General features: G+C 57.0%; 51 protein-coding genes, 1 other RNA gene, 7 pseudogenes and 1 other annotated feature (2 of these 60 running past the window's edge). Of the genes and pseudogenes, 22 read left to right on the top strand and 37 right to left on the bottom strand.

Going from position 1 to position 56,840, the window contains the following annotated elements; genetic code table 11:
• The 6 genes from sufD to AAHB66_RS09630 form a co-directional block, all read right to left on the bottom strand.
• On the bottom strand, window positions 1–598 hold the start of the coding sequence (gene sufD, locus AAHB66_RS09655) for a Fe-S cluster assembly protein SufD (protein ID WP_347116027.1). Its footprint begins 674 nt before the window's first position; only the first 598 of its 1,272 coding nucleotides appear in the window; it begins with the start codon at window positions 596–598; its stop codon lies off the left edge, out of view.
• Complete coding sequence (gene sufC / locus AAHB66_RS09650; protein ID WP_347116026.1) at window positions 573–1,319, bottom strand: Fe-S cluster assembly ATPase SufC; 747 nt, start codon at window positions 1,317–1,319, stop codon at window positions 573–575. Before sufC ends, sufD begins: the two co-directional genes overlap by 26 nt.
• A 16-nt stretch (window positions 1,320–1,335) precedes the next feature.
• A complete protein-coding gene (gene sufB, locus AAHB66_RS09645; RefSeq protein ID WP_347116025.1) occupies window positions 1,336–2,823 on the bottom strand; it encodes a Fe-S cluster assembly protein SufB in 1,488 nt (495 codons plus the stop codon).
• 8 nt (window positions 2,824–2,831) lie between these two features.
• Window positions 2,832–3,200, bottom strand: coding sequence for a Fe-S cluster assembly scaffold SufA (gene sufA / locus AAHB66_RS09640; RefSeq protein ID WP_106993654.1), 369 nt, complete (start codon window positions 3,198–3,200; stop codon window positions 2,832–2,834).
• Window positions 3,201–3,947: 747 nt separating this feature from the next.
• Window positions 3,948–4,358: a 1,4-dihydroxy-2-naphthoyl-CoA hydrolase gene (menI, locus tag AAHB66_RS09635; protein WP_106993653.1), complete on the bottom strand. Its 411-nt coding sequence runs from the start codon at window positions 4,356–4,358 to the stop codon at window positions 3,948–3,950.
• Window positions 4,355–7,411: an FAD-binding and (Fe-S)-binding domain-containing protein gene (locus AAHB66_RS09630; protein ID WP_347116024.1), complete on the bottom strand. Its 3,057-nt coding sequence runs from the start codon at window positions 7,409–7,411 to the stop codon at window positions 4,355–4,357. The genes menI and AAHB66_RS09630 overlap by 4 nt, the downstream gene beginning before the upstream one ends.
• 207 nt (window positions 7,412–7,618) lie before the next feature.
• Between AAHB66_RS09630 and ydiK the strand changes: the two genes are divergently transcribed.
• Both ydiK and rprA read left to right on the top strand, forming a co-directional pair.
• Window positions 7,619–8,731 (top strand): AI-2E family transporter YdiK, encoded by a 1,113-nt coding sequence (gene ydiK / locus AAHB66_RS09625; RefSeq protein ID WP_347116023.1) that lies wholly within the window; start codon window positions 7,619–7,621, stop codon window positions 8,729–8,731.
• A gap of 187 nt (window positions 8,732–8,918) precedes the next feature.
• Window positions 8,919–9,029, top strand: an RNA gene (rprA, locus tag AAHB66_RS09620) — antisense sRNA RprA.
• Window positions 9,030–9,142: 113 nt separating this feature from the next.
• Here the strand turns inward: rprA and ppsA are convergent.
• Entirely contained in the window at window positions 9,143–11,521 is a 2,379-nt protein-coding gene (gene ppsA / locus AAHB66_RS09615) for a phosphoenolpyruvate synthase (protein ID WP_347116022.1), read from the bottom strand.
• A 338-nt stretch (window positions 11,522–11,859) separates the two neighbouring features.
• Between ppsA and AAHB66_RS09610 the strand changes: the two genes are divergently transcribed.
• The 8 genes and pseudogenes from AAHB66_RS09610 (at window position 11,860) to AAHB66_RS09575 (ending at window position 20,005) form a co-directional block, all read left to right on the top strand.
• Entirely contained in the window at window positions 11,860–12,693 is an 834-nt protein-coding gene (locus tag AAHB66_RS09610) for a pyruvate, water dikinase regulatory protein (protein WP_142489193.1), read from the top strand.
• A gap of 154 nt (window positions 12,694–12,847) precedes the next feature.
• The gene (gene aroH, locus AAHB66_RS09605; RefSeq protein ID WP_347116021.1) at window positions 12,848–13,894 is read left to right on the top strand and encodes a 3-deoxy-7-phosphoheptulonate synthase AroH; all 1,047 of its coding nucleotides are present in this window, start codon (window positions 12,848–12,850) and stop codon (window positions 13,892–13,894) included.
• Between the two features lie 156 nt (window positions 13,895–14,050).
• Window positions 14,051–14,287: a hemin uptake protein HemP gene (gene hemP, locus AAHB66_RS09600; protein ID WP_181247255.1), complete on the top strand. Its 237-nt coding sequence runs from the start codon at window positions 14,051–14,053 to the stop codon at window positions 14,285–14,287.
• A gap of 71 nt (window positions 14,288–14,358) precedes the next feature.
• A complete protein-coding gene (locus tag AAHB66_RS09595; protein ID WP_347116020.1) occupies window positions 14,359–16,344 on the top strand; it encodes a TonB-dependent hemoglobin/transferrin/lactoferrin family receptor in 1,986 nt (661 codons plus the stop codon).
• 48 nt (window positions 16,345–16,392) lie between these two features.
• Window positions 16,393–17,421 (top strand): ChuX/HutX family heme-like substrate-binding protein, encoded by a 1,029-nt coding sequence (locus AAHB66_RS09590; protein WP_347116019.1) that lies wholly within the window; start codon window positions 16,393–16,395, stop codon window positions 17,419–17,421.
• Window positions 17,418–18,239, top strand: a complete 822-nt coding sequence (locus tag AAHB66_RS09585) for a hemin ABC transporter substrate-binding protein (protein ID WP_347116018.1) — start codon at window positions 17,418–17,420, stop codon at window positions 18,237–18,239. Before AAHB66_RS09590 ends, AAHB66_RS09585 begins: the two co-directional genes overlap by 4 nt.
• Window positions 18,239–19,231, top strand: a complete 993-nt coding sequence (locus AAHB66_RS09580) for an iron ABC transporter permease (RefSeq protein WP_347116017.1) — start codon at window positions 18,239–18,241, stop codon at window positions 19,229–19,231. Before AAHB66_RS09585 ends, AAHB66_RS09580 begins: the two co-directional genes overlap by 1 nt.
• Window positions 19,224–20,005 (top strand): annotated as a pseudogene (locus AAHB66_RS09575) (heme ABC transporter ATP-binding protein). Before AAHB66_RS09580 ends, AAHB66_RS09575 begins: the two are co-directional and overlap by 8 nt.
• On the opposite strand, the gene selO reads toward AAHB66_RS09575, so the two are convergent.
• From selO to thrS, 14 genes and pseudogenes are all read right to left on the bottom strand, one after another.
• Window positions 20,002–21,444: a protein adenylyltransferase SelO gene (gene selO / locus AAHB66_RS09570; RefSeq protein ID WP_347116016.1), complete on the bottom strand. Its 1,443-nt coding sequence runs from the start codon at window positions 21,442–21,444 to the stop codon at window positions 20,002–20,004. The pseudogene AAHB66_RS09575 and the gene selO sit on opposite strands and share 4 nt — an antisense overlap.
• Window positions 21,445–21,505: 61 nt before the next feature.
• A pseudogene (locus AAHB66_RS09565) lies at window positions 21,506–22,220 on the bottom strand (EAL domain-containing protein).
• A gap of 288 nt (window positions 22,221–22,508) precedes the next feature.
• Window positions 22,509–22,973 carry an NlpC/P60 family protein gene (locus AAHB66_RS09560; RefSeq protein ID WP_347116015.1) on the bottom strand — a complete coding sequence of 155 codons (465 nt, stop codon included), beginning with the start codon at window positions 22,971–22,973 and terminating at the stop codon, window positions 22,509–22,511.
• A 72-nt stretch (window positions 22,974–23,045) separates the two neighbouring features.
• Entirely contained in the window at window positions 23,046–23,801 is a 756-nt protein-coding gene (gene btuD / locus AAHB66_RS09555) for a vitamin B12 ABC transporter ATP-binding protein BtuD (RefSeq protein ID WP_347116014.1), read from the bottom strand.
• Entirely contained in the window at window positions 23,801–24,352 is a 552-nt protein-coding gene (locus AAHB66_RS09550) for a glutathione peroxidase (protein ID WP_333849978.1), read from the bottom strand. Before AAHB66_RS09550 ends, btuD begins: the two co-directional genes overlap by 1 nt.
• 36 nt (window positions 24,353–24,388) lie before the next feature.
• A pseudogene (gene btuC, locus AAHB66_RS09545) lies at window positions 24,389–25,370 on the bottom strand (vitamin B12 ABC transporter permease BtuC).
• A 101-nt stretch (window positions 25,371–25,471) separates the two neighbouring features.
• Entirely contained in the window at window positions 25,472–25,771 is a 300-nt protein-coding gene (gene ihfA / locus AAHB66_RS09540) for an integration host factor subunit alpha (protein ID WP_006820203.1), read from the bottom strand.
• A 4-nt stretch (window positions 25,772–25,775) separates the two neighbouring features.
• Window positions 25,776–28,163, bottom strand: a complete 2,388-nt coding sequence (gene pheT, locus AAHB66_RS09535) for a phenylalanine--tRNA ligase subunit beta (RefSeq protein ID WP_347116013.1) — start codon at window positions 28,161–28,163, stop codon at window positions 25,776–25,778.
• Between the two features lie 15 nt (window positions 28,164–28,178).
• On the bottom strand, window positions 28,179–29,162 hold the full coding sequence (pheS, locus tag AAHB66_RS09530; protein WP_347116012.1) for a phenylalanine--tRNA ligase subunit alpha: 984 nt from the start codon (window positions 29,160–29,162) through the stop codon (window positions 28,179–28,181).
• A 41-nt stretch (window positions 29,163–29,203) separates the two neighbouring features.
• Window positions 29,204–29,327: a sequence feature (Phe leader region), on the bottom strand.
• The gene (pheM, locus tag AAHB66_RS09525; protein WP_001386830.1) at window positions 29,278–29,322 is read right to left on the bottom strand and encodes a pheST operon leader peptide PheM; all 45 of its coding nucleotides are present in this window, start codon (window positions 29,320–29,322) and stop codon (window positions 29,278–29,280) included. Its footprint overlaps the feature before it by 45 nt.
• A 117-nt stretch (window positions 29,328–29,444) precedes the next feature.
• Window positions 29,445–29,801, bottom strand: a complete 357-nt coding sequence (rplT, locus tag AAHB66_RS09520; protein ID WP_032617738.1) for a 50S ribosomal protein L20 — start codon at window positions 29,799–29,801, stop codon at window positions 29,445–29,447.
• 51 nt (window positions 29,802–29,852) lie between these two features.
• Entirely contained in the window at window positions 29,853–30,050 is a 198-nt protein-coding gene (gene rpmI, locus AAHB66_RS09515; RefSeq protein WP_003030583.1) for a 50S ribosomal protein L35, read from the bottom strand.
• A gap of 96 nt (window positions 30,051–30,146) precedes the next feature.
• Window positions 30,147–30,689 (bottom strand): translation initiation factor IF-3, encoded by a 543-nt coding sequence (gene infC / locus AAHB66_RS09510; protein ID WP_059287945.1) that lies wholly within the window; start codon window positions 30,687–30,689, stop codon window positions 30,147–30,149.
• A 3-nt stretch (window positions 30,690–30,692) separates the two neighbouring features.
• Window positions 30,693–32,621: a threonine--tRNA ligase gene (thrS, locus tag AAHB66_RS09505; RefSeq protein WP_347116011.1), complete on the bottom strand. Its 1,929-nt coding sequence runs from the start codon at window positions 32,619–32,621 to the stop codon at window positions 30,693–30,695.
• A 314-nt stretch (window positions 32,622–32,935) separates the two neighbouring features.
• Here thrS and yncL point away from each other — a divergent pair, with 314 nt between their 5' ends.
• Together yncL and yniD are read left to right on the top strand one after the other, a co-directional pair.
• A complete protein-coding gene (yncL, locus tag AAHB66_RS09500) occupies window positions 32,936–33,040 on the top strand; it encodes a stress response membrane protein YncL (RefSeq protein ID WP_071886456.1) in 105 nt (34 codons plus the stop codon).
• A 108-nt stretch (window positions 33,041–33,148) separates the two neighbouring features.
• A complete protein-coding gene (gene yniD, locus AAHB66_RS09495) occupies window positions 33,149–33,256 on the top strand; it encodes a small membrane protein YniD (protein ID WP_347116010.1) in 108 nt (35 codons plus the stop codon).
• 177 nt (window positions 33,257–33,433) lie between these two features.
• On the opposite strand, the gene AAHB66_RS09490 is transcribed toward yniD, so the two are convergent.
• Both AAHB66_RS09490 and AAHB66_RS09485 read right to left on the bottom strand, forming a co-directional pair.
• Entirely contained in the window at window positions 33,434–33,667 is a 234-nt protein-coding gene (locus AAHB66_RS09490) for a hypothetical protein (RefSeq protein WP_347116009.1), read from the bottom strand.
• A gap of 255 nt (window positions 33,668–33,922) precedes the next feature.
• Window positions 33,923–34,681 (bottom strand): YdiY family protein, encoded by a 759-nt coding sequence (locus tag AAHB66_RS09485; RefSeq protein ID WP_347116008.1) that lies wholly within the window; start codon window positions 34,679–34,681, stop codon window positions 33,923–33,925.
• Between the two features lie 293 nt (window positions 34,682–34,974).
• On the opposite strand from AAHB66_RS09485, the pseudogene pfkB reads away from it, so the two are divergent.
• The 3 genes and pseudogenes from pfkB (at window position 34,975) to AAHB66_RS09470 (ending at window position 37,254) form a co-directional block, all read left to right on the top strand.
• Window positions 34,975–35,908, top strand: a pseudogene (gene pfkB / locus AAHB66_RS09480) (6-phosphofructokinase II).
• A gap of 88 nt (window positions 35,909–35,996) precedes the next feature.
• Window positions 35,997–36,287 (top strand): type V toxin-antitoxin system endoribonuclease antitoxin GhoS, encoded by a 291-nt coding sequence (gene ghoS, locus AAHB66_RS09475; protein ID WP_347116007.1) that lies wholly within the window; start codon window positions 35,997–35,999, stop codon window positions 36,285–36,287.
• Window positions 36,288–36,392: 105 nt separating this feature from the next.
• Window positions 36,393–37,254, top strand: a pseudogene (locus tag AAHB66_RS09470) (fructosamine kinase family protein).
• A gap of 37 nt (window positions 37,255–37,291) precedes the next feature.
• On the opposite strand, the gene AAHB66_RS09465 reads toward AAHB66_RS09470, so the two are convergent.
• Window positions 37,292–37,828 (bottom strand): YniB family protein, encoded by a 537-nt coding sequence (locus AAHB66_RS09465; protein WP_347116006.1) that lies wholly within the window; start codon window positions 37,826–37,828, stop codon window positions 37,292–37,294.
• Window positions 37,829–37,973: 145 nt separating this feature from the next.
• Between AAHB66_RS09465 and hxpB the strand changes: the two genes are divergently transcribed.
• The 4 genes and pseudogenes from hxpB (at window position 37,974) to AAHB66_RS09445 (ending at window position 41,757) form a co-directional block, all read left to right on the top strand.
• Window positions 37,974–38,642 carry a hexitol phosphatase HxpB gene (hxpB, locus tag AAHB66_RS09460; RefSeq protein WP_347116005.1) on the top strand — a complete coding sequence of 223 codons (669 nt, stop codon included), beginning with the start codon at window positions 37,974–37,976 and terminating at the stop codon, window positions 38,640–38,642.
• 147 nt (window positions 38,643–38,789) lie between these two features.
• A pseudogene (kduD, locus tag AAHB66_RS09455) lies at window positions 38,790–39,552 on the top strand (2-dehydro-3-deoxy-D-gluconate 5-dehydrogenase KduD).
• Between the two features lie 92 nt (window positions 39,553–39,644).
• On the top strand, window positions 39,645–40,235 hold the full coding sequence (locus AAHB66_RS09450) for a metal-dependent hydrolase (protein WP_347116004.1): 591 nt from the start codon (window positions 39,645–39,647) through the stop codon (window positions 40,233–40,235).
• Between the two features lie 130 nt (window positions 40,236–40,365).
• The gene (locus AAHB66_RS09445; protein ID WP_347116003.1) at window positions 40,366–41,757 is read left to right on the top strand and encodes an L-cystine transporter; all 1,392 of its coding nucleotides are present in this window, start codon (window positions 40,366–40,368) and stop codon (window positions 41,755–41,757) included.
• A 57-nt stretch (window positions 41,758–41,814) separates the two neighbouring features.
• Here AAHB66_RS09445 and cedA read toward each other — a convergent pair whose 3' ends face one another.
• Window positions 41,815–42,069, bottom strand: a complete 255-nt coding sequence (cedA, locus tag AAHB66_RS09440; RefSeq protein WP_347116448.1) for a cell division activator CedA — start codon at window positions 42,067–42,069, stop codon at window positions 41,815–41,817.
• A 198-nt stretch (window positions 42,070–42,267) separates the two neighbouring features.
• On the opposite strand from cedA, the gene katE reads away from it, so the two are divergent.
• Complete coding sequence (katE, locus tag AAHB66_RS09435; protein WP_347116002.1) at window positions 42,268–44,526, top strand: catalase HPII; 2,259 nt, start codon at window positions 42,268–42,270, stop codon at window positions 44,524–44,526.
• 130 nt (window positions 44,527–44,656) lie between these two features.
• Here katE and chbG read toward each other — a convergent pair whose 3' ends face one another.
• From chbG to osmE, 7 genes are all read right to left on the bottom strand, one after another.
• Window positions 44,657–45,415 carry a chitin disaccharide deacetylase gene (chbG, locus tag AAHB66_RS09430; RefSeq protein WP_347116001.1) on the bottom strand — a complete coding sequence of 253 codons (759 nt, stop codon included), beginning with the start codon at window positions 45,413–45,415 and terminating at the stop codon, window positions 44,657–44,659.
• Window positions 45,416–45,426: 11 nt separating this feature from the next.
• Window positions 45,427–46,782: a 6-phospho-beta-glucosidase gene (locus tag AAHB66_RS09425; protein ID WP_347116000.1), complete on the bottom strand. Its 1,356-nt coding sequence runs from the start codon at window positions 46,780–46,782 to the stop codon at window positions 45,427–45,429.
• A gap of 102 nt (window positions 46,783–46,884) precedes the next feature.
• Window positions 46,885–47,703: a transcriptional regulator ChbR gene (gene chbR, locus AAHB66_RS09420; protein WP_333850000.1), complete on the bottom strand. Its 819-nt coding sequence runs from the start codon at window positions 47,701–47,703 to the stop codon at window positions 46,885–46,887.
• Between the two features lie 28 nt (window positions 47,704–47,731).
• The gene (gene chbA / locus AAHB66_RS09415) at window positions 47,732–48,085 is read right to left on the bottom strand and encodes a PTS N,N'-diacetylchitobiose transporter subunit IIA (protein WP_337015457.1); all 354 of its coding nucleotides are present in this window, start codon (window positions 48,083–48,085) and stop codon (window positions 47,732–47,734) included.
• 46 nt (window positions 48,086–48,131) lie between these two features.
• Window positions 48,132–49,490: a PTS N,N'-diacetylchitobiose transporter subunit IIC gene (chbC, locus tag AAHB66_RS09410; RefSeq protein ID WP_347115999.1), complete on the bottom strand. Its 1,359-nt coding sequence runs from the start codon at window positions 49,488–49,490 to the stop codon at window positions 48,132–48,134.
• A gap of 84 nt (window positions 49,491–49,574) precedes the next feature.
• Window positions 49,575–49,892, bottom strand: a complete 318-nt coding sequence (chbB, locus tag AAHB66_RS09405) for a PTS N,N'-diacetylchitobiose transporter subunit IIB (RefSeq protein WP_347115998.1) — start codon at window positions 49,890–49,892, stop codon at window positions 49,575–49,577.
• Between the two features lie 273 nt (window positions 49,893–50,165).
• A complete protein-coding gene (osmE, locus tag AAHB66_RS09400; RefSeq protein WP_106993615.1) occupies window positions 50,166–50,507 on the bottom strand; it encodes an osmotically-inducible lipoprotein OsmE in 342 nt (113 codons plus the stop codon).
• A gap of 231 nt (window positions 50,508–50,738) precedes the next feature.
• Between osmE and nadE the strand changes: the two genes are divergently transcribed.
• A complete protein-coding gene (nadE, locus tag AAHB66_RS09395; RefSeq protein WP_032617717.1) occupies window positions 50,739–51,566 on the top strand; it encodes an ammonia-dependent NAD(+) synthetase in 828 nt (275 codons plus the stop codon).
• 85 nt (window positions 51,567–51,651) lie between these two features.
• Window positions 51,652–52,539, top strand: coding sequence for an excinuclease Cho (gene cho, locus AAHB66_RS09390; RefSeq protein WP_166182222.1), 888 nt, complete (start codon window positions 51,652–51,654; stop codon window positions 52,537–52,539).
• Here cho and ves read toward each other — a convergent pair.
• From ves to astD, 5 genes and pseudogenes are all read right to left on the bottom strand, one after another.
• On the bottom strand, window positions 52,508–53,065 hold the full coding sequence (gene ves, locus AAHB66_RS09385; RefSeq protein ID WP_347115997.1) for an environmental stress-induced protein Ves: 558 nt from the start codon (window positions 53,063–53,065) through the stop codon (window positions 52,508–52,510). The two genes, cho and ves, sit on opposite strands and share 32 nt — an antisense overlap.
• A 296-nt stretch (window positions 53,066–53,361) precedes the next feature.
• Complete coding sequence (gene spy / locus AAHB66_RS09380) at window positions 53,362–53,850, bottom strand: ATP-independent periplasmic protein-refolding chaperone Spy (protein ID WP_347115996.1); 489 nt, start codon at window positions 53,848–53,850, stop codon at window positions 53,362–53,364.
• Between the two features lie 338 nt (window positions 53,851–54,188).
• Window positions 54,189–55,154: a succinylglutamate desuccinylase gene (astE, locus tag AAHB66_RS09375; RefSeq protein ID WP_347115995.1), complete on the bottom strand. Its 966-nt coding sequence runs from the start codon at window positions 55,152–55,154 to the stop codon at window positions 54,189–54,191.
• A 10-nt stretch (window positions 55,155–55,164) separates the two neighbouring features.
• Complete coding sequence (gene astB / locus AAHB66_RS09370) at window positions 55,165–56,490, bottom strand: N-succinylarginine dihydrolase (protein WP_347115994.1); 1,326 nt, start codon at window positions 56,488–56,490, stop codon at window positions 55,165–55,167.
• Window positions 56,477–56,840 (bottom strand): annotated as a pseudogene (astD, locus tag AAHB66_RS09365) (succinylglutamate-semialdehyde dehydrogenase); it runs 1,125 nt beyond the window's last position. The gene astB and the pseudogene astD overlap by 14 nt, the downstream one beginning before the upstream one ends.

The raw sequence follows: 56,840 nt of genomic DNA, 5'->3' as shown, positions 1-56,840 counted from the left end.
CGGTGAAATGCCGCATCTCATTGAGACTCACGTAATGCTCAACGATCGTTGCTTCTGCACCCTGCGCCAGCTCCAGATGGTGACGATAATGGGCGGTATTGATCTCTTCACCCGCCAGACCCTGGGTAACGTGCAGCAAGAGCAACGGCTTAGCAGGCCGTTGGTCGCGCTTAACGTGAATATGGGTCACGCTCTGGGCCAGGCTCTCGGTGAGATGCAGGAACAGCTCCGGCTGCACCGGTGCCGACAGGCCTTGACGCTCGTCGTTGATCGCCACCTCAAACCCGCTGCCGTCGGTGCTGTCGCTCAGTTCCGGGCTGAAGCGTCCGTCAACAAACACCAGCCGCGTAGCGTCGAGGGTCAGCGCCAGCGCATCGCGATCGGCCGCAGCCACGCTGGCGGGCCGGGTAACGAACTCGCCGTTGAGCAGCCCCTCCAGTGGGGTGTATTTCCAGTTTTCGTGCTTACGCGTCGGCAACCCGAGGCGCAGCATCTGCTGCAGGTGCTGCTGGGCCTGATCCGAGCGCGTCCCGCCCTGGGCCTCAAACAGACGGTGCCACTGCTGCAGCGCGTTACTGCTGTTCGCTAAGCCAGCCATAGCCCTGCTCCTCCAGCTGTTTCACCAGCGTGAAATCACCGGATTTCACAATCCGCCCCTGATAGAGCACATGCACGTAGTCCGGCTTGATGTAATCGAGAATACGCTGGTAGTGGGTGACGATGATGAACGACCGCTTGCCGTCGCGCAGGGCGTTAACGCCGTCGGCGACAATTTTCAAAGCGTCGATGTCCAGCCCGGAGTCAGTTTCGTCGAGAATGCACAGCTCCGGCTCCAGCACCGCCATCTGCAGAATGTCGTTACGCTTCTTCTCCCCACCGGAAAAACCGACGTTGACCGAGCGGGTGAGCAGATCTTCCGGCATCTTCAGCAGCTGGATCTTCTCTTCCATCAGATCCTGAAAATCAAAGCGATCCAGTTCCTCTTCGCTGCGGTATTTGCGCACCGCATTGAGCGCGGTCTGCAGGAAGAACTGGTTGCTGACGCCGGGGATCTCCACCGGATACTGGAAGGCCATAAAAATGCCTTCACCGGCGCGCTCTTCCGGGGACAGCTCCAGCAGATCTTTGCCCTTAAACTCGACCGAGCCGCCGACCACTTCATAATCTTCGCGTCCGGCCAGGGTCGCCGAGAGCGTACTTTTCCCCGAGCCGTTGGGCCCCATAATGGCGTGCACCTCGCCCGGACGCACGTCCAGGCTCAGGCCGCGCAGGATCGCTTTATCTTCCACACTGACCTGTAAATCTTTAATGCTTAACATGTGCTTTCCTTAATCCTTAACCGACGCTGTGTTCAAGGCTGATCGCCAGTAATTTCTGCGCTTCAACGGCAAACTCCAGCGGCAGTTCAGAGAACACATCCTTACAGAAGCCGTTCACGATCATTGAGATGGCATCTTCTTCGCTGATGCCGCGCTGCAGGCAATAGAAGAGCTGATCTTCGCCAATACGCGAGGTGGTGGCTTCGTGCTCCAGCTGGGCGCTGTTGTTGCGGCACTCGACGTACGGGAAGGTATGCGCCCCGCAGTCCGGGCCAATCAGCATCGAGTCACACTGGGTAAAGTTGCGCGCGTTGGTGGCGGTCGGCATGATCTTGACCAGCCCGCGGTAGCTGTTCTGGCTTTTACCCGCCGAGATCCCTTTCGAGATGATGGTCGATTTGGTGTTCTTACCGATGTGGATCATCTTGGTGCCGGTATCGGCCTGCTGATGCCCGCTGGTGAGCGCCACCGAGTAGAACTCCCCGATGGAGTTATCCCCGCGCAGAATGCAGCTCGGGTACTTCCAGGTGATGGCGGAGCCGGTTTCCGACTGGGTCCAGGACATCTTGCTGTTTTCGCCTTCGCACAGGGCGCGCTTGGTGACGAAGTTAAGGATGCCGCCGGTGTTGTTATCCCCCGGGAACCAGTTCTGCACCGTCGAGTATTTCACCTCGGCGTCTTTGTGGATGATGACTTCAACTACCGCCGCGTGCAGTTGATAGCTGTCGCGTACCGGGGCGGAACAGCCCTCGATATAGCTGACGTAGCTGCCCTCATCGGCCACCAGGATGGTGCGTTCAAACTGGCCGGTTTTCTCGGCGTTGATGCGAAAATAGGTCGACAGCTCCATCGGGCAGCGCACGCCCTTCGGCACATAGATAAAGGTGCCGTCGGAGGCCACCGCCGCGTTGAGTGCCGCAAAGAAGTTATCGTTGCCCGGCACCACGGTGCCGAGGTACTTCTTCACCAGTTCCGGGTGATCGTGGATGGCTTCGCCAAAGGAGCAGAAGATGATCCCCTGTTCGCCCAGCTTTTCCCGGTAGGTGGTAGCCACCGAGACGGAGTCGAAGATGGCGTCCACCGCCACCTCACGCCCTTCGCGCACCGGCACGCCGAGCTGCTCGAAGGCCTCTTCCACCTCTTTGCTTAAAAAGGCGTTGGCCCCGGTCTGCTGCACTGCACCGGGCTCAGAGGCGCAGGTGTCGTCGCAGTTGCCGCACGAGGGCGCAGAGTAGTAGCTGTAATCCTGATAGTTCAGCTTATCGTAGTGCGCCTTCAGCCAGTGCGGCTCTTCCATCTCCAGCCAGGCGTTGAACGCATTCAGGCGGAACTCCAGCATCCAGTCTGGTTCGTTGCGCTTGGCGGAAATCGCGCGGATGACCTCTTCATTGATCCCTTTTGCCAGCTCATCGGTCTGCAGGTGGGTGAAGAAGCCCTCTTTGTAATTAATATGGCCGCCGGACCAGGTGTTGACGTCGTCAGTTGCTTCAGTATGTCGAGACATAATACCGCCTATACCCCAAAACTTTCGCCGCAGCCGCATTCGTTCTGGGCTTTCGGGTTATTGAATTTGAATAACTGGTTTAAGCCTTCGCGCACGTAATCCACTTCGGTGCCGTCAATAAACGGCATCGCCTGCAAGGGCACATACAGTCGGGCACCGTCCTGCTCGAATAGCAGGTCGTCTTTAGCCGGTTCGCTGACGGTATCCAGCACATAACCAAACCCGGCGCAGCCGGTGGTCTTAACGCCTAACCGCACGCCCAGCATGCCTGCCTGTTTGCTCACCAGTTCGCGGATGTGCGCCGCGGCGGCAGGCGTAAGCGACAATCCACGCCACGCAAATTCTGTCGGATCAAATGTTTCTGAATGCTGTTGCATAAATCCACCTCTTGTATTGCGCCCCCAGGGCATAACACCATGTTAGTGATAATGATTATCACTTCAACCCCTCAGTTGCAGGGGCATTCGGCTTAACCGCCCTTTTTGGCTACTTTCATTAAGCATAGACCCTGCTACGGGGGTTAACAGGGATGATCACATTTACTCAACATATTGATCATAAGAGGAATTTTTCGTTAATTCGCGGCTGAACGGGATAAATGCAAAATATGTATAGAAAATACCAATTATTGGGATAGGGTCAGTGCCCCTCTGGCTGCTCTTACCTGTAAGTGGATTCTGAAAGAGCCCCGGAGTGGGCTCTTGATAGCCTCCGGGTGCGCTATCCTTGCCATATAAGGTCAGCATCAGGAGGGAATATGCTCACTGCACTGTTGATAACCGCCACCCTTGCCGTGGTCATTACCGGCCTGGTCATTCTGTCCGCCATGCAGGATCTAAGAGACGATTATTGAAGGTAAACAAAAGGCCGCGGATGCGGCCTTTTGTTTTTTTAAAAACGTGTAAAAAAAGAAAACCCTTAAGACTACCGGGGGTAACCTTAAGGGTTTCTTGCTCCATCCGGCGCTTATCTCCGGCACTCATCATGGCTTAGCTCTTGAAGGAGCATAGGAATAGTCTCATAAATTTTGATGAGCGAATTAACATAAATTGCGGCCCTTCGGGAATCCGCGCTATTTCAACAAGATGGAAAAGAAAAAAAGGCCGCTTGCGCGGCCTTCTGCTTTACACCACCGCGGTAGTAAGTCGTGACGAGCAGCACAGACGCTGCTGTTCATCGAAGATATCAATCTGCCACACCTGATGTCGCCCGCCGGTATGCAGGGCACGACAGACGCCGCGCACCCGGCCGCTGCGCACGGAACGAATGTGGTTGGCATTTACCTCCAGCCCCACCACCTTCTGCTCCCCTTCGGTGCAGAGATACCCCGCCACCGAACCCAGGGTTTCGGCCAGCACCACCGATGCGCCGCCGTGCAGCAGACCAAACGGCTGATGCGTACGGCTGTCCACCGGCATGGTGGCTTCCAGTTCATCTTCGCCGATGCGGGTAAACTGGATGTCCAGCAACCCCACCATGTTCCCGTCGCTCATGGCGTTTAACGCCTGCAGGGTGACGGCACGTTTCCAGATCATCCCATAATCTCCAGCAAAGCCTGCAGTGGATGACGCACGCCGCTGCCCTCGACGCGCTTAACCTGGCTGCGGCAGGAGTAGCCGGTCGCCAGACAGCGATTGCGCGGCAGACGCTGCATCGCCTGGTGCCAGGAGAGCTCATAGATCCCCAGCGAGTTCTTGTGGTTCACCACCTCATGACCGTAGGTCCCGGCCATGCCGCAGCAGCCGACGCTGACGCTCTCGAGCTTCGCGCCAAAGCGGGCAAAGATCGTGGCCCACTGGGCAGGTGCGCCCGGCAGCGCGGTGACCTCTGTACAGTGGCCGAACAGGTACCAGGATTCGCCGCTGGTCTCCTGGGCGGTTTGTCCGTCGACAATCCCCGGGAGCCACTCATGCACCAGCATGACGTGGAAGTCGCCGCGTTTGTCGCCGAGAGTCTGCTTGTACTCGTCGCGATAGCAGAGCACCAGCGCCGGATCGACGCCGACCATCGGCATCCCCAGAAGCGCCACCCGGCTGAGGAAGTCAGAGGTTTTTTGCGCCGTTTTGGCGAAACGATTGAGGAAACCTTTAATGTGCTGGGCTTTGCCGTTCGGCGAGAACGGCAGCAGCACCGGCTGATAGCCCAGGCGCTCCACCAGACGAATAAAGTCAGCCACTACCTGCGCATCGTAATAGCTGGTAAAAGGATCCTGCACCACCAGCACGGTTTTCGCTTTTTGCTCCGGGCTCAGCGCTTCAAGCTGCTCAAGGGTCAGGTTGGCGGAGCGATGGCCAACCAGCTGGCGCTGCAGCGACGGCGTGGAGAGCAGCGGCAGGTCGATCATGCCGATATGCTTCTCGGACAGCTTGCGCACCAGCGGCTGGTTGATAAAGAAGTTGAAGGTGCGCGGCGCGCGGGCCATCAGCGGGGCGTAGCTTTCGACCGTTGCCACCAGATGATCGCGCATCGGGCGCAGGTAACGGCTGTGATAGAGCTGCAGGAAGCGCGAGCGGAACTCCGGCACGTCAATTTTAATCGGGCACTGGGTGGAGCAGGCTTTACAGGCCAGACAGCCCGACATCGCCTCTTTCACCTCATGGGAGAAATCGTACTCCCCTTTGCGCGCGTGCCAGCTGTTGCGGGTGCGCTCGACGAGCGTGCGCAGGCTGGCGCGTTTTTCCGGTAGCTCTTTCTCCAGCGCCAGCGGATCCACGCCCCGGTCGGCCAGCAGACGCAGCCACTCGCGCACCAGGGTCGCACGCCCTTTCGGGGAGTGGATACGGTTGCTGGTGATCTTCATCGACGGGCACATCGGGCTTTTGGCATCGAAGTTAAAGCACAGGCCATTGCCGTTACACTCCATCGCGCCGCGCCATGAGGAGCGCACCGCGATGGGGATCTGGCGGTCGAAGGTGCCGCGTTTCACCGCATCCACCTGCATCATCGGGGCATCGACGCCCGCTGGCGGGCAGATTTTACCCGGGTTGAGGCGGTTGTCCGGGTCGAAGGCCGCTTTAATTTTGCGCAGCTCGCCAAACAGCGCTTCGCCAAAGAAGGCCGGGCTGTACTCCGCGCGGAAGCCTTTCCCGTGCTCGCCCCACAGCAGGCCGCCGTACTTCGCGGTGAGCGCCACCACGTCATCGGAGATCTGCTTCATCAGCATCTCCTGCTGCGGATCGCACATGTCCAGCGCCGGGCGAACGTGCAGCACCCCGGCATCGACGTGGCCGAACATACCGTAGCTAAGGCCGTGGCTGTCGAGCAGGGCGCGGAATTCGACAATGTAGTCGGCAAGGTGTTCCGGCGGGACGCAGGTATCTTCGGCAAAGGGGATCGGCTTGGCTGCCCCTTTGGCGTTACCCAACAGGCCCACCGCTTTTTTACGCATCGCATAGATACGTTCGATGCCGGCAAGCTCGTTGCACAGCTGCCAGCCAATCACCCCGCCCTCGCCTCGGGCGATCAGCTCGTCCAGCCGCTGGCACAGGGCATCGACCTGGCTTTCGATAAGCGCAGCGTCATCACCGGCAAACTCAACGATGTTCAGGCCCAGCATCTCTTTGTCGGGCACGTCGGTAATCAGCTCGCTGACCGAGTGCCAGACGATATCTTCCCGCGCCAGGTTCAGAACCTTAGAGTCGACAGTTTCCACCGACAGCGCGCGGGCATCCACCATAAAGGGGGCATTACGCAGGGCAGAGTCAAAGGAGTTGTACTTGACGTTCACCAGACGGCGCACTTTCGGCAGGCGGGTGATGTCGAGACGCGCCTCGGTGATAAAGGCCAGCGTGCCTTCAGAGCCGGTCAGAATGCGGGTCAAGTCGAACTGGCTGAGATCGTCATTGAAGACATGGCGCAGATCGTAGCCGGTCAGGAAGCGGTTCAGTTTCGGGAATTTATCGATAATCAGCTGACGGTTATCGCGGCAGCTGTCCAGTACGGTGCGGTAGATGCGCCCGGCGGTGGTGTTGTCCTTGCCGAGCGTTTCGGCGAGCTCGACCGGTACGGGCTGGGTATCGAGAATATCGCCGCCCAGCAGTACCGCCCGCACGCCGAGGACGTGATCGGAGGTTTTGCCGTACACCAGCGATCCCTGGCCCGAGGCATCGGTATTGATCATCCCGCCGAGGGTGGCGCGGTTACTGGTCGACAGCTCCGGAGCAAAGAAGTAGCCGTAGGGCTTAAGATACTGGTTAAGCTGATCCTTGATTACCCCGGCTTCTACCCGCACCCACCCCTCTTCCGGGTTGATCTCGATGATGCGGTTCATATAGCGGGACATATCGACCACGATCCCGGTGTTCAGCGCCTGGCCGTTGGTGCCGGTGCCGCCACCGCGTGGGGTAAAGATCAGCGAAGCGAAACGCTCCTGAGAAGCCAGACGGGCCAGCAGGGCCACATCAGCGGTAGAACGGGGAAAAACGACGGCATCGGGAAGTAGCTGGTAGATACTGTTGTCGGTCGCCATGGTCAGCCTGTCGGCATAACGTGTGGCGGTATCGCCGGTAAAACCCTGTTGCTCCAAAGCCTGCAAAAAATTGACCACCAGCTGAACGACGCCAGGTGCCTGAGAAATTTGTGGGATCATTACTGTCGACCCTGCCCCATCTGAATTGTTGTAGATAATCGTTTGCGTTGTATCTCACATTTTGTATCACATTTTATTCATATGCGCCCGACAGAATTACAGGCAGAATCAGCCTGTTAAAAATCGCTGAAATCACTAATGATTAGAGTGATGCGGTTTCCTGTTCTCACCGGCCTTTCCGGTGTATTTCAAAGGTGAATTTCAACTATGGTCAATCGACACCAGCCCAGGGACGTTGCACAAGTTTTGCTGTCGGTGCTGTTTCTGGCAATCATGATTATTGCGTGTCTGTGGATTGTTCAACCCTTCATTCTCGGCTTTGCCTGGGCTGGGACGGTGGTTATCGCCACCTGGCCGCTGTTTCTTCGTTTAGAGCGCTTGCTGTTTGGTCGCCGCGCGCTGGCGGTGCTGGTGATGACCCTGCTGCTGGTGCTGCTGTTTGTCATCCCGGTGGCCTTACTGGTGAACAGCCTGGTGGACGGCAGCGGCCCGCTCATAACCAGCATCACCAGCGGCGATATGACACTCCCGACGCTGGACTGGCTGAACGATATTCCGTTAATTGGCGATAAGCTCTATGCCGGCTGGCATAACCTGCTGGACATGGGCGGCAGCGCCATCATGGCGAAAGTGCGGCCCTATGTGGGCGCGACCACCACCTGGTTTGTGGGTACCGCCGCGCACCTCGGCCGCTTTGTGGTCCACTGCGTGCTGATGCTGCTGTTCAGCGCCCTGCTCTACTGGCGCGGCGAACAGGTGGCGCTTGGCGTTCGACATTTTGCAACGCGCCTGGCGTCGGCGCGTGGCGATGCGGCGATGCTGCTGGCCGCGCAGGCCGTGCGTGCGGTTGCGTTGGGCGTAGTAGTGACCGCGCTGGTGCAGTCGGTGCTGGGCGGAATTGGTCTGGCAATTTCCGGCGTGCCTTACGCTACCCTCTTTACGGTGCTGATGCTGTTAACCTGCCTGATGCAGCTGGGCCCTCTGCTGGTGTTGGTTCCGGCGATTGTCTGGCTCTACTGGAGCGGTGATACCACCTGGGGCACGGTGCTGCTGGTCTGGAGCTGCGTGGTAGGCACGATGGATAACGTCATCCGCCCGATCCTGATTCGGATGGGCGCAGACCTGCCGTTAATCCTGATCCTCTCCGGCGTTATCGGCGGGTTGATTGCCTTCGGGATGATCGGTCTGTTTATCGGGCCGGTGCTGCTGGCGGTCTCCTGGCGACTGTTCTCCGCGTGGGTGCACGAAGTCCCGCTGCCGCCAACCGATCCTGATGTTCTGCTTAACGCATTGAACGAAACGGAAGAGTTGAAGAAGTAAAACCTCTGTTCTGGTGGGTTCGCCCACCAGAATGTTAAGCGTCACTTATCATTTGAATTTCCCTTAAGCGCGGCTAAACCCGTTTTTATCCGCAATTGCCTCATTCCCCTCATAAAATCTTCACTTTCTTTAAACTATTGAGACGAATCTGATCGACGCAAAAATCCACCATGCCTACTATTAGGTCACGGTTATGAATCAACAACACCTTGATTTATAAGCATGGAAATCCCCTGAGTGAAACAACGAATTGCTGTGTGTAGTCTTTGCCCGCCTCCCACGGTGGGCTTTTTTTTATCCAGAATTCGGTAAATCTAAAGAAAAACCCATGATTACAGCGGCTTAGTTCGCCCCAAATAAAAAAGGCGAGAACCAAAGTCCTCGCCTTTATGCGTTGCAGCAAGCGTGACGTTACTTGTTCAGTTCCGCCAGGCTCAGCCAGGTCTGCACCACGGTGTCCGGGTTCAGGGACAGGCTGTCAATCCCCTCTTCCATCAGCCAGGCCGCGAAGTCTTCATGGTCGGAAGGCCCCTGACCGCAGATGCCGACGTACTTGCCCTGTTTCTTCGCGGCGCGGATGGCCATCGACAGCAGCGCTTTCACCGCCTCGTTACGCTCATCAAACAGCGCGGAGACCACACCGGAGTCGCGATCCAGGCCCAGCGCCAGCTGCGTCATATCGTTGGAGCCGATAGAGAAGCCGTCGAAGTGTTCCAGGAACTGTTCTGCCAGCAGGGCGTTGGACGGGATCTCACACATCATGATGATTTTGAGTCCATTCTCGCCGCGCTTGAGTCCCTGACGGGCCAGCTCGTCGACAACCGCTTTCGCCTGATCGACGGTACGCACGAACGGCACCATGATCTCGACGTTGGTCAGCCCCATGTCGTTGCGCACGCGTTTCACCGCGTCGCACTCCAGCGCAAAGCAGTCGCGGAAGCTGTCAGAGACGTAACGACCGGCGCCACGGAAGCCCAGCATCGGGTTCTCTTCTTCCGGCTCGTAACGCTCGCCGCCCACCAGGTTGGCATATTCGTTAGATTTGAAGTCAGAGAGACGCACAATGACGCGTTTCGGATAGAACGCCGCACCCAGAGTGGCGATCCCTTCGGTCAGACGGCCGACGTAGAACTCCTTCGGCGAGTCGTAACCCTTCATCATCTCGCGGATCTCTTTCTGCAGCTTCGGATCCTGGTCGTCAAACTCCAGCAGCGCACGCGGGTGAACCCCGATCATGCGGTTGATGATGAACTCCAGACGCGCCAGACCGACGCCTTCGTTTGGCAGACAGGCGAAGTCAAAGGCGCGGTCCGGGTTGCCGACGTTCATCATGATTTTGAGCGGCAGATCCGGCATGGTGTCGACGCTGGAGCTCTTCACGCTGAAGTCGAGGATCTCGGCGTAGACGTAGCCGGTATCACCTTCGGCACAGGAGACGGTAACGTTCTGGTCGTCCTTCATGCGCTCGGTGGCGTCACCGCAGCCGACCACGGCCGGAATACCCAGCTCACGGGCGATGATTGCCGCGTGACAGGTACGACCGCCACGGTTGGTGACAATCGCCGCCGCCTTTTTCATGATCGGTTCCCAGTCCGGGTCGGTCATGTCGGTCACCAGCACGTCGCCCGGCTGGATGCGGTTCATTTCGCTGATGTCGTGGATCACCTTCACCGGGCCAGCGCCGATTCGGTGGCCGATAGCACGACCTTCCGCGATGATGTTGCCCTGGGCATGCAGCGTGTAACGCTCCATCACCTGACCACGGGAACGCACGGTTTCCGGACGTGCCTGGACGATAAACAGTTTGCCGGTGTTACCGTCTTTGGCCCACTCGATATCCATCGGACGGCCATAGTGTTTCTCGATCTGCACCGCCTGCTTCGCCAGCTCCTGCACTTCGGCATCGGTCAGGGAGAAGCGGTCGCACTGCTCCTGCGGCACATCTTCAATCCGCACCTGCTTGCCATGCTCCTGGGTTGGAGCGTAGATCATGCGGATTTTTTTCGAACCCATGGTGCGGCGCACGATAGCCGGGCGATCGGCTGCAAGGGTTGGCTTGTGAACGTAGAATTCGTCCGGGTTGACGGCACCCTGCACCACCATCTCGCCCAGACCCCAGGCGGAGGTGATAAAGACCACCTGATCGAAACCCGATTCGGTATCAATAGAGAACATCACGCCTGACGAGGCCAGATCCGAACGCACCATGCGCTGCACGCCTGCCGACAGCGCAACGCCGCGGTGGTCATAACCCTGATGCACGCGATAGGAGATCGCGCGGTCATTAAACAGGGAGGCAAACACATGTTTTACCGCCACCAGCACGGCATCGTAGCCCTGCACGTTGAGGAAGGTCTCCTGCTGCCCGGCGAAGGAGGCGTCCGGCATATCTTCTGCGGTGGCAGAGGAGCGCACGGCAAAGGAGGCCTGCGCATCATCAGCAGAGAGCTGGTTGTAGGCGTCGTGAATGGCTTTTTCCAGTTCAGGCTGGAAAGGTGTATCGATGATCCACTGGCGGATCTGGGTCCCGGCTTTGGCAAGCTCAGAGACATCATCAATGTCCGTGTTATCCAGTAGTTCGTAAATGCGCTGGTTTACGCCGCTTTGATCCAGAAAATAGTTAAAAGCATCGGCGGTGGTAGCAAATCCATTCGGTACGGAGACACCCATACTGGACAGATTCGTAATCATTTCACCCAGGGAGGCATTTTTGCCTCCAACTCTGTCTACATCATTCATGCCGAGTTGGTTATACCAAAGCACCAGCGGTGACGAGCCATTGTTGGACATCGAAACAATCCTTTTATGATATATGAACGGGTTTTAAGAAACTCCTTACTGCGTATTTATACTGTCATATTTATTCGCGCTAAAAAAACGGTGAATCGTGTAAGCACTTTTATTTTTTAGCTTTTCAGACTGTTCCCGCTTAAATGCTAACCTAATGATTCCTATGGATTCCCACAAAAAAACTCAGACTTTAGGGTGATTTTGAAAAATGAAACACCCCTTTCATTAAAAATAAAAATAGCGTTTCATTTTTAATTTCCGGCCCACTCTGACTGTTGTATTTTACTTTTTTAATTTATGCTTTCAGTCAATTACATCTGATATACAGAGTGTGCAAAATGGATAATGCTGTCGATCGCCACGTTTTTTATATTTCCGATGGTACGGCGATCACCGCCGAAGTGTTGGGCCATGCGGTGATGTCGCAATTCCCGGTTTCTATCAACAGCATCACGCTGCCGTTCGTGGAAAACGAGAGCCGCGCCAGAGCGGTGAAAGATCAAATTGACGCCATTTTCCAGCAGACCGGTGAGCGTCCACTGGTGTTCTACTCGATTGTGATCCCGGAAATCCGCAATATCATTCTGCAAAGTGAAGGCTTTTGTCAGGACATTGTGCAGGCGCTGGTGGCCCCGCTGCAGCAGGAGCTGAAGCTGGACCCGACCCCGGTGGCGCACCGCACCCACGGTCTGAACCCGGCAAATATCATCAAGTATGACGCCCGTATCGCCGCCATTGATTACACCCTCGCCCACGATGACGGCATTTCGATGCGTAACCTCGATCAGGCCCAGGTCATTCTGCTCGGCGTCTCGCGCTGCGGGAAAACCCCGACCAGCCTCTATCTGGCGTTGCAGTTCGGGATCCGCGCCGCAAACTACCCCTTTATTGCCGACGATATGGATAACCTCGTCCTCCCGGCGGCGCTCAAGCCCCTGCAACATAAGCTCTTTGGCCTCACCATTAACCCGGAACGGCTGGCGGCGATCCGCGAAGAGCGCCGTGAGAACAGCCGCTACGCCTCGATGCGCCAGTGCCGGCTGGAGGTGGCCGAAGTCGAGGCCCTGTACCGGAAGAACAACATTCCGTGGCTGAACAGTACCAACTATTCGGTAGAAGAGATCGCCACCAAAATCCTCGACATTATGGGCCTCAACCGTCGCATGTACTAATCGACTAGTACATCAGTCCGTAATCCTTTATACTCCCACCCCACAACAGGGCACCGCTTGTGCCCTGCACTTGAATTCAGCGGGGATTGGTTTAAGGTGATGCCCATCACTTCCCGGTAAGTTACCGTTGAAGCACTACATTCTGAGAAATACCATGAACAAAACCGATGAACTGCGCACAGCGCGTATCGATAGCCTGGTGACGCCAGCTGAACTGGCCCAGCGGTACCCTGTTTCTGCGGCAGTGGCAGAAAACGTGACAACGTCACGCAAACGTATTGAAAAAATCCTCAACGGTGAAGATCGCCGCCTGCTGGTAATTGTTGGCCCCTGTTCTATTCACGACCTTGATGCTGCAATGGACTATGCCCAGCGCCTGAAGGGGCTGCGGGATAAACACCATGCCCGCCTGGAAATCGTGATGCGCACTTACTTCGAGAAGCCGCGCACCGTAGTGGGCTGGAAAGGGCTGATCTCCGATCCCGATCTGAACGGCAGCTACCGGGTCAATCACGGCATTCAGCTGGCGCGCAAGCTGCTGTTGCAGGTCAACGAGCTGGGCGTGCCTACCGCTACTGAATTCCTCGATATGGTGACCGGACAGTTTATCGCCGATCTGATCAGCTGGGGAGCCATCGGGGCCCGCACCACCGAAAGCCAGATCCACCGTGAAATGGCCTCGGCGCTCTCCTGCCCGGTGGGCTTTAAAAACGGTACCGACGGCAATACCCGCATCGCGGTAGACGCCATCCGCGCCGCCCGCGCCAGCCACATGTTCCTGTCGCCGGACAAGAACGGTCAGATGACCATCTATCAGACCAGCGGCAACCCGTACGGCCACATCATCATGCGCGGCGGCAAACAGCCGAATTATCATCCTCAGGATCTGGCGGAAGCCTGCGATACCCTGCGTGAATTCGACCTGCCCGAGCAGCTGGTGGTCGATTTCAGCCACGGCAACTGCCAGAAACAGCACCGCCGTCAGCTGGACGTCTGCGATGAGATTTGCCAGCAGATCCGCAACGGCTCAACCGCTATCGCCGGGATCATGGCCGAAAGCTTCCTGCGCGAAGGCACGCAGAAAGTGGTGGTCGGTCAGCCTGTCACCTACGGTCAGTCGATCACCGACCCTTGCCTGAGCTGGGAAGATACCGAGGTCCTGCTGGATAAACTTGCCTCCGCAGTCGACAGTCGTTTTTAAAAGCCATGCCCGGTGGCGCTACGCTTACCGGGCCTACGTATCGCTTTTGTAGGCCGGGTAAGGCGTAGCCGCCACCCGGCTTTTTTGCATCCCCCTCTTTCACTCACCTCACTGTTTTTTCATAAAAGGCTTGCCGTCAAAATCGATTTGTTGATAATGATTATCATTGTTACATTGATTGCTATTTTGAAAAACATTATGTCACGTATGGATAACACTGCAGCAACGCTCACTCGTCCTGAAGACAAAACACAGCCTGCCCCAGGCGCAACCGATCGCCGTATCGACAGTAAACAGCTGTTGGGCGAAGAGGGCCGCGTCATTATTGAGCATGACGGCCAGCACTACCTGCTGCGTCAGACACATGCCGGAAAACTGATCCTCACAAAATAACTATCCCCGCCAGCCACCCAGGTTCCCCCCCAGGCAGCCAGCGCTTTTCACTTTTAAATGGAGAGTGGCTCATGCCATACCTGAATACCGCGTCTTTACGCCCGTCGCTGCTGGCGCTGGCGATTGTCAGTGCCCTGCCGGGAGCGGCGGTTGCCGCCACCGACGACATGACCGTTACCGCCACCGGTAATGCCCGCAGCGCCTTTGAAGCCCCGATGATGGTCAGCGTCATTGACGCCACTGCCCCGGAAAATCAAACCGCCAGCGCCGCCGCTGACCTGCTGCGCTACGTGCCCGGCCTGACTCTCGACGGCACCGGGCGCACCAACGGTCAGGACGTCAATCTGCGCGGCTACGATCGTCGCGGCGTGCTGGTGCTGGTGGACGGCGTGCGTCAGGGCACCGATACCGGTCACCTGAACAGCACCTTCCTCGATCCGGCCCTGATTAAGCGTATTGAGATCGTGCGCGGGCCGTCCGCCCTGCTGTACGGCAGCGGCGCGATGGGTGGGGTGATCGCCTATGACACCGCCGACGCGAAAGATCTGCTTCAGGCCGGACAAACCAGCGGCTACCGCGTGTTTGGCACCGCCGCTACCGGCGATCACAGCCTCGGCATGGGCGCCAGCGCCTTTGGCCGCACCGACAGCCTCGACGGCCTGGTGGCCTGGTCGAGCCGGGATCGCGGGGATATCCGCCAGGGCGGCGGCGGCACCGCGCCGAACGACGAATCGATCAACAATATGCTGGCCAAAGGCAGCTGGCAGATCGATCGGGCCCAGTCCCTGAGCGGCTCGCTGCGCTATTACAACAACGCCGCGCAGGAACCGAAAAACCCGCAGACCATCGAGGCGGACGACAGCAGTAACCCGATGACCGACCGCTCCACCATCCAGCGTGACGTCCAGCTGGGGTATCACCTCGCGCCGGAGGGCAACGACTGGCTGAATGCCGATGCCCGCCTCTACTGGTCTGAGGCACGAATCAATGCCCAGAACATCGACGGCACCGGCGAATTCCGCCAGCAGACCACCAAAGGCGGCAAAGTGGAGAACCGCACCCGCCTGTTCGCCGACTCCTTCGCCTCGCACCTGCTGACCTATGGCGGGGAGTATTACCGTCAGGAGCAGGAGCCGTCCGGCGCAACGACTGGCTTCCCGGATGCGAGTATCGATTTCAGCTCCGGCTGGCTGCAGGATGAGATCACCCTGCGCGATCTGCCTGTCACCCTGCTGGGTGGCACCCGCTACGATAACTACCGCGGCAGCAGCGATGGTTATGAGGATGTGGATGCCGATAAATGGTCCTCGCGCGCCGGGATCACCGTATCGCCGACCGAGTGGCTGATGCTGTTCGGCTCGTATGCCCAGGCCTTCCGCGCCCCGACGATGGGCGAAATGTATAACGACGCCAAACACTTCTCCATTGGCCGGTTCTACACCAATTACTGGGTGCCGAACCCGAATCTGCGCCCGGAAACCAACGAAACCCAGGAGTATGGGTTTGGGCTACGCTTTGACGATCTGCTGCTGGCTGACGATGCGCTGGAGTTCAAAGCCAGCTACTTTGATACCCATGCCAAAGATTACATCTCCACCGCCGTCGATTTTGCCGCCGCCACCACCATGTCGTACAACGTGCCGAACGCCAAAATCTGGGGCTGGGACGTGATGGCGAAATACTCCGCCAGCCTGTTCAACCTCGACGTGGCCTATAACCGCACCCGGGGCAAAGACACCGACACCGGGGAGTACATCTCCAGCATCAGCCCGGACACCATCTCCAGCAAGCTGGATGTTCCGCTGGCGCAGAGCGGCTTTAGCGTCGGCTGGATCGGCACCTTTGCCGATCGCTCCACTCACGTGAGCAGCAGCTACAGCCACCAGCCGGGCTATGCGGTGAATGATTTCTACGTCAGCTATCAGGGCCAGCAGGCGCTGAAAGGCGTGACCACCACCCTGGTGCTCGGCAACGCCTTCGATAAAGAGTACTGGTCGCCGCAGGGCATCCCGCAGGATGGCCGCAACGGCAAGATTTTCGTGAGTTATCAGTGGTAATCACCCTGCCCCGGTTCCGCCGGGGCGTTTATCCGGAAGGAAGAGACAATGAATCACTACACACGCTGGCTTGAACTCAAAGAACAGAATCCCGGGAAATACGCGCGTGATATCGCTGCCATGATGAACATCAGCGAAGCCGAACTGACCTGGGCCCGGGTGGGCCACGATGCCTGGCGTCTGCACGGTGAAATCCGCGACATCCTCGGCGCGCTGGAAGCGGTGGGCGAAACTAAATGCATCTGCCGCAACCAGTATGCGGTTCATGAACAGGTGGGCACCTTTACCAACCAGCATCTGAACGGCCATGCCGGACTGGTGCTTAACCCGCGCGCGCTGGATCTGCGCCTGTTTCTCAACCAGTGGGCCAGCGCGTTTCATATCACCGAGACCACCCCTCGCGGCGAACGCCAGAGCATTCAGTTTTTTGACCATCAGGGCGATGCCCTGCTCAAGGTCTACACCACCGATAACACGGACGTGTCGGCCTGGGGCGACCTGCTGTCCCGCTTTATCTTCGCCGATAACCCGCCGCTGGCGCTGAAAGCCGCCGAACCGGCAGCCAACGTGGCCAGCGCTGACGCCGCGAAGGTGGACAGCGAGTGGCGTTCCATGACCGACGTGCATCAGTTCTTCGGCCTGCTGAAGCGCCACAGTCTGACCCGGCAGCAGGCGTTCCGGCTGGTGGGTGACGACCTCGCCTGCAAGGTGGAGAACAGCGCCCTGGCGCAGCTGCTGAATACTGCCCGTCAGGACGGCAACGAGATCATGATTTTCGTCGGCAACCGCGGCTGCGTACAGGTCTTCACCGGCGCGATCGAGAAAGTGATCCCGATGAAGGGCTGGCTGAACATCTTCAACCCGGCCTTTACCCTGCATCTGCTGGAAGAGACCATCGCCGAGACCTGGGTGACGCGCAAACCGACTGCCGACGGGCATGTCACCAGCCTCGAACTCTTTGCCGCCGACGGGACGCAGATCGCCCAGCTGTACGGTCAGCGCACCGAAGGCGAGCCCGAGCAGAGCCAGTGGCGTTCACAGATCGACGCCCTGACGGTAAAAGGGCTGGCCGCATGAAAACACTGCTCGCCCTGCTTGTGGCGCTACCGCTGGCCGCCATCGGCGCGGGACAGGAGAGGATCGTCGCCCTCGGCGGCGACGTGACGGAGATTGTTTACGCCTTGGGGGCAGAAGGTTCGCTGGTGGCGCGCGACAGCACCAGCCAGTGGCCGGAGCAGGCCACCTCCCTGCCGGACGTGGGCTACCTGCGCCAGCTCAATGCCGAGGGGATCCTGGCGATGCGTCCGACGCTGGTGTTAGCCAGCGCCCAGTCGCAGCCTTCGCTGGCGCTGAAACAGGTCGGGCAGAGTCACGTCAGCGTGGTGACGGTGCCGGGCAGCAACGCCCTGACCGTCATCGACGAGAAAGTGCGGGTGGTGGCCGAGGCGACGCACCGCGTTGCCGAAGGGGAAGCTCTGCGTAAGCGCCTGCAGCAGGAGCTGGCCGCGCTGCCCGCCACGCCGATCGATAAGCGGGTACTGTTTATCCTCAACCACGGCGGGATGACCGCTATGGCCGCAGGACAGGAGACCGGGGCCGATGCGGCGATCCGCGCGGCCGGTCTGCACAACGCGATGCAGGGGTTCTCCCGCTACCAGCCGCTCTCTCAGGAAGGGGTCATTGCCAGCCAGCCTGACCTGGTGGTGATTTCCCGGGACGGCGTAAAAGCGATGGGCGGAGAAGCGAATCTGTGGAAGCTGCCGGGTCTGGCGCAAACCCCTGCGGGGCGTAATAAACAGGTGCTGCAGATTGACGATATGGCGCTGCTCGGGTTCAGCGTGCGCACCCCACAGGCCATTGGACAGCTGCGCAGCAAAGCCGGGCAGCTGCCCTGATGTCTCGCCGGATCGGCTATTCCCTGTGGGGGCTGGCAATGGCGCTGGCGCTGATGACGCTGTTAGCCACCGGGTTTGGCGCGTTGCGCCTGCCGGTGTCCCTGCTGTGGAGCGGCAGTGACGAGGCGCTGCGCCAGATCTGGCTCACCATTCGCCTGCCGCGGGTGCTGCTGGCGCTGGTGATTGGCGGCTCGCTGGCGCTGGCGGGCTGCGTGATGCAGGGGCTGTTTCGCAACCCGCTCGCCGACCCCGGTTTGCTGGGGATCAGCAGCGGTGCCGCCTGCGCCGTCGCCCTGTGGGTGGTGTTGCCCGTCACCCTCCCCGCCCTGCTGATGCTCTACGCCCCAATGCTGGCGGCCTTTCTCGGCGCGCTGGCCGCCACAATCGTAATCTTCCTGCTCAGCCAGCAGCGGGAGAGTTCCCTCTCGCGTCTGCTGCTGGTGGGGATCGCCATCAACGCCCTGTGCGGCGCGGCGGTGGGCGTGCTCTCCTGGGTGAGTAACGACGCCCAGCTGCGCCAGCTCTCGCTGTGGGGGATGGGCAGCCTCGGCCAGGCCCAGTGGTCCACCCTGCTGGCGGTGACCTCTTTGATGATCCCCACCGTGCTGGTGATCTGGCGGCAGGCATCGGCCCTGAATCTGCTGCAGCTCGGGGAGGAGGAGGCGCACTATCTAGGTATCGACGTGCGCATCGTCCAGCGGGTTTTGCTCCTGTGCAGCGCCCTGCTGGTGGCCGCCGCGGTGGCGGTCAGCGGGGTAATAGGTTTTATTGGCCTGGTAGTGCCGCACCTGATGCGCATGTGGCTGGGGTCGGATCACCGGGCGGTGATCCCCGGTTCGGTGCTGGCGGGCGCCTTTCTGCTGCTGATTGCCGATACCGCCGCGCGCACGCTGGTCGCTCCGGCGGAGATGCCGGTGGGGTTGCTGACCAGCATTCTCGGCGCGCCCTGGTTCCTGTGGCTTATTTTCCGTCGTGGAGGCCAGCATGGCTGAATCCTTAGTTGCTGAAGGCTTGTCTTATCGCGTCGCAGACCGGACGGTGGTGCGCGACGTCTCGCTGTCGCTCGCGCCGGGTGAACTGGTCGCGCTGATCGGCCCCAACGGCGCGGGGAAATCGACCCTGCTGCGTCTGTTAACCGGTTTTCTCAGGCCGGATACCGGGCGCTGTCTGCTGGACGGGAAGACGCTGGAAACGTGGAGTACCCGGGCGTTATCGCGCCAGCGGGCTGTGATGCGCCAGCACACCCTACTGGGCTTTGACTGGCCGGTGGAGGCGGTGATCGGAATGGGACGTTCCCCCCTGGACATCGCAGTCCGAGCCCCAGATCGTCAGCGAGGTGATGCAGCTTACCGGCTGTCAGCCGCTGGCGGGTCGTCAGTATGCGGCCCTGTCGGGCGGGGAGCAGCAGCGGGTGCAGCTGGCCCGGGCGCTGGCGCAGCTGTGGTGCGATGGCGCGCCGCGCGGCTGGCTGTTTCTCGATGAGCCCACCTCGGCGCTGGATCTTTACCACCAGCAGCATCTGCTGCGGCTGCTTAAAACGCTGACTGCGGACGGGGATCTGCACGTCTGCGTGGTGCTGCACGATCTCAACCTGGCCGCCCTGTGGGCAGATCGGATCGTGCTCCTTCATAACGGCATGATTGTCTCTCAGGGGGGCACCGCAGCAGGTGTTACAGGCCGATGACCTGGCGCGCTGGTATGGCGCGCAGGTGCATGTGGGGCAGCATCCGTTGAACGCTACTCCACAGGTGTTTCTCGCGCCTTAGCTCGAGCAACTCACTTCCAGCCGCTTGCCCCAGTCGGGCGGGCGGCTGACATAGTCATCGCTGCGGTCGGCAAACGGCGTTCTCAGCGCCTCATGCAGTTGGTGCAGCTCGGCGTAATCGCCTTTCTCCGCCTGTTCGATGGCCCGCTGCGCCAGCCAGTTGCGCAGCACCATCGCCGGGTTGACGGCATTCATCTGCGCCTGACGCTCATCATCTGGGATATTCTCCTGCTGGAGGCGCGCGCGATACGTCGCAAACCAGTCATCAAAGGCCTGGCGGTCGATAAACTCGTCGCGCAGCGGTGAAGCGGAGCTGTGCTGCTCGGTTTGGCCCAGCATACGGAAGGTGCGGGTGTAGTCGCTGCCTTCCCGCGCCATCAGCGCAAACAGGTTATTGAGGATCTCGTTGTCACCCCGCTCCTGGGTCATCAGCCCCAGCTTGCGGCGCATCAGCTTGCCGTACTGCTGCAATAAGACCTCCTGATAGCCATCCAGCGCGTCGTTGAGCGCCTCAACCTCGATAAACGGCGACAGGGACTGAGCCAGCCGCTGCAGATTCCAGATGCCCACCGCCGGCTGATTATCGAAGCTGTAGCGTCCCTGATAATCGGAGTGGTTGCAGATATAGCCCGGCTGGTAGTCGTCGAGGAAGCCGTACGGGCCATAGTCGATGGTCAGGCCGAGGATCGACATGTTATCGGTGTTCATCACCCCGTGGGCAAAGCCAACCGTCTGCCAGCTGGCGATCAGGGCGGCAGTTCGCGCCACCACATCCCGGAACCAGAGGATGTATTTATCGGCATCGTCCTGCAACTGCGGCCAATGATGCCTGATGACAAAATCCGCCAGCTGGCGAACTTTCTCCGGCTCGCGGCGATAGTAGAAGTGCTCGAAATGGCCGAAGCGGGCGTGGCTCTGGGCAACGCGGATCAGCATCGCGCCCTGCTCCATGGTTTCACGCGCCACGGGGGTGTCGCTGGTGACAATCGACAGCGCCCTGGTGGTAGGGATCCCAAGGGCGTGCATCGCTTCTGAGGCCAGGCTTTCGCGAAGGGTCGAACGCAGCACGGCGCGCCCGTCGCCCATACGCGAATAGGGGGTGAGTCCGGCGCCCTTCAGGTGCCAGTCCATCGTTTGTCCGTTGGCCAGCTGCTGCTCGCCGAGCAGGATCCCCCGCCCGTCCCCCAGCTGTCCGGCCCAGACGCCAAACTGATGGCCACTGTAGACCTGGGCCAGCGGCTGCATGCCCGGCAGCAGGGTTTCGCCGCCAAAGACGCCAGCGCCTTGTTCAGGGCTAAACAGTGACTCCGGGATCGCCAGCTCGGCGGCCAGCGCCGTGTTATGCCAGATCAGGCGGGCATTATTGAGTGGAGTGGGTTTCAGAGCCGTATAAAAGCCGGGTAGTTCATCATGCCAGTGCGCGGTAAAAGACAGGGTCATAGGTCCTCCTGCTTTTAGTGTAGTGGGTTTATCAGAGGTTAAACACCGGGTAAGACAAGGGTTATCCCTGCACCAGGGAGGTAATGCGCTCAAGGGGAACGGCAGGCCACAAGCCGCCCTGCATGGCGCTGAAGCCAAATGCCGACAGCCGCTGCAGGGCAACGTCATCGTCCACGCCCGCCACCATCAGTGACTGACAGTAAGGCGAAACCTGGGTCACGATCGCCCGTAATAACAGTTCGAATGTATTATCTGTTAAATGTTGTTGAATGAAGTTTTTATCCAGCGCCACGCGTTTAAACATGCCATCAAAAATGGCTTTGGTGGAGGCATCACCGGCACCAAAATTGCCGAGCACCAGCGGAAAACGCAGGGCAAAGTCCATCAGGGCCGTATTCATATTGCCTTTATTCAGATCGGGATAATTCTCATTAATAGTGAACTCCAGCCACGGATGTTGTTCACATATTGAAACACCATTTTGTTCCACTATCAGGTATTCAACAATTGCCGGAGAGATATTTATCCATGCCGTAAGCTGTTGCTGAATAAAAAAGAGCTTGCAGCTATCGAGCATCGCCAGCTGTTCCTGAAACAGCATCAGCTCTTGCTCGGGAGAGAGGTACGGGCGCACCAGTTCGGTCGGAATGCGGACCTGGTTATCCACCCCGACAAAGTTCACGACTATTTCGAGGCCTTTAAGCGCCCCCCGAATCATGCCTTGCAGGGAGTAATAACAATTCAGACTGATAAGCAATATCCAGCATCACAATCATGGCGTCCGACCCGGTTTAAAGATGATACAAGACATCCTGAAACATATGCTGAAGCAATTCAACTTTATGGATTTTAATAAGATTAATTTCTTTCTTTCCATTAAATATTCGGATTTTCCTTAGTCCTGAAATAATCTTATCCTGGATACCGCTTAATAGCCAGTTATCCCTAACCCCCAGAATTGCATCAAATTAATTCAGCGGCTAAGTAATTCTTATCAATTAAAGGCCGCTAACTAATACCATTTACGGATGAAAGAGAATGTCGCGCCGTCCGGCGCGACAGGGTTATATGCGTCGGGCTTGCCAGAAATTCTTGCGCCAATAGACGTTATTAAGGGAGGAACGCATCACGCCTCGGCTGGTCGAGGCATGAATAAATTGATTATCGGTATCGTATATCCCGACGTGCAGTCCGCTTTCGCCGGAGCCGGTTTTGAAGAACACCAGATCGCCCGGAAGGAGGTCATCTTTATCGATTTCGGTGCCAATAGTCGCCTGCTGGCGCGTTTCACGCGGCAGCTGCAGCGCAAACTGGTCACGGAAGGTGAGCAGCACAAATCCCGAGCAATCAATTCCGCCACGCGTCATGCCGCCGTAGCGATAAGGGGTACCGCTCCAGTGATGCAATTGATCGTTGAGGCCTGCAATCACGGCGATAGAATCTGACAGCCGCGCGTTGGGTGGCGGTGCGCGATGGCTGCTGCATCCTGCAAGAAAAAGCGCGGCCACAAGGAGAAAACAGAATCGCATTCCAGACGAATCCTCTGATTTTTTGTGCTTTCCGTAATTTAGCCTGTGAATATGTCGCTACGCAACAAGCGGTTATTCCTGGGACGTCGAAATGATCATTCTGTGACCTTCGATATCCAGACGGCGGAACGACATGTCGTAGGCTTTAGCCAGATTTGGCGGCGTCAGCACGCTGTCGCGCGCGCCGCTGGCGATCAGCTGCCCCCGCTTCAGCAGCCAGACGCGATGGGCGTGGCGCAGCGTATGGTTCAGATCGTGGCTGCTCATCACCACCGCAATTCCCTCCCGGGACAGCGCGCTTAGCAGCCGGTCGAGCGCCACCTGCTGGGCCACGTCGAGACTGTTCATCGGCTCGTCCAGCAACAATAGCTGGCCGTGCGGGTTGCCGCGAGGATGAATTTGCAGGATCACGGCGGCGAGCCGCACGCGCTGCCACTCTCCGCCGGAGAGCTGGCTGACGTGGCGCGACAGCTTATCCTCAATTCCCAGCGCCTCTGCCACTTCACTGAGCAGCGTTTTTTGCTGATTGTCGTGCTGATGCAGCATCAGATAGTGCCAGACAGGCATGGCGAACGGGGCGGTTTGCTGCTGGGCCAGATAGGCCCTGCAGCTGGCCAGCGACGCAGGGGTCCACCGGGAAAGCGGTTCGCCCTGCAGCAGGATTTCACCCGGCCCGGTGCTCAGCCCGGCCATGCGTGCAAGCAGTGTGCTTTTACCTGCCCCGTTTGGGCCGACCAGGTGCAGGATCTCCCCCGCATTAACCTGGGCGGTAAGCGGCTGCAGACGCCCGCTTTCCGTCACCCCATTGAGCTGCATCAGTACCGACATTACTTCGCGAGCGCCAGCTTGATAGCTTCCATCAGGATCGGATCTTCAGGGGTCATATCCGGCGCAAAACGCTGGACCACTTCACCATCGCGGCCAATCAGGAATTTTTCGAAATTCCATAAGATGTCGTCAGGGTAGAGCGGCGCACGGCCTTTGCTCGCCAGGCGCTCATAAAAACCGCTGCTTTCAGGGGCAACAGCCACCGGGGCGGCGGCAATCAATTTTTGATACAGCGGATGACGTGCTTCGCCATTGACCTCGATTTTGCTGAACATCGGGAAGGTGATGCCATAGGTAGTGCTGCAGAAGGTTTTGATCTCCTCTTCGCTACCGGGCTCCTGGCCAAGGAACTGGTTGCACGGGAAACCGAGCACGGTAAATCCGTCCTTTTCCCATGCCTTGTGGATATTTTCGAGCTGCTCATACTGCGGCGTCAGGCCGCATTTCGATGCCACGTTCACCACCAGCAGCACCTTGCCTTTATAGTCCTCAAGGGTGGTGGTTTTGCCATCAATGGTCGTCACTTCGGTATTCAGAATATCGTTCGGCATAGCATTCTCTCAGGTTATGGTTCAGATGGGCTGTACTTAACGTCCGGCTTTTAAGAGTAGCCAGATAAACACGGGTGCGCCCAGTGTCGCCGTCACCACCCCAATGGGCAGCTCCGCAGCGTTGAGCGCCAGGCGCGCGATGATATCAGCGAAAAGCAGCGTTGCGCCGCCCGTCACTGCCGCAGCGGGCAATAACAGCCGGTGATCGGTAATACCACACAAACGCAGCATATGGGGAATGACAAGGCCGATAAATCCGATAGCGCCGGCCAGGGCCACGCTCACGCCCACCATCCAGCCGATGGCGACCACCAGCGTGTTGCGCCAGAAGGTGAGCGGCAGGCCGAGCTGACGGGCCGAAATCTCCCCCCAGCACCAGAATGTTCAGGGGTGATGCCTGAAAGCAGGCCCAGACGATGGCGGGTGCCAGCAGCAGCATCAGCCAGCCCTGCCCCCAGTCCACGCCGCCGAAGCCGCCCATCATCCAGTACATCAGCTGGCGCAGGTCAAAAGCGGTGGAAAAATAGACCGCCCAGGTCATCAGGGCGCTACAGATGATACCCAACGCCACTCCGGCCAGCAGCAGGCGGCTCACGGAGAGGTGACGACGGGCGAAACGCAGCAAAATGAGGGTAATGATCAGCGCCCCGGCGATGGCGCAGAGGCTTAAACTCCAGCCCGATAACGCTCCGCCGCCGAGCATGACGGCAGCAATCAGCCCTACCCCGGCGCCGTTCGATACGCCTAATAACCCGGGCTCCGCCAGCGGGTTATCGAACAGGGCCTGCATGATAGTCCCGCTGAGCGCCAGCGCCGCCCCCACCAGCACCACCGCCAGCGTGCGCGGCAGGCGGATTTGCCAGATAAACAACTCCCCACGGGGCGTAAACCACGCCTCAGGACCAATCCATAGATCGCCGGCGCACAGGCTCAAACCCAGCGCGATAGCCAGCGCCAGTGTCAGAACGAGCAATTTACGCAGATCGGAGCGGTACTGCTGACGGGCAAATTCGGGCATCGGAATCATTTTGCGGATGAATGATGTAACTGATTTTACGGTGGGTTTACAGCAGCGCAAAGAAAAAAGGCCGCATCTGCGGCCTTTTTGGTTAGATCATATCACTCTGCTTTGGGTGAGGCGTTTTCGACACGGCTTTTCAACTTCTGGCCGGGTCTGAAGGTCACCACGCGGCGAGCTGTAATGGGAATATCCTCACCCGTCTTCGGGTTACGGCCCGGACGTTGATTCTTGTCGCGCAAATCAAAGTTACCAAAGCCGGAGAGTTTTACCTGCTCACCATTTTCCAGAGCGCGACGGATCTCTTCGAAAAACAGCTCAACCAGCTCTTTGGCATCCCGTTTGCTAAGCCCAAGCTTATCAAACAGATATTCGGACATTTCAGCTTTTGTAAGCGCCATAGGTTCAATCCCTCAATGATGCCTGGAATCGCTCTTTTAATGCCTCTACACATTTGGCGACGGTAGCGGCAATCTCCTCTTCTTCGAGTGTACGGCTGGTATCCTGAAGGATCAGGCTGATAGCCAGGCTCTTAAAGCCCTCTGCTACGCCCTTGCCGCGGTACACGTCAAATAAGTTTACGCCAACTACCTGATTTACGCCAACTTTCTTACATTCGGCCAAAATATCTGCGGCAGGCACATTTTCGGCCACCACAACTGCGATATCACGACGGTTTGCAGGGAAGCGGGAAACGTCCTGAGCCTGAGGAATGACGCGGTCTGCGACCTTGTTCCACTCCAGTTCAAACGCCAGCGTACGGCCGTTAAGATCCAGCTTGCGCTCAAGCTCCGGGTGCACAACACCAATGAAACCAACGCGTTCACCTTTCAGATAAATCGCGGCGCTCTGGCCCGGATGCAGAGCCGGGATGGCTTCAGCACGGAACTCAATTTCGGACAATTTACCGGTCAAATCCAGCACCGATTCCAGATCGCCTTTAAGGTCGTAGAAATCGACGCTGTTTTTGCTCAGATCCCAGTGCTCTTCATAGCGGTTGCCGCAGATTGCGCCCGCCAGCATCAGATCCTGACGGATACCGAGGTTAGCCTGAGTGTCCGGCACAAAGCGCAGACCGGTTTCGAAGATGCGCACGCGGCTCTGCTGACGGTTCTGGTTATAGACGATGGTGCTCAGCAGGCCGGTCAGCAGCGACAGACGCATGGCGGACATTTCGCTGGAGATTGGGCTTGGCAGGATCAAGGCTTCCTGGCCCGGGTGAATCAGCTGCTGCACTTTCGGGTCAACGAAACTGTAGGTGATCACTTCCTGGTAGCCTTTGTCGTTCAGCATGGTTTTCACACGCTTCAGAGAGAGGTCGGCTTCACGATGGGAGCCCATCACCAGGCCAGCCTGCACCGGCTCATCAGGAATGTTGTTGTAGCCGTAAACGCGGGCCACTTCTTCCACCAGATCTTCTTCGATCTCCATATCGAAACGCCAGCTCGGTGCCACGGCGGTCCACTGGTCCTGACCTTCGGTCACTTCACAGCCCAGACGGCGCAGAATGTCGCTCACCTGCGCATCGGCAATGTGATGACCAATCAGGCGATCCAGCTTGCTGCGACGCAGAGTGATGGTCGCAGGCTTCGGCAGATGCGCGTCGCTGGTCACATCAATCACCGGACCGGCTTCGCCACCGCAGATGTCGATCAGCAGGCGGGTTGCACGCTCCATCGCTTTGTACTGCAGGGCCGGATCCACGCCGCGCTCATAGCGGTGAGACGCATCGGTATGCAGGCCATGACGACGGGCGCGGCCGGTAATGGACAGCGGGCTGAAGAAGGCGCACTCCAGCAGCACGTTCTGAGTTTCGTCGTTCACGCCGGAGTGGTCGCCGCCGAAGATGCCGCCCATCGCCAGCGCTTTGCCGTGATCCGCAATCACCAGGGTGTCGGCATTCAGTTTGGCTTCGCTGCCGTCCAGCAGGACCAGGGTTTCGCCCTCTTTCGCCATGCGCACCACGATCCCGCCTTCGATACGATCTTTATCGAACGCGTGCATCGGCTGACCCAGCTCCAGCAGGACGTAGTTGGTCACGTCAACCACCGCATCGATAGAGCGGATGCCGCAGCGACGCAGCTTCTCTTTCATCCACAGCGGGGTTGGTGCCTTAACGTTGATACCCTTCACCACACGGCCCAGGTAGCGCGGACAGGCGTCAGCGGCTTCAACCTGAATCGGCAGGGTGTCGTTGATGGTGGCCGCGACAGGCGCGATCTCAGGCGCGTTCAGTGCGGTCTGGTTCAGTACCGCCACGTCGCGGGCCACGCCGATAATGCCTAAGCAGTCGGCGCGGTTCGGGGTGACGCTGATCTCGATGGTGTTGTCATCGAGCTTCAGGTATTCGCGCAGATCGGTGCCAATTGGCGCATCCGCTGGCAGTTCAATGATGCCGGAGTGATCGTCGGAAATACCCAGCTCGGAGAAGGAGCACAGCATGCCTTCCGACGGCTCGCCGCGCAGTTTTGCCGCTTTGATTTTGAAATCGCCCGGCAGTACCGCACCAACGGTCGCCACGGCCACTTTCAGACCCTGACGGCAGTTTGCCGCGCCGCAGACGATATCGAGCAGGCGTTCGCCGCCCACGTTAACTTTGGTGACACGCAGCTTGTCTGCGTTCGGGTGCTGGCCGCACTCCACGACTTCACCGATAACCACGCCGTTAAAGGCACCAGCAACCGGCTCAACACCGTCCACTTCCAGGCCGGCCATGGTGATCTGGTTAGAGAGCGCCTCGCTGTCGAGCCCGGTGTTCACCCATTCGCGTAACCACAGTTCACTGAATTTCATTGTTCTGTCCTGCCCTTATTTAAACTGTTTGAGGAAACGCAGATCGTTTTCGAAGAAAGCGCGTAAGTCGGTCACGCCATAACGCAGCATGGTCAGACGCTCCATCCCCATACCGAACGCAAAGCCGGAATAAACTTCCGGGTCAATGCCGACGTTACGCAGCACGTTCGGGTGCACCATGCCGCAGCCCAGCACTTCCAGCCATTTGCCGTTTTTACCCATCACGTCAACTTCTGCGGACGGTTCGGTGAACGGGAAGTAGGACGGACGGAAACGAACCTGCAGATCTTCCTCAAAGAAGTTGTTCAGGAAATCGTGCAGCGCGCCCTTCAGGTTGGTAAAGCTGATGTTTTTATCAACAATCAGACCTTCCATCTGATGGAACATTGGGGTGTGGGTCTGATCGTAGTCGTTACGATAGACGCGGCCCGGGGCGATGATGCGGATCGGCGGCTCCTGCTCCTTCATGGTACGGATCTGCACGCCCGAGGTCTGGGTGCGCAGCAGGCGGGTAGCATCAAACCAGAAAGTGTCGTGGTCAGCACGCGCCGGGTGGTGGCTTGGGATATTCAGGGCATCGAAGTTATGGTAATCGTCTTCGATTTCCGGGCCGGTCGCCACGGTAAAGCCGAGCTCACCGAAGAAACTTTCAATGCGGTCGATGGTACGGGTGACCGGGTGCAGACCACCGTTCTCAATACGACGACCCGGCAGGGAGACATCGATCGTTTCGGCAGCCAGACGGGCGTTCAGCGCGGCGCTTTCCAGCGCGTTTTTACGCTCGTTCAGCACCTGCTGAACCTGCTCTTTGGCTTCGTTAATCACCGCACCTGCAGCCGGACGCTCTTCTGGCGGCAACTCACGCAGGGTAGTCATTTGAAGGGTCAGGTGCCCTTTCTTGCCCAGATATTCGACGCGGACATTGTCTAACGCGGCAACATCTGAGGCCTGGTTAATGGCGGCCGTTGCACTGGCAACCAGCTCTGCGAGATGTGACATGGTTTTCCTCGTTATGTAGCGATATTTACAAGCGTCAGATACAAAAAAAAGCCTCCATCAGGAGGCTTTCTGGCGCTGTTTTCCGTTTCGTCTTTCACGCGCTAGCCTCCTGATGTCAGGTGCTAAAGTAAAAGAAGAAGCGGAAAATAGCAGCATTCATGCTTGCATTACCTTGTGTGGTAAGGGACCTAACGCCTTATTGAAAAGGGTCGCCGGAAAATTGTCAACGTTTTGATGCTGTTGAAACGAAAAGAGGGAGCAGAGCTCCCTCTTTCAACTGGCTTATGCCAGAGCTGCTTTCGCTTTTTCGACCAGAGCGGTGAACGCTACTTTGTCGAATACTGCGATGTCAGCCAGGATCTTACGGTCGATTTCAACAGAGGCTTTTTTCAGGCCGTTGATGAATTTGCTGTAAGAAATACCGTTCTGACGTGCTGCTGCGTTGATACGCGCAATCCACAGTTGACGGAACTGACGCTTACGTTGACGACGGTCACGGTAAGCGTACTGACCAGCTTTGATAACTGCCTGGAAGGCAACGCGGTATACGCGTGAACGCGCACCGTAGTAGCCTTTGGCTTGTTTCAAAATTTTCTTGTGACGTGCGCGGGCAACTACACCACGTTTTACGCGAGCCATATGTGCTCTCCTGTATCTATATTCTTAGTAAAAAAATTAAACGTTAACGGCTTATGCGTACGGGAGGCACGCGATAACCAGACCCAGATCGCCTTTAGACACAAGGCCTTTTGGACGCAGGTGACGTTTACGCTTAGTAGATTTTTTGGTCAGAATATGACGCAGGTTTGCGTGCTTACGCTTAAATCCACCACCACCGGTTTTTTTGAAGCGCTTAGCAGCACCGCGTACGGTCTTAATTTTTGGCATCTTAATAACTTCCACTTCGCATTGTTAAATAAACGAAACCCAGGCGAACAAAACCTGCGAAGCCTGTCGGCTCCACAGGAATTGCTACTTGAAGGCCTACTGTTTCTTCTTAGGAGCGAGCACCATGATCATCTGGCGGCCTTCGATCTTCGTAGGGAAGGATTCGACTACTGCCAGTTCACTCAGATCTTCACGGACGCGGTTAAGCACTTCCATGCCGATCTGTTGGTGGGCCATCTCACGACCGCGGAAACGCAGTGTGATCTTGGCCTTATCGCCATCTTCCAGAAAGCGTATCAGGCTGCGGAGTTTTACCTGATAATCGCCATCGTCGGTACCAGGACGGAATTTGATTTCCTTAACCTGGATAACTTTTTGTTTTTTCTTCTGTTCCTTAGAAGACTTACTCTTTTCATAAAGGAACTTGCCGTAGTCCATGATACGACAAACTGGCGGTTCGGCGTTAGGGCTGATTTCAACTAAATCTACTCCAGCTTCTTCAGCCTTTTCGATCGCTTCTCTCAGACTCACAATCCCCAGTTGCTCGCCTTCCAGACCTGTTAAGCGAACTTCCTGGGCGCGAATCTCGCCATTGATACGATTCGGACGTGCCGTTTGAACTCGTTTTCCGCCTTTAATACCTTATTCCTCCAGTTGTTGAAGACTGCGGCTGCGAATCTCTTGTTGCAGCTTCTCAATCACTTCATTTACGTCCAGGCTGCCCAGGTCTTTACCACGGCGGGTGCGAACGGCAACTTTGCCTGCTTCCACCTCTTTATCACCACAGACCAACATATACGGGACACGACGTAAAGTGTGCTCGCGGATTTTAAAGCCAATCTTCTCATTTCTCAAGTCTGCTTTTACGCGAATGCCCGCATTTTGTAGTTTCTGCGTCAATTCTTTAACGTAATCAGCCTGAGAATCGGTAATGTTCATCACCACTACCTGCACTGGCGCAAGCCAGGTTGGGAAGAAGCCCGCGAACTCTTCGGTCAGGATGCCGATGAAGCGCTCCAGTGAACCGAGGATAGCACGGTGAATCATTACCGGCACCTGACGCTCGTTGTCTTCGCCAACATAAGAGGCGCTTAAACGCTGCGGCAGGGAGAAGTCCAGCTGTACAGTACCGCACTGCCATGCACGATCGAGACAGTCATACAGGGTAAATTCAATTTTCGGACCGTAGAATGCGCCCTCGCCCAGCTGGTATTCAAACGGGATACCGTTCTCTTCCAGCGCCACGGCGAGATCCGCCTCAGCACGATCCCAGGTCTCATCGCTACCGATACGTTTTTCCGGACGCGTTGAGAGTTTGACCACGATCTTCTCGAAGCCAAAGGTGCTGTACATATCGTAGACCATACGAATACAGGCGTTAACTTCATCACGTACCTGATCTTCAGTACAGAAGATATGCGCATCATCCTGCGTAAAGCCACGAACACGCATCAGACCGTGCAGCGCACCTGATGGCTCGTTACGGTGGCAACTACCGAACTCCGCCATACGCAGCGGCAGATCGCGGTAGGATTTCAGACCCTGGTTAAAGATCTGAACGTGGCCTGGGCAGTTCATTGGCTTGATGCAGTATTCACGGTTCTCAGAAGAGGTGGTGAACATCGCATCTTTGTAGTTGTCCCAGTGGCCGGTTTTTTCCCACAGCACACGGTCCATCATGAACGGGCCTTTCACTTCCTGATACTGGTACGCTTTCAGCTTGGAACGCACGAAAGTTTCCAGCTCGCGGAAGATAGTCCAGCCGTCGTTGTGCCAGAAGACCATACCCGGCGCCTCTTCCTGCATATGATACAGGTCGAGCTGCTTGCCGATTTTACGGTGGTCACGCTTCGCCGCTTCTTCCAGGCGCTGCAGATACGCGCTCAGGGCTTTTTTGTCTGCCCAGGCGGTACCGTAGATGCGCTGCAACATCTTATTGTTGCTGTCGCCACGCCAGTAAGCGCCCGCGGTTTTCATCAGTTTGAAGTGATGGCAGAAGCGCATGTTCGGCACGTGCGGTCCACGGCACATGTCGATGTATTCTTCGTGATGATACAAGCCAGGCTTGTCATCATGAGCAATATTCTCGTCAAGAATAGTGACTTTGTAGTTTTCGCCACGCTTCACGAAGGTTTCACGCGCTTCGTGCCAGCTTACGGTCTTCTTGATGACGTCGTAGTTGCTCTCAGCCAGCTCGTGCATACGCTTTTCGAGGGCTTCGATATCTTCCTGGGTCAGCGTGTGGTCAAGGTCAACGTCATAGTAGAAGCCGTTGTCGATAACCGGGCCGATAGCCATTTTGGTGTTAGGCCACAGCTGCTTGATCGCATGACCGAGCAGGTGAGCGCACGAGTGACGAATGATCTCCAGACCTTCTTCGTCTTTCGCGGTGATGATCGACAGCTTCGCATCGTTTTCAATTAAATCGGAAGCATCAACCAGCGCACCGTTTACGCGGCCAGCAATAGTGGCTTTCGCCAGACCCGGGCCGATATCCAGCGCAACATCCATTGGGCTGACGGCGCAGTCGAAATGGCGTTGGCTGCCATCAGGAAGAGTAATTACAGGCATTTTATGTCCTTATTTGCAGTGATGCCCCACACATAAGAGCATATGCAAAGAAAATAATCTTTAATTTACAGTGAATTGCAAAGCCATCTGACCAACAATCGTCAAATTGGCCCGCAATCATGCACAGGATCGAAATCAGAAAAATGGCAATTTACGATCAGCTTGTTGATGGTAACACTAACGCCAGGGTGAAAACACCCTTCCGGGCAGATTGAACGCGTTAGTACTTTTGCATGAGTTTAACGTGGAATTTCAAACAGCTTCTCGCAATACCGGGTGGCTGAGCTATTCTTGAACAGGTCCTTCAATACACTATGGGGCATATTATGAACGTATCCAGCAGAACAGTCGTTATCCTGAACATTCTTTCTGCCACCGCATTACTTGTGATTCTGGCGGATAAGTTTCACTGGTTTTGACGCTCGTAGCTGTAAGCGCCTGACGCGTTAACCTCCGGCGAAGCGCAATTATTTTTGCTCTTTGGTAGACTTGCCAGTCAACCGCGACCAAAGAACAAGGATGATATGATGCCGACGAAACGCTTTTCAAAAAAATACTGGAAGATGGTGATTGTCTTAATCACCCTTTGTGCTGCCTTAATGTTATTACGCTGGGCAGCGATGCTTTGGGGTTAATCTCATCTTCCCTCTTCTGTCAGATAAGCAGTTTTTTTGCAAAACATAACGAATATAAACTTACGTTTTAATTAACTTTACACAAACAGCAGAAATAAAAAAACCGGTACATCAGAATCCGGTTTTTTTAGCGGCAATAACGGCCAGTAAATCTATTTAGCGTGCCTGACGAATCAATCAGGACCATTCACCGGCAACCAGTTTATGCACGTCGAACGCGTCGTCCATGGATTGCCCGGTAGATTGCGAACCTGGGGCAATGTTCGAACCGGCTTCTACATCAGAGGCTTTGGTAATGCCCACTTGTGCAGAGCTGTCACTGGCAGAGTTATATACAGAATCAGCGGCAAATGCGCCGAAGGATAGTGCGGAAAGCACTATTGCTGCAGATGCAGTAGTGATTTTATTCATGATGTTTTTCTCTTACTGAATTAATACAGACCAACTTAAGGCAATATCTAGCCTGTCCTGATAGTTTAGATCTGGATCACACTTTTGCCTAGTCAAAATATTTATCAATTCGTGTCAAATAAACTGAATGTTAACAAAACGGGGAATTATGGAGAGAATATGGAGATATCAGCTACCGTGTTATTTTAAAACACTGTTTATTATTTATCAGCACAAAAATTAAAAACGGGCCAATATATTATTGGCCCGCTGCCATTACATTTTATAGCCCAGAGAGACGACAGTTCTGCGATCGGTATGTTCCGGTGCAGACGCTGGCGGCTCAGAGTTCCAGGTCACGTTGTAGGCCACTTTCAGCCCGAAATGGGCGTTAATCGCCACGTTCAGCGCGGTCTCGGAGTTGACGGTGGTGTCGTCAGCGCCAAAGACAGAGACGCCCTGGCTAAATTTGGCGTTATCGGTCATCTGCCAGGCGTAGGTACCGGACGCATAGCCCAGCGGCTGGGTTTCGGTATCGCCATTGGTATATTCGTCGTAACGTACACCCGGACCAAATTCAAAGCGGAAGCTATGTACCGGACCATTCAGGAACTGGCGACCATAACCGGCTGTTGCCACATCACGCTCACGGTAGCCGTTGTAGCGGTCGGTCAACCAGCTTGCCTGACCAAACAGATAGTCGAAGTCGGTCATGTTGTAACGGCTACGCCCACCCACCGCATATTTCTCGGAAGAGCGTTCATCGTTAGAAGAGGTGTTGCTGGCGTTACCCCACAGCGACCAGGCGGTGGTGTTGCCGTACCAGGTCATGGTGGTGTCGGCGGTCAGGGAGGAGCTTTTTGTATTGCCCGATTGCGCCAGATAACCTGCGTTCAGGTTGCCTTCAAAAGGTTTCTGTGCAGTGGAGGGATCGTCCATGACAGTAAAAACGGAATCATCGGCTGTTGCATGCATTGACGCAAACAGGCCTCCCGCCACCATCATTGCAGCGGGTACTGTCTTTAAGAGCTTCATTTATAAAGAGTCCGTACAACAAAAAAAGAGACCATTACGGTCCCGGAAACTTTCTTGCGGATCAATGCCATGGGATCCCGCGAAAGGTAACAAATTATAAAAAGGCTCAAATAACATAGCAATGATTTCTTGTTTCATTTTTGGAATAAGAACGATCTCAAACCAGCCGGTTATTTATAAATAAAAGTCACGGCGCGCAACGATATTTATATTGGAAATCATATTGTTATTTACTTTCCCTTCCGCAGGTTCGGTGCCAGGCTTAAGGCTATCCTCATTCACAGGAGATCAGCATGGATCGTATCTTTACGTTGACGCTCTCCCCTTCCCTGGACAGTGCAACCCTAACGGCACAACTCTATCCGGAAGGGAAGCTCCGCTGCAGCGCGCCCGTTTTCGAACCCGGCGGCGGCGGGATTAACGTGGCGCGTGCCATTGTTCACCTCGGCGGAAAAGCCACCGCCATCTTTCCCGCAGGAGGCGCGACGGGCGAACACCTTGTCTCGCTTCTGGCTGATGAGCAGGTCGCCGTGGAGACGGTCGATGCCCATGACTGGACCCGGCAAAACCTGCACGTGCATGTTGAATCCACCCACGAGCAGTACCGCTTTGTGATGCCCGGCGCGACCCTGAGCGAAGATGAATTTCGCCAGCTGGAAGAGAAAGTGCTGGCCATCGAGACCGGCGCGCTGCTGGTCATCAGCGGCAGTCTGCCCCCCCGGCGTAAAAACCGAACGCCTGACGCAGCTGATCCGTGCGGCGCAACAGAACGGCATCCGCTGCATCGTTGACAGCTCCGGGGAGGCGCTCAGCGCCGCGCTGGCTCTCGGCAACATCGAGCTGGTAAAACCTAATCAGAAAGAGCTAAGCGCCCTGGTCAATCGCGATCTCAGCCAGCCGGATGACGTGCGCAGTGCCGCCGAAGAGCTGGTGAAGAGCGGTAAAGCCCGCCGGGTGGTGGTGTCCCTCGGCCCACAGGGGGCGCTGGCCGTGGATGAAAGCGGTTCGGTGCATGTTGTGCCGCCGCCGATGAAAAGCCAGAGCACCGTCGGCGCGGGTGACAGCATGGTGGGTGCCATGACCCTGAAGCTGGCGCAAGGCGCGTCCTTACGGGAGATGACCCAGTACGGCGTAGCGGCTGGCAGTGCGGCGACCATTAATCACGGCACACGGCTGTGCTCGCTGGATGACACGCAGAAAATTTTCACATACCTGACCAATGCGTAACCGTTGCCCTCCCGGTGACCCGGCGAGGGCGACAAATGGCATGAATCGTCTATGCTAAAAAAATTTCGGGATAACAACGAGGTGAATTATGAGCAGTGGAGAGATCGCGCGCTACGTGGTAACCGTCAAAATTCATGAAGATTCACTGACAGAACTCAATGAAATCAACAACCATCTGACCCGCGGCGGTTTTTTACTGACCATGACCGACGACGACGGCAATCTGCATGAGCTGGGAACCCACACCTTCGGACTGGTCAGCCCGTTGAGTGAAGAGGAGGTGAAAGCGCTGGCCACGGGTCTGGTGGAGAGTGCCACCGGAAAAGAGCCGCAGGTTGAGGTCACGAGCTGGGAAAACTGGCAAAAGCAGCAACAATAAGTGCCACAGGGTCAACCAAACGGCACAGATGTGCGTTAGTTCGTGTTTTTTGACCATAGTTTCACGCTAACTTTATGATCTGGCAGACAACATGGGAGAGCGATCATGTGGCAGGCTATCAGTCATCTTTTAAGTGAACAACTGGGCGAAGGTGAAATTGAACTGCGTAACGAGCTGCCAGGGGGGCGAGATCCACGCCGCATGGCATCTGCGCTATGCAGGACGCGACCTCTTCGTGAAATGTGATGAACGCGAGCTGTTACCCATCTTCACCGCGGAAGCTGACCAGCTGGAACTGCTCTCCCGCAGCAAAACCGTCTCCGTACCTCAGGTCTGGGCCGTCGGCAGCGATCGTGACTACTGCTTTCTGGTGATGGACTACCTTCCCGCCCGTCCGCTCGATGCGCACAACGCTTTTATCCTGGGGCAACAGATTGCCCGCCTGCATCAGTGGAGCGATCAGCCGCAGTTCGGTCTCGATTTCGATAACGACCTCTCAACGACTCCGCAACCCAACGCCTGGCAACGACGCTGGTCGACCTTCTTTGCCGAACAGCGGATTGGCTGGCAGCTGGAGCTGGCGGCAGAGAAAGGGCTGGAGTTTGGCAACATTGACGCCATTGTCGATCATATTCAGCAGCGTCTGGCCTCGCACCAGCCGCAGCCTTCGCTGCTACACGGTGATTTATGGTCGGATAATTGCGCGCTTGGCCCGAACGGCCCTTATATCTTCGATCCGGCCTGCTACTGGGGGGACAGGGAGTGCGACCTCGCAATGCTGCCGCTGCATCCCGAACAGCCGCCGCAGATTTACGACGGGTATCAGTCAGTCTCGCCGTTGCCGGCCGGTTTTCTGCAAAGGCAGCCGGTGTATCAGCTCTATACCCTGATGAACCGCGCCATTCTGTTTGGTGGTGAGCATCTGGTAACTGCGCAGAAAGCGCTGGAGCGGGTGCTGGCGGCGTAGCGCACAGGCTGCCGGGCAATAGCCCGGCAGCAAAGGCTTACACCAGACCGAGAAGGGAGAACAGGAAGTATCCGGCGACGATCATCAGCACCGGCAGCACGTAGAGCGTGAAAATTTGCAGGAAAATGGTGTGATTCGGCACCACGATACGCGATTCAATCTGCTCGCGGGTTAACCCCTCTTCCCCTTTCGCCTTCTCCAGAATCAGCTGAGCTTCCAGCCCTTCGCGAAGTAAGCGGGTCTGTCTGCGCATCCGCGCTCCGGAAGCCTGCAGCGCCAGGGCAATAAAGATCAGGGCAAAGATAATCCAGAATGCAATATTCATCCCCTGACGGAAGTCGGGCGTCGGGGAGTTGTACCAGAAGAAATTCAGGAACGGCGTGTTAAAGCGCATCATCTCGATCATGACGTGGGCAAAATCCAGCATCACGGCATTGATCCCCGCCTGCTTTTCGCTGTGGTCATAGATAAATTTCAGGACGGAAATAATGGTCGAGATCACCGCCGGGATAAAAATTACCCATCCGGCAATTATCTTCAGTATCGCAACACGTCCAGCTTGTTGATATGTCATCGGTTCCTCGTTGTTAAAATACATCCTTTGAGGCTAAGTCTACCTGCTGGTTGTCATTTTCGCCCGTTCTTTGCGGGTGATATGGTAAATTGCCAGGGTTAGGTAGCACTTACCCCTGATAAACACCCACGAAAGGAGAAGTTGCATGTCGACTCCGCGTCAAATTCTTGCAGCCATTTTTGATATGGATGGATTACTGATTGATTCCGAGCCGCTCTGGGATCGTGCTGAACTGGATGTGATGGCCAGCCTGGGCGTGGATATCAGCCGTCGTCACGAACTGCCGGACACTCTCGGCCTGCGCATCGATATGGTGGTCGAACTCTGGTATGCCCACCAGCCGTGGGTGGGGCCGGGACGGGACGAGGTCACCGACCGCATCATCAACCGGGCCCTGACGCTGGTGGAAGAGAACCGCCCGCTGCTGAAAGGCGCGCGTGAAGCCGTGGCGCTGTGCAAAGCACAGGGGCTGAAAGTGGGCCTCGCCTCCGCTTCCCCGCTGCACATGCTGGAAAAGGTGCTGATCATGTTTGATCTGCGCGACAGCTTTGATGCGCTGGCCTCGGCAGAAAAACTGCCCTACAGCAAGCCGCACCCGCAGGTGTATATGGACTGCGCCGCGAAGCTGGGCGTTGACCCGACCACCTGCGTGGCGCTGGAAGACTCCGTCAATGGCATGATTGCCAGCAAAGCGGCCCGGATGCGCTCTATCGTCGTACCCGCAGAAGAGAATCAGCATGATGCCCGCTATGCGCTTGCGGACGTTAAGCTCACCTCGCTGCAGGACCTCACCGTGGCGCATCTGCGCGGGTAATTAACGTCGGCGGGCAACGCCCTGTTGCCCGCAAACATGATCCACATAATATTTTTAAAACATCATTTCATTTTAGTTTGATATTCCCATACCCTGCTTCTATGCTTATCTCAGAACAACTATACCCCCCTACTTTCTGAGGTCTGTATGATACTGGATGCCTTTAATCTTTCAGGAAAAGTTGCCATCGTTACCGGCTGTGATACCGGGCTCGGCCAGGGCATGGCGCTGGGTCTGGCGCAGGCAGGCTGCGACATCGTGAGCGTCAATCGCCGGATCCCGGAAGAGACCGCCGCAGGCGTGAAGGCGCTGGGACGCCGCTTTCTGGCCATCCAGGCCGATCTCAGCAAGCAGGATGCCATTAACGCTATCGTCGAGCAGACGGTCGCCGGGATGGGGCGCGTCGATATTCTGGTGAATAACGCCGGCACCATTCGTCGGGAAGATGCCCTGACCTTCAGCGAGAAGGACTGGGATGACGTGATGAATCTCAACCTGAAATCGGTCTTTTTCCTGTCGCAGGCCGTGGCCCGCCAGTTCATCGCCCAGGAGCAAGGTGGCAAAATCATTAACATCGCCTCTATGCTGTCGTTCCAGGGGGGGGATCCGGGTTCCCTCTTATACCGCATCGAAAAGCGGTGTGCTGGGGATCACCCGCCTGCTGGCTAACGAGTGGGCGCACCACGGTATTAACGTTAACGCTATCGCCCCGGGCTATATGGCGACCAACAACACCCAGCAGTTACGCGACGACGAACAGCGTAGCAAGGAGATCCTTGACCGCATTCCGGCGGGTCGCTGGGGTAAGCCGGAAGATCTGCAGGGCCCGGCGGTATTTCTGGCTTCGTCGGCCTCGGACTACGTCAACGGCTATACCCTTGCCGTCGATGGGGGCTGGCTCGCACGTTAACAGCTTTGTGACAAAGAGTTACACCGTCACTGCTTCCGTATACTGTATAAAATCCCTATACTGGATGCATCGACAGTTTAGTGGGTTTTATCATGACGGCGGAAGGTCATCTGCTCTTTTCTCTCGCCTGCGCAGTGTTTGCCAAAAACGCTGAGCTTACACCGGTGCTGGCGCAGGGTGACTGGTGGCATATCGTGCCATCGGCAGTTTTGACCTGCCTGTTACCTGATATCGATCACCCCAAGTCGCTGCTCGGGCAGCGGCTGAAGTGGATCTCAAAACCCATTGCCCGCGCCTGCGGCCATCGCGGCTTTACCCACAGCCTGCTGGCGGTCTTTGCCGCGCTTATCCTCTTCTATTTAAAAGTGCCTGACAGCTGGCTGATCCCGGCGGATGCCATCCAGGGGATGGTGCTGGGCTATCTGAGCCATATTCTGGCCGACATGCTCACCCCGGCGGGCGTTCCCCTGCTGTGGCCCTGCCGCTGGCGTTTTCGTCTGCCGATCCTCAGGCCACAAAAAGGCAACCAGCTCGAGCGTGCCCTGTGCATGGCCCTGTTCGCCTGGGCGGTGTGGATGCCGCAGACGATGCCGGAAAACGGTGCCGTGCGCTGGTCTTCGCACATGATTAATTCCCTGCAGTTTCAGTTCAACCGCTTTATTCATCATCAAAGTGAGCAGTAACTGGACGAATTCAGGCGTTTTGGCATAACCCATTCCATTTGGATATAAGCGACCAGATCACACTTCTGATAATCTTGCGCCAACAAGGTCGGACCTAATACCGATCTGCTATTCAATCAGGAGAACTGGGATGAATTTTCCATTAATCGCGAACATCGTGGTGTTCGTCGGCTTACTGCTGTTGCTGGCGCAGTCGCGTCATAAGCAGTGGAGCCTGGCCAAAAAAGTACTGGTCGGTCTGGTGATGGGCGTGGTCTTTGGACTGGCGCTGCAGGCCATTTACGGTGCCAGCAACCCGGTACTGAAAGACTCTATTCAATGGTTTAATATTGTCGGTAACGGCTATGTTCAGCTGCTGCAGATGATTGTTATGCCGCTGGTCTTTGCCTCTATTCTGAGCGCGGTTGCCCGTCTGCATAACGCCTCGCAGCTGGGTAAAATCAGCGTTCTGACCATCGGCACGCTGCTGTTTACGACCCTGATCTCAGCCCTGGTGGGCGTGCTGGTCACCAACCTGTTTGGCCTGACCGCAGAAGGTCTGGTGCAGGGCACCGCGGAAACCGCGCGTCTGACCGCTATCGAGACCAACTATGCCGGTAAAGTGGCGGATCTCACCGTACCGCAGATGGTGCTCTCCTTTATCCCGAAAAACCCGTTTGCTGACCTGACCGGGGCTAGCCCGACGTCGATCATCAGCGTGGTAATTTTCGCCGCCTTCCTGGGCGTGGCTGCGCTGAAGCTGCTGAAAGATGACGCGCCGAAAGGCCAGCGCGTGCTGACCGCCATCGACACCCTGCAGAGCTGGGTGATGAAGCTGGTGCGTCTGGTAATGCAGCTGACCCCGTACGGCGTGCTGGCGCTGATGACCAAAGTGGTGGCAGGCTCTAACCTGCAGGACATCATCAAGCTGGGCAGCTTCGTGGTCGCCTCTTACCTCGGTCTGGGCATCATGTTTGTGGTGCACGGCATTCTGCTCGGCGTGAACGGCGTGAGCCCGCTGAAATACTTCCGTAAAGTGTGGCCGGTGCTGACCTTTGCCTTCACCAGCCGCTCCAGCGCCGCCTCTATTCCGCTGAACGTGGAAGCGCAGACCCGTCGCCTGGGCGTGCCGGAATCGATCGCCAGCTTCTCCGCCTCCTTTGGCGCGACCATTGGTCAAAACGGTTGTGCAGGTCTCTACCCGGCAATGCTGGCGGTGATGGTAGCGCCAACGGTGGGTATTAACCCGCTGGATCCGGTGTGGATTGCGACCCTGGTCGGGATTGTGACCGTCAGCTCTGCCGGTGTGGCCGGTGTGGGCGGCGGCGCAACCTTCGCCGCGCTGATCGTACTGCCTGCGCTGGGTCTGCCGGTGACGCTGGTGGCACTGCTGATCTCCGTTGAACCTCTGATCGACATGGGCCGTACCGCGCTGAACGTCAGCGGCTCCATGACCGCCGGTACGCTCACCAGCCAGTGGCTGAAGCAGACCGATAAAGCGGTACTGGACAGCGATGAACATGCGGAACTGGCGCACCGTTAATCGCCTCCCGCACTAAAAAAACCGCCTTCAGCAATGAAGGCGGTTTTTTATTATCTGTTAATCCTCAACTTCTTCTTCCTGGCGGACCTGTGCCGCCCAGCGCTGAGCCGACTCCGGGACGGTAAACGCCGGGGAACGGCGAAAACGCTCGCCAATCAGAACAAAGGCCACATATTTGCCGCGTAACAACCAGACGTCACGAAAGCCATCCAGTTTGCTGGCATGTTCTGGCGGCGCGGGTTCAACGCGGGGCTGGTAACTGATAACAGGACGATTTTGTTGGCGAAGAGGTTTCATAAGCAGCGGGTTCACTAAAGCAAACTCAAAAATCAGTAAATTCCTATCATAGCCGATTGCCCCTCCTGCGTCGCGTCCCACGTGCCCCATCAAGCGTAAGTGGTAGCTATAAATCGGGTTTTCACCCGGCTCATCCCCGGCATTGTTCTATAGTTAATGAGTTTTGACGCAAAGACGACCGCGTTTCAGCCATGAAAACAGGAGACGAGTGCAATGTCGCAAAATGATAAGACCCACCACCCGCAGCAATCCCCGGTCCATGATGAAAATGAAGCGAAACCCGGGCTGGACTCCCTGGCCCCGGATGATGGCTCCCACCGCGCCAGTCCGGTCCCTACCCCGCCGGGACAGGAGCCTACCGCGCCCGGTAGCCTGAAGGCACCGGACACCGGCAATGAAAAGCTGAACGCGCTGGAGGCGGTGCGCAAAGGCGGCGAAAACTTCCCGCTCACCACCAACCAGGGTGTACGCATCGCTGACGACCAAAACTCGCTGCGCGCCGGAACGCGCGGCCCGACCCTGCTGGAAGATTTTATCCTGCGGGAGAAGATCACCCATTTCGACCATGAGCGTATCCCGGAGCGTATCGTTCACGCCCGCGGCTCGGCCGCGCATGGCTATTTCCAGCCTTATAAAAACCTGAGCGATATTACCAAAGCCGCCTTCCTCTCTGACCCGGATAAAATTACCCCGGTGTTTGTCCGCTTCTCCACGGTACAGGGTGGCGCAGGCTCCGCCGATACGGTGCGCGATATCCGCGGGTTCGCCACCAAGTTCTATACCGAAGAGGGGATTTTTGACCTGGTGGGCAACAACACGCCGGTCTTCTTTATTCAGGATGCCCACAAGTTCCCCGATTTTGTCCATGCGGTGAAGCCGGAGCCCCACTGGGCGATCCCGCAGGGCCAGAGCGCGCATGATACCTTCTGGGACTATGTCTCGCTGCAGCCTGAAACCCTGCACAACGTGATGTGGGCGATGTCCGACCGCGGCATTCCCCGCAGCTATCGCACCATGGAGGGGTTTGGCATCCACACCTTCCGGCTGATCAATGCCGAAGGCAAAGCCACCTTTGTGCGCTTCCACTGGAAGCCGGTGGCCGGCAAAGCCTCGCTGGTGTGGGATGAAGCACAGAAGCTCACCGGGCGCGACCCGGACTTCCATCGTCGCGATCTCTGGGAAGCCATTGAAGCGGGCGACTTCCCGGAATATGAGCTTGGTTTCCAGCTGATCCCGGAAGAGGACGAGTTCAAATTTGATTTTGACCTGCTCGACCCGACCAAGCTGATCCCCGAGGAGCTGGTGCCGGTTCAGCTGGTGGGCAAAATGGTGCTCAACCGTAACCCGGACAACTTCTTTGCCGAGAACGAGCAGGCCGCTTTCCACCCAGGGCACATCGTCCCGGGGCTGGACTTTACCAACGATCCGCTGTTGCAGGGCCGTCTGTTCTCCTACACCGATACGCAGATCAGCCGTCTGGGCGGGCCGAACTTCCACGAGATCCCGATCAACAAGCCAACCTGTCCGTACCATAACTTCCAGCGTGACGGGATGCACCGGATGGAGATCGATACCAATCCGGCCAACTACGAGCCCAACTCTATCAACGATAACTGGCCGCGCGAAACCCCGCCGGGACCAAAACGCGGTGGCTTTGAGTCGTATCAGGAGCGCGTGGAAGGGACTAAAATCCGCGAGCGCAGCCCCTCTTTCGCTGAATATTACGCCCATCCGCGGCTGTTCTGGCACAGCCAGACCCCAGTCGAGCAGGAGCACATTATTGGCGCCTTCAGCTTTGAGCTGAGCAAAGTGGTACGGACCTATATCCGCGAGCGGGTGGTCGATCAGCTGGCGCGCATTGATATCACCCTGGCTCAGGGCGTGGCAGAGAATCTGGGGCTGACCCTCACCGACGAGCAACGTAATCTGGCCCCGCCGCAGGACGTCAGCGGCCTGAAGAAAGATCCGTCCCTCAGCCTGTATGCCGTTCCCGGCGGCGATATCAAAGGCCGCGTTGTGGCGGTACTGCTCAACGATACCCCGCGAGCTAACGACGTGCTGGCGGTACTGCGGGCGCTGAAGGCTAAAGGCGTACACGCGAAGCTGCTCTACTCGCGGATGGGAGAAGTGACCGCCGATGACGGCTCGGTGCTGCCGGTGGCAGCGACGTTTGCCGGATCGCCGTCCCTGACCGTTGATGCGGTGGTGGTGCCCTGCGGTGATATCCAGAGCCTGCTCAACAACGGGGATGCCGCCTATTATCTGCTGGAAGCCTACAAGCACCTTAAGCCGATTGCGCTGGCGGGCGACGCGCGGCAGTTCAAACCGCTGCTGAAGGTAGCAGATCAGGGTGAAGAAGGGATTATCGAAGGTGATACTGCGGCAGGCGCGTTTATGGACGAGCTGGTGTTGCAGATGGCGGCGCACCGGGTCTGGTCGCGTCGGAGTAAAATCGCGGCTATCCCAGCGTAAAAAATAGCCGGGTGGCGCTTGCGCTTACCCGGCCTACGATTTTGTTGATCCGGTAAACGAATGCCCCATTGGCACAGGTTTGCCGCGAATTGCCAGGCCGGGTAAGGCGAAACCGCCACCCGGCATTTCCTCATAGATCCCCGAACGTTCCCAGACGATACCCACGCTCGGCAATCGCATATTTCAGCGACGTCGAGGTCAGCACATCCAGCTCCGTCAGCCGCGGCCAGCAGTAGGCGCTTTTACGAATGGTGTTATCAATGAATGCCGGGTGCGCCATCACCTCCAGCGAGCGTTCGCCCTGCTGTACGGAGCGATCCAGCACGCTCAGGAACAACGCCTCGCTGATTTCATCGCCGTAAAATGCGCTGCTGAAACCGTCGGTGGTTGGCGGCAGATCGGCACTCAGCTCCTCAATGCCTTCGACCAGCGGATCGACACGCAGCGCCACCCCTTTGCGGCGGGCAAACTCGGCCACCAGCGGGAAGATGGCCGGGATCATATGCACATGATGATGGCTGTCGATATGGGTCGGCTCGCGTCCGAAGAGGTCGACAAAGCGATTGAACTGACAGTCCAGCTCGCGGGCAATCTCCTCCAGCGGCAACATCCCCTGCTCTGCCATCTCCCAGATCCATTTCCCCAGTTGTCCCTCGCGGGTCAGCCCCGGCATCGGCGTCAGCGGCAGGCCGAGGGTCAGAACAAAGTGCATCCCGACGCCCAGCTCCGGCAGCGCGCGGCTGAGTTGCGCAGCGTGCTCAATCGCATCGCCGTTGACCATGGCGGTGGTTGAGGTCACCACCCCGTGCCGACAGGCTTCCACGATGCCGTAGTTCTGCCCTTTTGAGAGGCCAAAATCATCGGCATTGACGATCAGCAGATATTCCATAGCGATCCCTCTTAGTGCTGCTCGCTTTTCAGTTTATCGATAGCGGCGGCAAAGTTCGGCAGCCATTTCTCATGGGCCAGAATCAGGTCGCGCGCCAGCTTCTCGGCGTCGCGATCGGACTGCACCAGCGGGCTCAGGTTCAGGGCGAGCAGCACGTCGTTCAGCTCGCCGCTGATCGCCGCCTGGCTTGCCGCCACCTCAAAGCCCTTAATGGTGTGGATCAGCCCCATCACCTTGTCATCGAAATGGGTCAGACGCGGATGCGGCTTCGCGCCCTCGCGGCCGAGGATGCAGGTCATTTCCACCGCCCAGTCCGCCGGAATATTATCAATGTGGCCGTGGTGCGGCACGTTGACGTAATGCTCCGCCTGCTTGTCGTTGTAGATGGCGTTGATCACTTCACAGGCCGCGTCGGAGTAATAGGCCCCGCCGCGCTGCTCAAGCTCTTTCGGCTTGACGTTCAGATCCGGGTTCTTATACAGATCGAACAGCTGTTTTTCCACCTTCTGCACTACCTGCGCCCGGGCGCCGCCTTTGTAGTACTCGCCCATCTCAATCGCCAGCATCTCTTTCAGCTTGAAGTAGTAGAGCAGATAGGAGCATGGCAGCAGGTTCAGGGAGCGGATCAGCCCTTCGCTGAACGGCAGGTCGAAGATATTCTTCACCGAGCTGGCTTTCAGGGTGCCAGACGCCACACCGTCCAGCAGCTCCGCAAAGCGCGACTGGCCGTTGACCAGCACGTCTTTGATAAAGACCATGTGGTTCAGGCCGAACAGGTCGATGGAGAGTTCGTCGTTGTCGGTCAGGGCCAGCACGTCGCGGATAAACATCTTCATGCCGATCGGAATATTACACACCCCGATAAAGCGTTTGAAATCGGTATGGCGGTAGACCGCTTCGGTCACCATCCCGGCCGGGTTGGTAAAGTTGATGACCCACGCCTGAGGGCAGATCTCCTGCACGTCTTTGATGATATCGAACACCACCGGAATGGTACGCAGCCCTTTGAACAGGCCGCCTGCACCGTTGGTCTCCTGACCCAGATAGCCGTAGCTCAGCGGGATGCGTTCATCCAGCTCGCGCGCCTTCAGCTGACCAACGCGCAGCTGGGTGGTAACGAAATCGGCATCTTTTAGCGCCTGGCGACGATCGAGGGTTTTATGCACGGTCATCGGTACGCCCGCTTTTTTAACCATCCGCTGACAGAGGTCGAAAATAATATCGAGCTTCTCCTGGCCCTCGGCTACGTCCACCAGCCACAGTTCGCTCACCGGCAGTTCATGATAACGCTTGAGGAACCCCTCCAGTAATTCCGGGGTATAGCTGCTTCCGCCGCCGATGGTCACTACTTTCAGTTTCTTTTGCATAATATTCTCCCTGGGAGATCCGCCATTAAAGTATAGCGATCCCGTCCCACTTATTTGGGCAAGTATTGAAGTCGATATTCCCGGCGGTGATTCCGCCGGACGTTAATTAATAACCGTGATATTTTTCCGGTAGCTGTTAGGTGTAAATGAGGTCAATTTCTTAAAGGTCTTAATAAACAGGCTCGGACTGCTGTAACCGGATTCATAAGCAATATCCGTCACCGAATAGTTGGTGATCTCCAGCTGTTTCCTGGCGAAATTGATCCGTATTTCATTAATTATTTGCACCGGCGTTTTCTGATAATAACGCTGGGTCGCCCGGGTCAGGTACTCCTGTGATTTACCCGACAGCGCCACCATATTCTCCAGCGCGTTTTCTCCAAAACGCAGTTTGTCGTGCATCATTTCAACGGTGGTGCGCAGCCATTGCGGGATGTCGTCCGTCGCCTGCTGCTCTTCGCGATAGTGGCGTAAGCGGTTGACGACGTAGAAGGTCACCGTTTCAATGAATTCATCAAATTCATTGTCACGAAAGTTAAGCGAGGCAATCACGGTGTCGATCCAGTTCAGGAATTCACTTTTGACGTGATAAACCTGCGAGGCGACAAAGCAGAACGGCAGCAGCGGCGCGTAATGGGTGTCGAAGAAGCGTTTACTGATCCCGACGTTGAGAATGCGTGTCGCGCCAAAGTCGTAAAAACTCTGATGGTGAGACCCCATCGGAATAAAGACAAAGTCCCCGCGCTCCAGCAGCACCCGCTTGCCGTTGATCTCCTGGAAATAGCGGCCGGTCAGCACAATGGTGAATTCATAGTAGTCATGCTGATGCAGACCGCTGATGCTCTCCACCTTGTTGTAGATAAACACATGAAAATTTTTACCATTGAACAGCTGTTGTTCCCGGGCGGTAGTGATTTCCATGGCGCTGACCTCCTGCTATCTGCCTGACTTACTGCATTTTCTCGTGAAGTTCGATGAGTTCCGCTACCAGCTCACGCGCCAGCATGGAGGTCATCAGATGATCCTGGGCATGTACCAGCACCAGGCTGACCTTCATCTTACCTTCACCCTGATCGCTTTCGATCAGTTTTGTTTGCACCAGGTGTGCTTCATTCAGCGCGGTGCGCGACTGGGCCATCATCTCTTTCGCAGTGGCGAAGTCGCCCTGTTTGGCTTTTTTCAGGGCACCGTACGCCAGGCTGCGCGCCTGACCGGAGTTGATGATAAGCCCCATCACCACTTCTTCAAGGTCGTTCTCTGCGACGTCTTCTGCTTCTGCAACAACATTCTCTAAATCAAACATCTCTGTTTCTCCTGTACTGACGCGGGTTGCCCCGCGTCATACGACATCAGAATTTCAGTGCGAGGGCGATCTCTTCTTCGCTCTCTTCTTCATCAATGGTGGTCTGGGCCTTGTTAGCGATGGCGACGAATGGCATGTAGAGCACGGTTGCCACACCGAGGTTAAATATCGCCAGCAGGAAGGCCGCTACGCTGCCGTTAGTGTTGAAGAAGGCCCCCAGGCCGGCTGGCATGGTCCATGGCGCAATGTTAGTGACCGGCGGGATAATCCCCAGGTAGTACGCGGTCAGGGTAATGGCAGCCAGCAGCGGCTGCACCAGGATGAACGGAATGAACATCACCGGGTTCATGATAATCGGCAGACCGAAGAGGATAGGCTCGTTAATCTGGAAGATGCCTGACGGCAGTGCCAGCTTCGCCACCTGACGGTGATCCGCACGACGGGAGGTGATAAACACCGCGATGATCAGACCCAGCGTCGCCCCGGTACCGCCCAGGAAGATGTAGGAGTCGAGCATCGGTTTAGCCCAAACGTGGAAGGTTTTGCCTGCCGCCAGCGCCGCGTCAACGGAGCCGTACTGCTGATAAAGCGCCACGTTTTCCAGCGCCCATGGGGTCATGATGCCGCTGTCCAGCGCGGCCAGCGCCAGAGAGCCGTGCACACCGAAGAACCACAGCAGAGAGGTGAAAATCACGTAAGCCCAGCCCACGACGCCACCCATAGAGGCCAGCGGAGTAGAGATGGTATCCATGATGATCTGGTGGAAGTTGGTGCCCCAGTGAGAGAGCGCCCAGGCGATGGTCCCCATGATGGAGAGAATAATGAAGCCTGGGATCAGCGCCGAGAAGGAGCGGGACACTGACGCCGGCACGCTGTCAGGTAAACGAATCACCCAGTTGCGACGAATGATAAAGGTAAACATTTCCGCCACGACCAGACCGATCACGATACCGGAAATGATGTTTGCCCCGCCCAGCCAGTTGGCGCCTACCGCATAGGCTTCACCGACGCTGTATGGCGTCACGGTCATAAAGGCGGCTACAGATAATAAACCGGCGGCCAGCGAGTCGACTTTACGCTCTTCCGCCAGCGCCATCCCAATAAAGAAAGGCGCCATCAGCGACATAATACCCAGCGTACCGTTGTACACATTGCCGCCGATGGCCTTGAAACCATTTAACGTTTCAATAGTTGAGGGATCTAAACGAACACCTAATGAATAGAAGAATGAGCCATCACCGAAGCTAAGAAAAACGTTGTTAATTAAAACGAACATGGCCCCGGCCAGGGTTAACGGCATTACTTTAATAAAGCCGTTTTTAATGGCGTTGACATGCGGTTGCTTTCCTATTTTAACTGCAAAAGGAAGGAGTACCTTTTCAAGCGCAGCAATAAATCTACTCATAGAAAATGCCCTTAAATGCCGCAATAATATTGCGGCGTAAGTTTGTGTGAAATTGCTCTTTGACGGGAAAAATAAAAAATTAAATTAATTAGCAGCTTTTTTAATCGCTGCTACAGCAGCTTTAAGAACACCTAACCCATCCACTTTGCCGTACAGCGCAGAGTCGATCACTTCAACCGGCTTATTCGGTAACAGACGTTGGATCTCCGGCAACATATAGGCAATTTGCGGACCTAACAGCACGACATCCGCGTTAGTGCCTTTCTCGCCTGCCAGAGTTTCCGGGAAGGCTTCAATAATGACCGGTACTTCGTACTTCTCTGCCTGCGCGCGCATCTTTGACACCAGCAGTGACGTTGACATGCCCGCTGAGCAAAACAGATAGATATGTTTCTTTTCCATAGCAATTTCCCTCTTATGTGCTCACCGCTTTCGCCGCGATATCCCCGCCTTGACCGACCGGATTCCCTCGCTGGCGTATCTGATGAATGAAGTATACGGCAACTGATTTCCTGGGGATAATCCGAAAGGGACCACAATTGTCTCTCCTTGACCTGTCGTTATGACACCCTTCACATTTTAGGTAAATAATTCGCGGTGAGAATTAAGATAGATGGCGACGTAAAAAAACCGGCCAGGCGGCCGGTTCGTCTCTTTGCTCAGGAAAAGGTGTTATCAGGCCTTAGGTGCCTGCGGATCGGTATCATATTCCGCACAGGTCTGGTAGCCGGAGTTAATTACGTGGCCAGTATCGTCGAGGGCCACAAAGTAAGTTTCTGTTTTACCATCCCGTTGACCCAGGATGTAAGTCTGGCAGGTACCACGAGCGTGGATCATCGTCACCTCTGATGACGGCTTACCGGCAAGCTGCTGTACCTGTGCACGGCTCATCCCTTTTTTAACGTCTTTTACGACGGGCTCTTTAAACTGGTCCGTCGTACGATCATACGCGGTACACCCTGCCAGCAAAGTCATTACAGCCGCTGCGCCTAACATTCCTGCTAAATTCTTGTTCATATTCCGTCCTCTTGTTTATCAGCGTGTTATGTAAGCCTGGAATAGAAAATCACATTTTTCAACCTCAAGCGTGACGGCAAAGATTTTTCGGAAAATTCCTGTAAAACAAATATAAGCTGCTAAATCGCCTGATTTCGCCCCATTCAAATGTGTGATCCTTGTCGTTTTCCCCATGACGAGTTAGCTTTAACAGAACATTCATCAGGCAAATTTGTGTAACGGAGGGGCTAAATGGCTCTGCAACAAGAAATTATCCAGGCGCTGGGTGCCAAACCCACTATCAATGCGGAAGAAGAGATCCGCCGTAGCGTCGATTTTTTGAAATCCTATTTAACCCGCTTCCCGTTCCTGAAGTCGCTGGTGCTGGGCATCAGCGGCGGGCAGGACTCCACCCTCGCCGGGAAGCTCGCCCAGATGGCCATTAGTGAACTGCGTGCCGAAACGGGTAACGAATCCCTGCAGTTTATCGCGGTGCGCCTGCCCTACGGCGTGCAGTTTGACGAGCAGGATTGCCAGGATGCTATCGCCTTTATCCAGCCGGATCGCGTGCTGACCGTGAATATTAAAGAAGCGGTGCTGGCCAGCGAAAAAGCGTTGCGCGACGCGGGCATTGAGCTGAGCGACTTCGTGCGCGGCAACGAAAAGGCCCGCGAGCGGATGAAAGCCCAGTACAGCATCGCCGGGATGACCAGCGGCGTGGTGGTGGGCACTGACCATGCGGCCGAAGCGCTGACCGGTTTCTTCACCAAGTATGGCGACGGCGGCACCGATATTAACCCGCTGTTCCGACTCAACAAGCGCCAGGGCAAACAGCTGCTGGCCGCGCTGGGCTGCCCGGAGCATCTGTATAAGAAAGCCCCTACCGCAGATCTGGAAGACGATCGCCCTTCCCTGCCGGATGAAGCCGCGCTGGGCGTGACCTATGAAAACATTGACGATTATCTGGAAGGCAAGACGCTGGATGAAGGCACCGCCCGCATTATTGAAGGCTGGTATCTGAAGACTGAACACAAACGTCGCCCGCCGATCACGGTATTCGACGATTTCTGGAAACAATAATTCTACCGGGGCGGCGTCTGCCGCCTCTTTTTTAACCATACGACAGCTGCTACACTGTATGCCTGAACAGTATCAGGAGTAAGTTGTGAGCAGGCGTCAATCGGCACCGCGGCTTGAATTCGAAGCAGCAGCTATCTATGAATATCCCGAACATCTGCGCCCGTGGCTTGAGGCACTGCCCAAGCAGCCTGGCGTCTACTTCTTTCATGGCGACAGCGATGCCATGCCCCTTTATATCGGTAAAAGCGTCAATATCCGCAGCCGGGTGCTGTCGCATCTGCGTACCCCGGACGAGGCCGCCATGCTGCGCCAGTCCCGGCGTATCACCTGGATCCAGACCGCAGGTGAGCTGGGCGCCCTGCTGCTGGAGGCCCGTTTAATCAAGGAGCAGCAGCCGCTGTTCAATAAACGCTTACGCCGCAATCGCCAGCTCTGCTCCCTGCAGATCACCGAGGGCAAGCCGCAGATCGTCTACGCCCGCGAGGTCGATTTTTCCCATACCCCGAATCTGTTTGGCCTCTTCGCCAACCGCCGGGCAGCGCTGCAAACCCTGCAGACGCTGGCCGATGAGCGTCAGCTCTGTTATGGCCTGCTGGGGCTGGAGTCGTTAACTCTCGGGCGGGGCTGTTTCCGTTCCGCCCTGAAGCGTTGCGCGGGCGCGTGCTGCGGGAAAGAGAGCGTTGAAGATCATCAGCAGCGATTAGTCGAGGGGTTGCAGGCGATTGGCGTCACCTGCTGGCCGTGGGACAGCGCCGTGGCGCTGAAAGAGTCGCGCCCGGATATGACCCACTACCACATCATCCATAACTGGCTCTGGCTGGGTGCGGTCGACAGTCTGGATGAGGCGGCGGACCTGCTGCGCACGCCCGCCGGTTTCGATCAGGATGGGTATAAAATTCTCTGCAAGCCGCTGCTGACCGGTAACTATGAGATCATTCCGCTCAGTGTCCCGGAAGCCAGAAAATCTCGCTGAACAGCAGGGTTCCCTCCTCCTTCAGCAGCCGTAGCGTATGGTCACCCTCGTGCCACCATGCGCCCTGATCGGGGGTAAGTAGCTTCTCCCCCAGCTGCCAGGCACCGCTCAGAACAAACACCACTCCGCCACGTGACGCAAAGGTCGTAAAGGTGCGATCCGCCACCCGCACCTTCGCCCGGCAGCGATCCCGGCGGGTCATGATATTGAAATCCATCGACATCTGCCCTTCCAGCAGCTGAGCCTTAACCGGCAGATCCCCGGCGAAGCTGAAGGGTTGATGACGCTGCAGCGTGTGCGTAAACGCCTTCCCGCCATCCAGATGCACCTCTCCCCCCTCCAGCAGGGTGATCACCCGATCGATGCCGGGCGAGACCGAAAAGTCGCCGTTGCTGGCCAGGGAGGCAATACTGGCACGCCAGTTAAATTCCCGGGTTGCCGGGGGAAAACAACATATTTCGCGCGTCTCACCGGCCCCGTTGCGCCAGAGGTTGACCGGCATTTTGCGGATATCAAAGAATTCCATCACCACTCCAGATGGCGCAATACGCACCAGAGCAATCCGCGCAGGGCGGTTGCATTTTGATTGTTATCGTTAGGTCATCACTGTGTAGTATCGGCAGATGTGCACAACGGCCTTAGCGAGACGGCGAAAAAATCCGTAACGTCAGACATTTCAAATACATTGTGCAAATCGATAACAGGAGAATACCGGGATAGCGGCGGCTGGCAAGAGGCGGGAAAAGAAAAAACCGCCGGACCTGTCCACAGCGTATTCGCTTGGGTGAACAGGACTCCGGCGGTCTTGAATGGCTGAACCGATTATTCGGCTGGTGGGGTCATTTTACCTTCCGGCGCGGAACGTTCTGTCAGACGCTTCTCAAAATTGGCATCAAACTGTTTTTTCTGTTCCGGGGTCAGAATGTTGTAAATCTTGTTCTGGGTTTCCAGGTGCGCCAGCATGCGGGCTTTGTTCTGCTCGGCCATCTTGTCGACCTGCGCCTGGGCTTTCGCTTTATCGAAGCTGTCGCTGGCGATGATGTCATGCATTGCGCGGCGCTCTTCTACCGGCGGACGCTTCATCTGGTCACGCTGGCTTTTCATAATGTCGCGAATCTGCGTTTTCTGCGCATCCGTCAGGTTCAGGTCTTTAAACATCATGTCGTGATGCATACCCGGCTTGCCTTTGTGATGCATCATTTTGCTTTCGGTCGGTGCTGCGGTGGTGGTGGCGGTATCCGCGGCGAACGCCGCGCTGGTAGCGCCCAGAGCCAGGGTAGAGGCAACAAACAGTGCAGTTAATTTACGCATAATTTTGTCCTTCCTTTCAGTTATTCTTCGGCGCTATGCCGTGTTGACGAGATTCACTTTACGGGGTTTATCGTCAATTAATCAGAGCAAGGGTAAAACAATGAAAGTGTAAAAAACAAAATATCGTCAAATATGGAGAAAATAAGGATAAAGCGTGGAGAGTTGAAACAGAAATATTCATCAGACTGATTTTAAAGAGATTGTGAAGGAGTATACCGGGGGGAGAGATTAATAATAAAGCAAACAGCCAGGAATAATCCGTAATAAAACGGCAGACAAATGAAATGGCTGAGAAAATAAACAACCCCACCGCGTTTCGCTGATGGGGTTATAGGTTTTCAGGAGACTTTTTCCAGCATCAGCCCGGCGCGCAGACCAAAGGCCACGGCAGGGTTCGGGAACAGCACATACTCGGTCGGCTTTTGCACTTCATAGCGTTCCTCGCCATCCTCTGCCAGCAATACGCCCTGGCGGTAGGGAGTAAAGTTCAGGGTATGCGCCGCCATGTGCAGTACAAAGGCCTCGCTGCGGCGGGTGATCTGCTGCACCACCCGGTAGTGCTCGACAGGCTCAGCATGCTGCTCTGGCGCCTCGCCGCTCAGCAAGGCATACAGCGCCCGATGGGTAGTGGCAAAACGGGTCAGATCGTTATGGCCAAACGGCAGCGCCTTGCCCAGCTCCAGGGTACAGGCCAGAGCGCCAAAGCGTTCGCAGCTGAAATGGGTGAAGGTCCCGCCCGGCGCCTGATGAAAGACCAGCGCCTCCAGCCCGGCATCCCCCAGCCACTGAATAAAGGCCTCATCCCAGGGCTGATTGCGCTGGGGCAGGACGCCAAAACGTTCATGATACGAGGCGCGGATAGCGGTATGCAGATCGAGATGCCAGCGGTCGTCCCCTGCCTGTTGGTAAAACGCCGTCACCAGATCCTCCAGCAGCGCCGCCCGCGCGGTCTCGTCGCAGGTCGGAAACTGCGCCCCGCGCCCGCTGAACAGGCGATTGATATCGCAGGTCAGGTAGCGCTTACCTGCCCTCAGCGCTGGCGGATTGCCGTAGATGACAAGCAGGCGACAGCGCAGCGTCAGTTCACCGCGAAACAGCGCCCTGACCAGCAGGTCGACAATTTCCACCGGCGCGGTTTCGTTGCCGTGGATCCCGGCCGAGAGCACCAGGGCGCGCGTGCTCGCGACCTCCGGCGTCAGCTCGAGCACCCCGCGGGCCAGCCAGCGCCAGTGAAACGACGCCCCTCTGCCTTCGCGGTGGGGAGGCATTTCATCGGCCATCGTCAGCGCCAGAAAGTTTTCCATCACGCCTCCTTTATTGCTGGAACGGGTAGACTGACCCGAGCTGCAGAATCTGGGTCAGGGCGTCCAGCGCCTCGCGCCCTTCGCGCAGCAGGTGTGGATCCACGAGGTCGGCCTGGGTCAGGCGATCGCGATAGTAGCGATCCACCCAGTCATTGAGGGTGTTAAACAGGGTCTCGTTCATCATCACCGCCGGGTTAACCGCCCGCTGCTCTTCAGGGGTCAGCACCACGCGCAGACGCAGACACGCGGGGCCGCCGCCGTTGGCCATGCTCTCGCGAAGATCGAACACCCGCAGCTCGCTGATGGGGTTATCCTCCGCCACCAGCCCGCTCAGATAACGCCAGACGCCCGGGTGATCCTGAGACTCCTGGGGCAGGACCAGCATCATGCTGCCGTCATCCCGGCTCAGCAGTTGGCTGTTAAACAGGTAGGTCGCGACCACATCCTGCACCGAGACCGCCTCACTCGGCACCTCAATGGGCATAAAGCCGGGCACCCGCTCGCGCAGGGCCTGCAGCAGCTCGGCCTGGCGCACAAACGCCTGCTCATGGCAGAACAGCACCTGACGGTTCGAAACAGCGATCACGTCGTTATGGAACACCCCCTGGTCAATCACCAGCGGGTTTTGCTGGACAAACATCAGCTGCCCGGGGTTGACCTGGTTCAGCCGGGCAACCGCCTGGCTTGCGGCCAGGGTCTGGCGTGCCGGGTAGCGGGCCGGTGCCTCATTGCCACCCTCTTCCCGACCGTAAACAAACAGCTGCAGGCCCGGCTCGCCGTAGTCGCCGCCGAGACGGTTATGGTTAGCCGCCCCTTCGTCACCGAACATCGCCACCTGCGGCAGCGCCGTATGGACGCTGAAGCGGGACTCATCGCGAAAAATGGCGCCCAGCACCTTTTCGGTGGTCCCGGCTTCGCTGGCGCGGTGAAATTTGTTGTTCAGGTTGGCTACCGTCAGATGCACTTTCCCGTCAAGAGTATCCGCCGACGGGGCCACCGTCGCGGCATTGGCAACCCACATTGAGGAGGCCGAACTGGCGGCAGAGAGCAGCTGTGGCATCTGGGTGCCCGCCTTCTCCACCACCTGTTCATCGGTGCCGGTAAAGCCGAGCTGGCGCAGCACGCCGACGTTAGGCCGCTCCTGGGGCGGGATCACCGCCTGAGGAAAACCTGCATCCGCCAGTGCCTTCATCTTCAGCAGCCCCTGCTTCGCCGCCAGCTGCGGGTTGGAGATCTGAAAACGGTGTTTGGTCGAGGCCTCATTGCCGAACGACAGCCCGGCATAGTGGTGGGTCAGGCCCACCAGCCCGTCAAAATTGACTTCACGCGCTTTCATGGCGCTTCTCCCGTGTAAAATCGAGGCCCGGGCTCAGCTGCTCCGGCAGAACGCTGGTCGGGGTTTCAAGGCTCGCCATCGGCCAGGCGCAGTAATCCGCCGCATACCAGGCGCTGGCGCGGTGGTTACCTGAGGCACCCACCCCGCCGAACGGTGCAGTACTGGCCGCACCGGTGAGCGGTTTGTTCCAGTTAACGATCCCGGCGCGCGCCTCCAGCAGCAGCTGGTCGAACTTCTGGCGATCCGGAGAGATCAGCCCGCACGACAGGCCGTAGCGCGTGGCGTTGGCCATCGCAATGGCCTGGTCGAAATCGTCATAGCGCCAGACGCAGAGCAGCGGACCGAAGACC

The sequence above is a fragment of the Leclercia sp. S52 genome (assembly GCF_039727615.1).
In the GTDB taxonomy this organism is placed as follows: domain Bacteria; phylum Pseudomonadota; class Gammaproteobacteria; order Enterobacterales; family Enterobacteriaceae; genus Enterobacter; species Enterobacter adecarboxylatus_B.
Note: the sequence above shows the minus strand (reverse complement) of the source record. Positions and strands in the feature narration are given on the sequence as shown.

Excerpts from the sequence above, each read along its gene's own strand:
- astB (WP_347115994.1), bottom strand. The coding sequence starts at position 56,490 with ATGAAAGCGCGTGAAGTCAATTTTGACGGGCTGGTGGGCCTGACCCAC.
- pheT (WP_347116013.1), bottom strand. The coding sequence starts at position 28,163 with ATGAAATTCAGTGAACTGTGGTTACGCGAATGGGTGAACACCGGGCTC.
- AAHB66_RS09490 (WP_347116009.1), bottom strand. The coding sequence starts at position 33,667 with ATGAATAAAATCACTACTGCATCTGCAGCAATAGTGCTTTCCGCACTA.
- astE (WP_347115995.1), bottom strand. The coding sequence starts at position 55,154 with ATGGAAAACTTTCTGGCGCTGACGATGGCCGATGAAATGCCTCCCCAC.
- AAHB66_RS09590 (WP_347116019.1), top strand. The coding sequence starts at position 16,393 with ATGAATCACTACACACGCTGGCTTGAACTCAAAGAACAGAATCCCGGG.
- ydiK (WP_347116023.1), top strand. The coding sequence starts at position 7,619 with ATGGTCAATCGACACCAGCCCAGGGACGTTGCACAAGTTTTGCTGTCG.
- yncL (WP_071886456.1), top strand. The coding sequence starts at position 32,936 with ATGGGGCATATTATGAACGTATCCAGCAGAACAGTCGTTATCCTGAAC.
- ppsA (WP_347116022.1), bottom strand. The coding sequence starts at position 11,521 with ATGTCCAACAATGGCTCGTCACCGCTGGTGCTTTGGTATAACCAACTC.
- chbC (WP_347115999.1), bottom strand. The coding sequence starts at position 49,490 with ATGAGTAGATTTATTGCTGCGCTTGAAAAGGTACTCCTTCCTTTTGCA.
- selO (WP_347116016.1), bottom strand. The coding sequence starts at position 21,444 with ATGACCCTGTCTTTTACCGCGCACTGGCATGATGAACTACCCGGCTTT.
- chbA (WP_337015457.1), bottom strand. The coding sequence starts at position 48,085 with ATGTTTGATTTAGAGAATGTTGTTGCAGAAGCAGAAGACGTCGCAGAG.
- AAHB66_RS09585 (WP_347116018.1), top strand. The coding sequence starts at position 17,418 with ATGAAAACACTGCTCGCCCTGCTTGTGGCGCTACCGCTGGCCGCCATC.
- AAHB66_RS09550 (WP_333849978.1), bottom strand. The coding sequence starts at position 24,352 with ATGCCGAACGATATTCTGAATACCGAAGTGACGACCATTGATGGCAAA.
- sufC (WP_347116026.1), bottom strand. The coding sequence starts at position 1,319 with ATGTTAAGCATTAAAGATTTACAGGTCAGTGTGGAAGATAAAGCGATC.
- btuD (WP_347116014.1), bottom strand. The coding sequence starts at position 23,801 with ATGTCGGTACTGATGCAGCTCAATGGGGTGACGGAAAGCGGGCGTCTG.
- AAHB66_RS09630 (WP_347116024.1), bottom strand. The coding sequence starts at position 7,411 with ATGATCCCACAAATTTCTCAGGCACCTGGCGTCGTTCAGCTGGTGGTC.
- rpmI (WP_003030583.1), bottom strand. The coding sequence starts at position 30,050 with ATGCCAAAAATTAAGACCGTACGCGGTGCTGCTAAGCGCTTCAAAAAA.
- ghoS (WP_347116007.1), top strand. The coding sequence starts at position 35,997 with ATGAGCAGTGGAGAGATCGCGCGCTACGTGGTAACCGTCAAAATTCAT.
- ihfA (WP_006820203.1), bottom strand. The coding sequence starts at position 25,771 with ATGGCGCTTACAAAAGCTGAAATGTCCGAATATCTGTTTGATAAGCTT.
- AAHB66_RS09595 (WP_347116020.1), top strand. The coding sequence starts at position 14,359 with ATGCCATACCTGAATACCGCGTCTTTACGCCCGTCGCTGCTGGCGCTG.
- hemP (WP_181247255.1), top strand. The coding sequence starts at position 14,051 with ATGATTATCATTGTTACATTGATTGCTATTTTGAAAAACATTATGTCA.
- AAHB66_RS09425 (WP_347116000.1), bottom strand. The coding sequence starts at position 46,782 with ATGCAAAAGAAACTGAAAGTAGTGACCATCGGCGGCGGAAGCAGCTAT.
- chbG (WP_347116001.1), bottom strand. The coding sequence starts at position 45,415 with ATGGAATATCTGCTGATCGTCAATGCCGATGATTTTGGCCTCTCAAAA.
- AAHB66_RS09485 (WP_347116008.1), bottom strand. The coding sequence starts at position 34,681 with ATGAAGCTCTTAAAGACAGTACCCGCTGCAATGATGGTGGCGGGAGGC.
- osmE (WP_106993615.1), bottom strand. The coding sequence starts at position 50,507 with ATGAACAAGAATTTAGCAGGAATGTTAGGCGCAGCGGCTGTAATGACT.
- rplT (WP_032617738.1), bottom strand. The coding sequence starts at position 29,801 with ATGGCTCGCGTAAAACGTGGTGTAGTTGCCCGCGCACGTCACAAGAAA.
- spy (WP_347115996.1), bottom strand. The coding sequence starts at position 53,850 with ATGCGTAAATTAACTGCACTGTTTGTTGCCTCTACCCTGGCTCTGGGC.
- hxpB (WP_347116005.1), top strand. The coding sequence starts at position 37,974 with ATGTCGACTCCGCGTCAAATTCTTGCAGCCATTTTTGATATGGATGGA.
- chbB (WP_347115998.1), bottom strand. The coding sequence starts at position 49,892 with ATGGAAAAGAAACATATCTATCTGTTTTGCTCAGCGGGCATGTCAACG.
- AAHB66_RS09580 (WP_347116017.1), top strand. The coding sequence starts at position 18,239 with ATGTCTCGCCGGATCGGCTATTCCCTGTGGGGGCTGGCAATGGCGCTG.
- nadE (WP_032617717.1), top strand. The coding sequence starts at position 50,739 with ATGGCTCTGCAACAAGAAATTATCCAGGCGCTGGGTGCCAAACCCACT.
- katE (WP_347116002.1), top strand. The coding sequence starts at position 42,268 with ATGTCGCAAAATGATAAGACCCACCACCCGCAGCAATCCCCGGTCCAT.
- aroH (WP_347116021.1), top strand. The coding sequence starts at position 12,848 with ATGAACAAAACCGATGAACTGCGCACAGCGCGTATCGATAGCCTGGTG.
- ves (WP_347115997.1), bottom strand. The coding sequence starts at position 53,065 with ATGGAATTCTTTGATATCCGCAAAATGCCGGTCAACCTCTGGCGCAAC.
- menI (WP_106993653.1), bottom strand. The coding sequence starts at position 4,358 with ATGATCTGGAAACGTGCCGTCACCCTGCAGGCGTTAAACGCCATGAGC.
- chbR (WP_333850000.1), bottom strand. The coding sequence starts at position 47,703 with ATGGAAATCACTACCGCCCGGGAACAACAGCTGTTCAATGGTAAAAAT.
- pheS (WP_347116012.1), bottom strand. The coding sequence starts at position 29,162 with ATGTCACATCTCGCAGAGCTGGTTGCCAGTGCAACGGCCGCCATTAAC.
- AAHB66_RS09560 (WP_347116015.1), bottom strand. The coding sequence starts at position 22,973 with ATGCGATTCTGTTTTCTCCTTGTGGCCGCGCTTTTTCTTGCAGGATGC.
- sufB (WP_347116025.1), bottom strand. The coding sequence starts at position 2,823 with ATGTCTCGACATACTGAAGCAACTGACGACGTCAACACCTGGTCCGGC.
- AAHB66_RS09450 (WP_347116004.1), top strand. The coding sequence starts at position 39,645 with ATGACGGCGGAAGGTCATCTGCTCTTTTCTCTCGCCTGCGCAGTGTTT.
- yniD (WP_347116010.1), top strand. The coding sequence starts at position 33,149 with ATGCCGACGAAACGCTTTTCAAAAAAATACTGGAAGATGGTGATTGTC.
- thrS (WP_347116011.1), bottom strand. The coding sequence starts at position 32,621 with ATGCCTGTAATTACTCTTCCTGATGGCAGCCAACGCCATTTCGACTGC.
- AAHB66_RS09610 (WP_142489193.1), top strand. The coding sequence starts at position 11,860 with ATGGATAATGCTGTCGATCGCCACGTTTTTTATATTTCCGATGGTACG.
- AAHB66_RS09445 (WP_347116003.1), top strand. The coding sequence starts at position 40,366 with ATGAATTTTCCATTAATCGCGAACATCGTGGTGTTCGTCGGCTTACTG.
- AAHB66_RS09465 (WP_347116006.1), bottom strand. The coding sequence starts at position 37,828 with ATGACATATCAACAAGCTGGACGTGTTGCGATACTGAAGATAATTGCC.
- sufA (WP_106993654.1), bottom strand. The coding sequence starts at position 3,200 with ATGCAACAGCATTCAGAAACATTTGATCCGACAGAATTTGCGTGGCGT.